This is a genomic window from Streptomyces sp. NPDC054834 (genome assembly GCF_053611185.1).
This window is the reverse complement of record NZ_JBSGZV010000060.1, coordinates 1-47,341: the sequence shown is the minus strand read 5'-3', so window position 1 is coordinate 47,341 and position 47,341 is coordinate 1. Positions and strand designations below refer to the sequence as shown.

Below are 47,341 nucleotides of genomic sequence, written 5' to 3'. Positions count from 1 at the left end.
TCAGGAATGCCGAACAACCGACCACCTCCCCGACCTGGAACCCACCCACCCTGACCAGCAACGACCACGCAGGGCCGAACCTGGCCTTTTAGGTACCGGGAGGGTGAACGTGCGAAACACAGCCCGGTGGGCTCGCAGGCTCCGCAGCGACGAGGGCAGCGCGGCGATCGAGGCTGCCATTGTCCTCCCTGCGCTGATCATGTTCATCTGTATGGCCATCGCCGGCGGACGCATCGTCACTTCCGGCGCGAAGATCGACGCGGCAGCCGAGGACGCGGCACGGGAGGCCTCCATTCACCGCACCGCGGCATCCGCGCAGAGCGCCGCGCAGGCGGCGGCCGCGCAGTCCCTGAACGACCAGGGCATCAAGTGCTCGTCCACCAGGGTCGACATCAACACGGGCGGCCTCAGCGTGCCGGTGGGACAGGTAGGAACGGTCACCGCAACCTTGACCTGCACGGTCAACCTCTCCGACCTGCTGCTCCCAGGCGTGCCAGGAGCCAAGACGCTCACGTCGACCGCCACCTCGGTAGTGGATCAGTACCGGCAGCGGGGGAACTGATGATCTTCCGCCAGAGGGGCCTGCGCCGAACGCTACGGGACGACCGGGGAGGCGTCACCGTGTTCGTCGCCGTGTGCGTCATCGCGCTGATCGGAATCATCGGCCTCGCCGTCGACGGCGGCAGCAAAATGCGGGCCACGGAACGCGCCGACTACATCGCCGGCGAAGCCGCCCGGGCCGGCGGACAGGCCATCGACCCCGCCAACGCCATCAACGGGACCGCGATCACCGTGAATCCGCAAGACGCACAGGCCGCAGCCCAGGCATACCTGCGCTCCGCCGGCGCCACCGGCATGGTCAGCGTGTCCGGCGACGGCAAGACCCTCACCGTCGTCGTCACCAGCACATACGACACGAAGTTCTTGTCGGTGGTTGGAATCGGCTCTCTGTCGGTCACCGGCCATGGCAAGGCCACCCTCCTGCATGGTGTCACCGCTCCCGAAGGAAACTGATGAGCACCACCCCCTCCCCCGCCGCAGCGGCCTGGCGCACCCTGGGCCAGCTCCTCAAAGCAGTCCTGAGTCTGGTGGTCCTGGCCGCCGCTGTCGCCGGGCTGCCGCTGCTGCTGGCCTGGGCCACCCCGGTCATCTGGGCTTCCGCCCACGACGACCTCACGCACCTGCTGGACCGCCAGGACACGGGCGCAGCGTTCCTGCTGCTGCTCATCGCGGTGGGGTGGATCGGGTGGGCCCAGTTCTCTTTCTGCGCCGTGCGCGAGCTGATCGCGCAGGTGCGGGGACGGACCTGGCACGCCCCGCGAGGGATGGGTGCCTCCCAGCGCGCCGCGGCTCTCCTGATCGGCAGCATCCTGGTGCTGATGCCGACGAGTTCGGCTCTGGCATCCGACGCCCAGGCCGCCCCAGCCACCACGGCGGCCTCCGTCCCGGGCCAGCCCCAGGCCCGGCAGGCCGCCGAGACCGAGCAGGCCTCCACATCCTCGGCGAGCACCGCGGCGTCCAGCACGTCGTACACGGTGCGCGAGACACGGCCGGCGGAGAGCCTGTGGGGCATCGCCGAACGGGAATTGGGCGATGGTGAGAGGTGGCGGGAGATCGCTGCTCTCAACGAGGGCCACACCATGGTCGACGGCACGACCTTCCGTGCGAACAGCTTTCTGCAGCCCGGCTGGCAGTTGAAGATGCCCGACACGTCAACGGGAGTGGGAGGCCTCCGCACACAGTTGGGTGAGGCTGCGCCCGCTGCCGGCGAGAAGGGTGAGCACGTCGTCACGGTCCACTCGGGCGACTACCTGTCGAAGATCGCAGAGAGAGAACTCGGCGACGGCGGCGAATGGCCCGAGCTGTTCAAGGCCAGCCGGGGCCAGGAGCAGCCGCACGGTCTGCCCGCGATCACCGACCCGAACGTCATCTATGCAGGGCAGCAGGTCACCGTACCCGGCGCCCAGTCCGGCCAGCCGTCCCAGGACCATGACCAGGGTGATGAGGCGGGCAGCCAGGAGACCACTCCCCCGACCAGCCAGAAGCCGCGCGCAGGCACCGAGAAGCCGCCCGCGCCGAGCCAGACCACCACGCCCGCACCCCAGTCGTCGGCCCCCAGCGCACCGGCCAGCCGCCCTGCCGAGCAGCCCGGACAGGATCAGGCATCGCCGTCGGCAACGGCCTCTGCGACCCCGCGGCCCAGCGTCAGCGAGTCTCCCTCTGCCGCCTCCCCGCCGGCGTCGGCTGAAGCGTCCGGCTCCGCTGCTGTCTCCTCCCCCGCCGCCACGGCGTCCGAGACCCCGACGACGGCTCCGGCCAGCAGCCCGTTGAACCTTCGTACCGTTCTCGGTGCTGGCGCGCTGCTGGCGGCCGCCATCACCGGTGCTCTCGCCCTGCGCCGGACGCTGCAGCGCCGCCGCCGCAAGCCCGGCGAGAAGATCGCCATCGCGTCGGAGACATCCACGGCCGAGGCCCAGTTGGCGGCGGCCGCCGAGCCGGGCGGCGCTGCCCGCCTGGACGTGGCGCTGCGGACGCTGGCCCACCAGGCGGCCCAGGAGGAGGACGCGATCCTGCCGCCGCTGCGGGCGGCCCGGATCGGCACCCGCACGGTAGAGGTGTTGCCCGAGGATCTCACCGCGGCCCCTGCGGCGCCCTTCGTGGCCGGGCAGGGCGGATGGTGGGCCCTGCCCTCCGATGCCGTCGTCCTGGACGAGGACGCAGCCCGCGAGGTGCCTGCACCGTATCCGGGGCTGGTCACGATCGGCAGCACGGAGACGGGCGATCTCCTGCTGCTCAACCTCGCCGGACTGCCCGCGCTGCTGCTGGACGGCAACCCCGTCCACATCACCGAGGTGTGCACCTCGCTCGCGCTGGAACTCGGCATGAGCCCGTGGGCCAGCGAAGTCGAGGTCGTCACCGTGGGGTTCGGCGAGGACCTGCCGCAGCTGCTGCCCACCGCGCGGATCGCCCACATGCGCCAAGCCGCGCACGCCCTGCGTGATCTGAGCGAACGGCTGCTGGAGGCGCACCAGATGCCCGAAACCGAGCATCAGCCGTATCTGCTGCTGTGCGCGTCGTCTTTGGACGCGGACACGGCCTGGCAGTTCGCCGATGTCATCGACAAGGCGGGCACTGTCCCCGTCACTCTGATCGCCCCCGCGAGTACGGCGGCCGCGCACTTCCCCGAGGCAGAAATCCTCAACGCCTCCCTCCATGAACCGCAGAACCTCGACTACGCCGGCGTCGACATCACGGTGCAGCGCCTGGAACACGCCGCTTACCTGCAGATCACCACGGCACTGAAGGTGTCCGGGCAGGCGTCCCATCCGGCCGAGGGGCCCTGGCAAGACGTCCCGGACGAGCCCGACCACATGCAGCAGCCCGAGCGGACCGCGCCGGAGGAGACGGCGGCAGCCGCGGCTTCCGCCGTCCCGAGCGTGTCGCTGGCGGCGGCGTCCGACGCTGGCAGCGGCGTGTTCCCGGCGCTGCTGGCCGCTAGCGCCGATCCGTCCGGACTGCGGCTCCTGCCCACAGGCACGCCCGCAACTGCGGCAGGCGACGATCCCGGCCCGGGCACCGAGGCAGTGCCTTCGCCCCCGGCTCCCGTACCCCCGGCAGCTGCGCAGACCGCCGCCGGCGCCGAGGCCCCGGAAGCCGACGCCGCTGAGGCCACGCTCGAGGAACGCGAAGTACCGGAGGCGGAGGAGTGCGAGGCGCATGACCTGCACGCGCCGGAGATCAGGGTGTTGGGCCCGGTTGAGGTGACCGGCGTGGACAGCACCGGCCACGGTCCGCGGATGGCGCAGCTCGCCGCATTGCTCTTCTTCCGGCCCGGCCGGAGCGCGGACGTGCTGTGCGCCGACATGGATCCCGTCAGCCCCTGGTCCTCGAGCACCCTCAACGCCCGCTTGCAGGGCCTGCGCCGCTCCCTGGGCAGCGACCCAGTCGGCAACCCCTACGTGCCGCGCCGCAGTTCCGGTGACGACCCGTACCAGCTCGCGCCCGGGGTGCGCTGTGACTGGACCCGCTTCCTGCAACTCGTCGAACGCGCGCTGCCGCTCGGCGCCTCCGGCCTGACCGATCTGGAAAAGGCGCTCACCCTGGTGCGCGGCCGGCCGTTCGGGGGCAAGGCCCTGCCCTGGGCCGAGCCCTACCAGCAGGAAATGGTCACGCGCATCATCGACGTGGCGCACACAGTGGCCACCTACCGCACGCCTGCGGGACCGCACCACGACCTCAGCGCCGCCCGCCAGGCCGTCGCGACCGGTCTCGACGTCGACGACACGGCGGAGCTGCTGTATCGGGACTGGCTCCGGATCGAGTATGCCGCCGGGAACCGACAGGGGCTGCACACCGCCATCTCCCGCGTCCAGCAGGTCAACCAGGCACTCGACTGCTCCCTGGAGATCGAGACCACGCAGCTCATCAACGAACTCCTCAACGGCTCGGGCACGGCGGCGCGCACAGCGTTGTAAAGGTTGGTGCGCAGGAGTGCACGCTGCGCGCTACGGGCTGGGGGCGATGTCCCTGGCTGCGTAGGCGAGCAGCTCGTTCAGGACCGCCGCGTTGGACGCCGGCGGCCGTGTGCACCACTCGCCCAGTGTTTCCCGTACGGTCCACGCAACCGCGTGCGCGTGTTGGACCAGGTCATCATCCGGGCGGCCACCCCCAGCTTTCCCGTACTGCGGTCAGGACGACGGGAACGTGGAGGGGATAGAGAGGCATGCCGCGCCAGGTGCTCGCCAGGACCCAGGCGGCGAGGTTCTTGCGGAGATGATCACGTAGTCCTCGCAGTGGCGGTGCAGGACTGCGCAGGGTGATACATGACCCGGTCGACGGCACCGCCCGTTCCGACGTGCTCACGGATTGCGGATTGCGCATCGAGTTCGGTTAAGGCGAGTTCGGTGAAAGTGGTGTCAGGGGGATGCGCAGTGCTCGCATGCGTCCTCCTGGTCGTCTTGCGGGGGATAGGCCAGGCGCGGACGGGCGGGGCGCAGGCGGGCTGCCCGCTTGGTGCGCAGATGCTGCGCAGTGATCACTATGGCTGCGCATTGGGTGTCTGATCAGGGGTTTTGCCGATTGCGCATACTGCCGGGAGCACAATGCGCAATCGGCCGGGACGAGGCCTACTGTTGAATCTCTGCGTGATACCGGGTGAGCGCGTACCAGCGCCGCTCGAAGTCTTCGGTCTGCTCGGCGATCTGTGCCGGGCTGATCGGCTTGTTGTACTGGCCGGTGATCCCGCGGGCTGCGCAGTCCTGCGCAACGGCATCGGTTGAGGGCGCTTTCGTGCGCACGCGGTGCTCTACCCAGGCGTTGTAGATGCGGAACTGGAGCGGATAGCGGCGCAGCGTAGAGGGGCTGACCGGCTTCCGTCCCCGGCCGAACATGCCCTTCTCTGCCAAGAAGGCGGACAGTTCGTCGGCACTAGGTTCGGCGCTGTGCTGAGTCTGATACTCCATCCACGCAAGGTAGTAGCGGTCGACGACGGTGAGGCCATCTACCTCAGCGGGATCCTGGGACGGGGGCTGTTCACCGACCTTTGCGTCGATCCTCGGACCGCGTTGTTCCGTGGCCGCTTGAACGCCAGCGGCCGCGGTCCCCTGCTCAGCCTCCCTGTCCGCCCGGGCCTCGCCTTCCGCCTGCTCGCGGGGATAAGCGTCCGTCTCGTCGTCGGCAGGCGAGGCAGTGTCCGGGTCGATGCCGTACTCGCGCTCTTGGAATTCGGTGACGTAGTTGTGCAATTCGGCTGCGGTGACCGGCTGGGCATTGGAGCCCGTAATGCCGTCACGCTGGTAGACGTACTGAGCGAGAGCGGCTGCATCGGGGTAGGAGCCGTTCTCCTGTGCGTATGTGAGCCAGGCGTTGTAGAAGTAGTCGCCCCACGTCAGTTCGTCGTCCGCCCCTTGGGCCTCCTCGGATTCGCGCTCACCTTCGGATTCAGCTGACGGCGCGCTGCGCTGCTTGAGCGTCTGCAGCAGGGGTTCCAGTTGCTCATGAGACAGTGGTTCGCCAGCTGCGGTAGCAATGCCGTACTTCTCCTGAAGCCACAGAGCGAACTGCGTGCTGGTGGGCTCGAATCTGAAGGTAACAAGCCAAGCCTGGTAGGCGTCAGCGAGGTGTCTGGCTTCCCCTTCGTGTTCCGCGTCTGGTTCGCGCGACGGGTCGAGGTCCGCAAGCGGCACATGGTTCGTCGGCTGCAGCGCGGCACCACTCAGCTGCGCAGGCTGCTTGTCCTGCTCAATCGCGGTCTTGAGTGCGGCATTTTGCCGCTGCGCCAGTACGGGGGTCCGTCCGACTTTTGAGTGGATGGGCGGCTCGTCGATGCCGGCGGCGGCCAGGCCAGCTGGGGCCGTCTCGGCCAGGGCTACGCCGTAGCGGGCTAGGCGCAGCGGCATCAGTGACTCCACCGGAGCCTTGCGGCGCCAGGCGCGGCCGAATCGGGAGCGGAGTCGTGCCTGGTAGACGAGGCGTTCCTGTTCGAGCTTGATCACCTGGTCGTAGGACCGCAGTTCCCACAGCTTCATCCGACGCCAGAGGAGAAAGGTTGGGATCGGCGAGAGAAGCCAGCGGGTAAGGCGGACTCCTTCCATGTGCTTGTCGGCCGTGATGTCGGCGATGCGCCCGATCGCGTGGCGGGCGGCCTCGACGGCGACCACGAACAGGATGGGGATGACGGCGTGCATGCCGACGCCCAGCGGGTCTGGCCATGCGGTCGCGCCGTTGAAGGCGATCGTGGCCGCGGTGAGGAGCCACGCGGTCTGGCGGAGCAGGGGGAAGGGGATGCGGATCCAGGTGAGGAGCAGGTCCAGGGCGAGGAGGACGCAGATACCGGCGTCGATACCGATCGGGAAGACGTAGGAGAAGCTCCCGAAGCCCTTTCTGATCGCGAGCTCGCGGACCGCTGCGTACGAGCCGGTGAAGCCGATCCCGGCGATAATCACGGCGCCCGTCACGACGGCACTGATCAGGACCCGATGCGCTCGAGTCAGCTGGGGTGTCCCACCGTTCCCCGCAGCCACGTCCCACTCCCCTGTTTGAGCCTCACAACTGAGCAGCTCTCACACTCGCATGGCTGAGCGCCGGTTGCGGCGGCTTGGAGGGCTCTGGCGGTAAATCGTCGACGAAAAGTGATCAGGGTGGCAGCGGCGCGCGTGCTCCCGACACGATCAACATGAGGAAGATCGACTAGGCGGTATGGTCATCTGCACACGGAACACACTTTTCGTGATCATCCACGCGGACTGCCTCTTCTCGGGCTGGTTATGGGGAGTGATTGCGGCGCAATCACTCCCTGCGGCATCAACTCGCGTTGTCAGGCCTATAGGCTCACGTCCGCGTCAGTCACTGCACCCTACGGAGATGCCATGCCTAACAAACCCGGCCTCAAGCGAGACCTTGCCTCCGAGAGGGCAGCGCGTAAGGCCGCGACCCAGCAGGCTCGTCTTGTGCCGCAGGGACTGCCGACGGTGCGCCCCGACCAGCTGATGCCCAGCCCCGAGAACGGGCGTAAGAAGCTCCACAAGATCGACGAGCTGGCCAGCACCCTCCGGACCGACGGCATGAACACCGCTATGACCGTCATCCCGCCAGATGTCTACGTTGAGATCTACCCCCAGCACAAAGAGGCGGTTGAAGCACGAGTCGCGCAGGGGATCCTCTTCGTCGTCCATCACGGCCATCGACGACTGGCCGCAGCCTTGAAGGCCGGGCTGTCGGAGGTCCCGATCCTGGTCCGCCGCGACGTACCGAGCCTGCGCATCGCTGGCATCCAGGAAAACCTCCAACGCATGGGCCTCAACCCCATCGAGGAGGCTGTCGAGTTCCAAGAGGCCCTCGACGAAGGCGACGAAGCAGGAAAGCCGCTCTCCCAGCGCGAACTCGCAAAGCGCGCTGGCTGCTCGCAGACCTACGTCTCGCACAGGATCGCCCTCCTTCGCCTCATCCCTGACTTGCAGCAAGCGGTCGTTGACCACTGGCTCAAGGAGCAGGGACTCCTGGACTCCGCCGACGATCAGGGCAGCACGGACGCACACCTAATGCTGCCTGTGCGTGAGGCAGCAACCGTCTACGCCCGTCTACGGTCCGACATGCAGGAAGCGTTCCTCCGCGGGGAGCTGACCACAGCGCAGGCAGGTGCAGTCAGCAAGCTTCCGGCCGCTCAACAGTCCATCCCCGTGGACGAGCCCGCTGATGATTGCGCCGCAATCACAGCAACAGAAGCGGTTCCCCCGTCCCTTCCAGAGCCGCGCGCGAGTGAACCTCCGCAGGACACGGCAGCACAAGTGCAACCCGCCGCCCGACCGAGCGCACCCGTGCAAGCAGCACCTCCGCTCACTGCGGAAACACCGGCCGGCCCTGAGCCTGATCCGCAGACGGAGGTCCCGAGTGCCACCGTAGCGACGGTTGAGGAACCGCGTGGAGTGATCGTCGTGCGGGGCATTGAGGAGCTGGCTCTCAGCATCATGGACATCTTGGAGGAGCCAGAGATCGAGGAGTTGAAGGCCCTCCTGTCGTCCTGATTCCTCTGTCGCTGGTCGCCCCACCGTCTCCAAGCGGTGGGGCGACTAGTTTTTGCAGTGCCTCGCCCTGTAGCCTGCGCCCCGGTATCGCATCGTCTTCGGGGTCTACCGCCGAAGCCTGGCGTCGACCTTGTAAGGTCCCTGATTGCGGCGCAATCAACTCACGCCATCGACACCACTACCTCGGGCAGCGACGTCAGAGGGTGGACCGCCGCCACGGCGTCGGCCTGCCGCATCTGTGTTCGCGGCCCCTGTGACATATCGCGCGCGAACGCTCACTGGCCAAGTGATTGCGCCGCAATCATTCGTGGAGGCTCACTCATGACTTCGTCCCGCAACCGCACCGCCACTGAGACGGCGGGTCGCATCGCCCGCGTCCTTGCTCTCACAAACCAGAGCGGCGGCGCCGGAAAGACAACATCCGCAGTCAACATCGGAGCCTGCGCAGCCGACCTCGGCTTCACTACGCTCGTGATCGACGCCGACGCACAGTGCGACGCGTCCGCTGCCCTCGGCTACGACACCCCCGATGACATCCCCAACCAGGCCAACCTCTACGACGTCCTCACCGGAGCCGCCAAACTCGAGGACGCCGTCGTGCAGGCAATGGCTGGCCCCTACGGTGAGGCCGACACGAAGCCCATCCCTAATCTCTTCGTCGTGCTCGGCTCCAGCTCGCTGGAAGAGGCCGAGCAACTGCTTGCGCCGAAGACCGGCCGGGAGTTCTGGCTCAAGTCGCAGCTCGACCGCATCCGTGACACCTACGACCTGATCTTGATCGACTGCCCGGGCAACCTCGGGCTGATTGTCGTCAATGCGATCGTCGCAGCAGATGACGTCGTGGCGTGCGTCAAACCGGGCTGGAAGGAACTGCGCGCCCTGACCCGCATGGAAGCGAAGATCGAAGAGATCAGCGAGACGTTCTCCGCTATGGGGGCGCGCGCAGAACTGGCGAACATCCTCATCGTCGACTGCCCGACCACCCGCAACCAAGGTGCTGTCTACGACGACAGCCAGCAGCAGGCCAAGGAAGCATATGAGGAGCTCGTCCTCCCCACGGTCCGCAGGAGCCCGCGAATCCCTGAGGCCTACGCAGCCCAGAAGGTGCTGCGCTTCTACGACCCGGTGACCGAGAACCCGTCGAAGCTCAAGCCCGATACTGCTCTGTCCGCCACCGACGACTACTACCTTGTGACACAGGCTCTGGGGTTCAGTCGTAGGTCAGCCTGATTGCGCCGCAATCACCTGCGGTCGGTAGGCACTGATGGCCTTGTCGCTCTCTGGAAAGCGACAAGGCCATCAGTGCGTCAGAAGCCTTTACTGCTCCTGACCGTTCCAATAAACCACCACGCCTCGCGCGGGAGGTGGCCCGCCCCAAGGCAGGCTGCGCATCGGCGGAGACTTCGGCCGAGTAGGGGAGTGACCGCTCCACAGATCCGTCCCTGCTTGGAATCAGCAGGATCTTGTCCGGTAGAAGCGCCTTAGACGCGAGCACGATGGGTCGGCCGCCGGGAGGAAGGCCGCCGGCACTCAGCTCTTGTTGTCCGCGGCAACAGGGAGCCGGGGGGAAGGGTCGGCTTCAGTCGCAGGCTGCGAGATGCTCAATGAGTACTTGCCGCCCCCGCGTGTAGACGCTTCATTTCTCCCCTAGTTCGGCCGCGGCCGCGTAGGCGAGCTGAGCGTCGGCCGTTGTCGTCGCCGGGCGTGCCATCGTGCGTTCGATCTTCCTCAGTTCGCGGACCACGGCGATTACGTAGGTTTCCAAGCTGACCATTTGCGTGGGGGTCTCGCAGTGCGGCAGTACCGCGGCAATCTGATCCAGCCAGAAGGCGACGTCCTCGTCACCGTCCAGGCCGTCCTGATGCTCGAGAAGTCGCTGGGCGACGCGTGCGAACGAGGCATGGCGGCGTGCGGCTTCAGCCTGTGCACGGCGCTCAGCGGCGGCTCGGGCGGCGGCCTGACGCTCGGCTTGGAGGACGGCTTCGGGTGTGCGGCGTACGGGCCGGTCTCCCAGGGAGGGGTCGAGGAGGATGGCGGCACGCAAGCGTTTCGCCTTGTTGTACGCCGCGCTGGGTGTGTTGACGGCTAGTACCGACGCCAGGTCGGCCCATTCTGCTCTCGCGGCTCGGGCGTCCTCGATTGCCTTCGCCTGGTGGATGTCAGCCTGCTCGCGGAGGTACTCCCACAACTCCACTCGAGCGAGTGCGGCCTTACGGCGCGCTTCCTCGCCTTTCAACGCGGCTGCGTTGGCCTCGAGATGCAGTAGAGCTTGGAACAACTCATCGTCGGCTGGCATGCGGTCGACGTTCTGGTCCTCGGCTTCCTCGTGCAACTCCCGCAGCTCACCGATGACAGCTGCGGTATCGAGGTTGCCGATCCTGACAGGTGGCTTGAGCAGCGATTTTGTGGGTGCAGCCGACTTGCGGGCAGAACGTGCCATGACTGTGAGTCTGCCATTAGGAGTGATTCACATTCTGTGAATCAGGTGACCGGGGCATCGTAGGTACGGCTCGCTGACCAGAGGCGCGGCCCCCAGTACGTTCTTCCGGCCAGGCAATGAGGCTGATGACCTCGGTCGTTGGCATGGCTGGAACCTCCTGTTGACCGCATGGCCGGGCTGGTGTCACCAGCCTTGGAGGCGTCGACAGCCCCTTCCCCCCTGATGAGGGCACGGCCACCGGATCCTTCGGAGGCTGAGAGGCTCTTCGTAATGTGCATGTGGCGATCGGTGTCGCTGGGCGGTCAGCGAGTACGACCCACGTGCTCGGCATCAGCGGCATCGGCGCCTTCTTCAGCCTGCACGTCGCCAAGGGCGGAACCACGCAACCGCCGTCACCACGACTAGGAAGAACGTCTTTGCCCAGTGACAGGTCCTGTCTGAAGTGTTCTGAGCGCGTAGCCCGGGGCGGAGGGCTTGCAGCGAGAGACCCTGGCAGCGACGAATTCGCCAGTGCTCGTGAGCCGGCCTGAATGTAAGGCGCCGACACGACTGCCCGCTGGAGAGCCAGGATTGGGTGGACTGGCGCCTGCTACTTGGACTCTCAGGCGCTGGGGCACACTCGCAGGTGGTAAGTGATTGCGCCGCAATCACCGCAGCCGTCAGCGTCCACGGCTGGAGGCCCTGCATGCGTGGTGCCACCGCATGTAGGGCCAGTTGAAGCGCAGGCCCTCGACCGATCACACCTCGGTCGCCGGACTGAGGTCCGCAGACCAGGCTCGAAGACGGTCGAGCAGCTGCACAGCGCGCCGGTGTCCCGAAGGCCACATCGGAAGCAGGGCCAGGGCGGGCGCCCAGCAGACCGTCACGATGAGCAAAGGCAGCATCCGTACCACCAGGCCCAGGACCCGCTGTCGTCCCCGCATCAGCGCGCCCATTGCGGCCACGAGATTGGACATGTTGTTTCTCCCGTCGAAGGCCTGGTCTGCTTATGCGCCAGGCGAGGAGCTCAGGAACTGGCTTCCGAGGGGTTTCCGACGAGGTCGTCCCATTACCGAGATTGTCCGCACCCGCTCCCGTTGGCTGGTCAGGGTGCTGGAGTGGATTTTCCGATGTCCCCTCGGGTGTGGAAGGCCCGGTCCCGCGCTGCTGCGACAACTGGCAGATCAGGTCCTCGTGATTGCACGCCAAACGCCTCACCTCGATGCGATGTAGTCAGTACCGTGACGTACCAGCCATGATTGGAATACGTCGTGTCACCAACGCGGGGGCAAAGTGGGCGAGCATGCAGAACAACTCGGCACGGCACTAAGGCAGCTGCGTGCGGCAGCACCGGGCCTGTCTCTGGCCGCGCTGGTGAGGCGTGGCGAGCAGCTTCGGCCGCCTGTCGCGATCTCCGACTCGACGATCAGTTCCTGGCTCACGGGGCGTACGGTGCCTGGCGCGGACCCCCGCGCAGGGGCTGACCACACGCGGTTCTTTCTCCATATGGTGCAGGTTCTGCAGCAGCACGCGGTCAGCACCGGGTACGTGCCCCGGTCGGAGGGCTGGTGGAGTCAACGCCTGCGTCTGGCTAGGGCCGAGAAGGACAGCGCTCGAGGAGGGCGCCGGCGTAAGACCGCGCCCGGCGACGCCGTGGAGGGGCCCGTTCTCCTGCCTCCTGCGCCCACCAACTTCACCGGAAGGGACAGGGAGCTGACACAGCTCCTCACGTGGCTGGACCCCGTTAGGGAGCAAGAAAGCGCCACGGTCGTCGTCTCCGCACTTGCGGGAATGGGAGGCATCGGAAAGACGGCGCTTGCCCTTCACGCAGCACACCGAGCCTGGGGCCTGGAACGGTTTCCCGGAGGCATCCTGTTCGCCAACTTCCACGGCTACAGTCCGCACCCCGAAGACGAGCAGGAGGCCCATGCAATCCTGGGGCAGTTCCTTCGCGCTCTGGGGATTGAGGCGCGTGATCTTCCTGAAAACCAGGAAGAGCGGCTGCAGCGGTGGAGAGGTCTCTGTAACGCCCTCGGTCGACAGGGCCGCCCCATACTCATCGTGCTCGACAATGTCCGCAGTTCCGGTGCCGTCGCCGCCCTGCTTCCTGGACACCCTCATCGGGCTCTCATTACGTCTCGCGCCAGACTCAGGGAATTGCCGGCGGCGCACCACCTCGACCTGGCTCCTCTGTCACCAGCAGAAGCAGTGGACCTACTCGACCGCGCCCTGCGGGCCGGAGGTACCGATGATGACCGTGTCTCTCTGCAAAGAGCGGACGCGAGGCGCCTGGCCGAGTTGTGCGGCTACCTCCCTCTGGCGTTGAGGATCGTCGCTGCGTTGCTGCGGGAACGGCCCAGCCAGCCTTTGGCTGCAAAGGTGGCAGCGCTCTCCGACACACGAACGCGACTGAAGGCACTCCGGCATCCCGGTCATGACGAGGAGCAACGCCCACTGGCCGTCGAGGCATCCATCGACCTGTCCTATCGGACCTTGACGCGTGAAGAGCAGCTGACGTTCCGGCTCTTCGCACAGGCTCCTGGTCTCGACATGTCAACCGAGGCGACAGCCGCGCTGCTCGGCTCGCCTGACGCTGAGCAGTTGCTCGCCAGCCTTCACCGACACCACTTCTTGCAGGAAGTGCCCGGCGGGGGAGAGCGGTGGACGATGCACGATCTGATCCGTCTCTTCGCAGAGGAGGAGGGGCGGCAGAACGCTGTAAGCGATCAGTTCAGCCAGGCGCTGACCCGCCTCCTGGACCACTACCTCCAGTCCGCCGAGGCAGCACACGCTTATGCGTTCACCGCGGAACCGCCTGACGGCAACCGCTTCAGCGGCCGCGGTGAAGCGCTGGCCTGGCTGGACGCTGAGCTCGACGCCCTTACCGCCGCTGCCCTCGTTGCCTGGACAGTCGAGCATCCGGCCAGCATCTACCTCGCGCGAGCCCTGGCGCAGTACTGCAAATTCACCAGGCGTCTCAGCACGGCAGACACCCTGCACTCGGCAGCTCTTGCAGTCTCACGTGAAATTGGGCATGCACCATGGATCGCCGGCAGCCTGATGAACCTGGGAATTGTGTTGCAGGAACGACGGCCGGAAGAGGCCATCGAGCTCCTGGTCGAGGCATCTGAGATCTTCGCCGAACTGGGTGATATCCGTCATGCCGGACAATCTCTGGTTAACCTCAGTGCGGCTCTCTTGGAGGCGCGTAAACCACAGGAAGCTCTGGAATACATCGACCTTGCCGATCAGATGTTCGAAGCAATCGAGGATCCACACGGTAAAGCCATCAATCTACTCAACAAGGGAAATGCGCTTCGGGACCAAGGCCATTACCCCGAGGCCATCGTCGCCCTTGCCGAAGCGACAAAGGCCTTCCGCCAGTTTGATGACCTCAGCAACGCGGGACTAGCACTGAACAACCTGGCAGCAGCGCTGCGCGCGGTAGGCGAGTCAGGTAAGAGCTTCGAAACCCTGGAGCTGGCGAAGGGCATCTTCCAGCAGCTCGGCGACCGCCACGGGGAAGCACAAGTACTCTCCCAGCTGGGCAGCCTGTTCGTACGAGGAGAAATGCTCGACGAAGCGATCGACTTCCACCAGCAGGCGGTCTCGCTCTTCAAGCAGCTCAACGATCAGGTCTCCGAAGGCGGTGCGCTGCTCAACTTCGGCGTCGCGCTCATCGCGGCCCGCCGCTACAACGAGGCCCTCACCGCAAACACTGAAGCCGTCAACATGCTGACGAAGTTGGGAGACCGCCGAGGCTCTGCGCTTGCCTGGGACAACCTTGGTATGACACTGCGGTTCCTCAACCAGTCAGACAAGGCCATAGAGGCGTTCGAGACGGCTGTCTCCTTGTACGGAGAAGACGACGACTTCCACGCAGATCTTGCCCGAAAGCATTTGCATGAGGTGCGACCCCCTGCCCTGTAGCGGAGCGTCTGCGCTTTCGCGGCATCAGTGCGGGTGCCTCCGCTGCCGTCCCATCGCAGGACTGTCCACTGCACAGCTTGCGAACACCGCCACGCCCACTCGTGCGCTGACCGCATTGGTTCACCGGGTTGGCGGTTGGAGCAGTTGGGGGGGCGGCAGACATCGCTGCCGACCGCCGGAGGTCTTGGTGGCCGAGCCCTGTGGCAGTACGCAGACTGACCGATGCGGCTACGATCCACGGCGGCAGGCATAACGGGTGGAGAGCACTGATTGGTGCCGCGGGGACACCTGATGCGCCACAGCGCACCAGGCGGGCGGCCCCGGAACGCAGAAAGGCCCCCGGCCGCGCCCTCCGTGGAGGGGCGGCCGGGGGCAATGTTCTCTGGGGTCAGTCGACCAGCTCGATACCGATGGCCAGGCACCCCAGCCGTTCTTTTTCTGGCGGGAAGATGCGCCGGATGTTGGCCAGTTGCTCCTCACGGGTCGCGTCGGGGTTCACCTGGGAGGGCCCTTCGGCATCCAGGAGTTCCTCGAACGAGACGTATTCGGCGACCCGTGTCACCCGCGTCAGGCATGACCGGGCGGTGTCCTTCACAGCGAAGCGGATTAGGTCACCGGCCGCCAGGCCGTCGAACTTCGGGTACTTCACCCGGACTTCCCGGGTCTTGCGGCCGGCGGCCACGAGGTCGAAGTACTGGGGGTACAGGTTCAGCTCGATGACGCGGGCTGAGGTGGTGCTCATGTAGTCGGGCTCCCTGTGGGTACAGACGTCAGCCGCGACAGTTCCGCAGCCGAGTACGACCGGAAGAAGTGCCGGGGGTGGGACAGCAGCAGTCCCGCCAGGTTCAGCAGGCGGTCCGAGAACTCCCCCACGGCGCCGGGCCACTTCCGGGTATCGAGCATCCAGGGTTCGGCGCCCGCGGGCAACGCCGCCTCTCCGCAGCGGGTGAGGCTCTTGGACAGCTTGGCGCCCGTCTCGGCGACGATCATCGGGCAGAACAGCCGCGTGGGCAGCTGGCCCCGGGTCAGGCCCACGGCCTGAAGCGCGCCGTCGACCAAGAGGCTCCCGGGCATCCAGTCGGTTCCCTTGACCATCACCTGGAGGACAGTGGTTTCCGCAAGCGCGGCGAGTTCCTTGACCATGTCCCGGTACAGGGTGGCGAGGTCGAGGTAGCCGCCGCCGGTGGGTATGGCGGTGGCCGTGTAGGGGCCGTGGTGCAGGCAGACCGCGGACACGCGGGCGAGGCTGCGGCCGGCCATCTCCACGCGGGTGCGCTGCGCGTACTTCTCGGCCCATACGCAAGAGTGCGGGCAGGGCACCCGCAGGTGCGGTACTCCCGTGGAGGGCGCTAGCCATAAGCGGGCGGCTTCCAGGCGCGGCAGGACCCGCAGCCACGTCTCCCGGAACAGAACGGTCGCCTGCTGCTGCGAGTAGGTCTCCACGCTGTACGGCACGCCCAGCCGCTCTGACAGGGCGTCGAACAAGGGCCGGTAGAGATTGCCGACCAGGCCGGTGATGCCGTCCGTGCCGAGGGCCTGGGCGTAGGCCCGCTGAAGGTCCGGGGCGCCCTGGGGGCGTGCCTGTCTGAGCAGGGCGGCAGGGCGGGGCCTTTCGTCGTGACTTTGGGGAACGTGAATGGGCCCGGACGGGCCGCCTCGAGGTGGAGGCGGCCCGCCCGGGCCGGTCGATGCTGATGTGGGGCCGCGCGGCGGCGGTCTACTGATCGTTGTCGTCGATGCCGGTGACGGGGATGTCGCCGAACAGGTCGTCCAGGGCGCGGGTGACCGCGACCCGGTCCTCGGGCCGGGTTGCGTCGAGGACGTCCCGGGTGAGTTCGGTGAGGTCCAGTTCGTCGAAGTAGTCGGTGAGTTCGGCGATGGTCAGCGGGTCCAGGCTGGTGCCGGATTGCGGGGGCAGGCTGTTCAGCGTGGCGAGCATGGCGTCGACCGCGTCGGCGAGTTTGTGCGTGTTGGCCGTGGTGACATCGATGTTGTGGCAGTGGGCGACGTCCAGGCCGTGCACGCCGACGGGACCGATGTTGATGCAGATGTCCGGCTGCTCGCCCGCAGCGGGTTCGTAGGCAAGGCCGGTGAGGGCTTCGGCCAGGTCGTGGATCGCCCGGTCTCGGTCGTTGTGGTCGCCGGCCGGATCCTCTGGCGGCTGCTCCTGCAGCGGTGCCTTCCACATGACTTCGACGGTGTCGACGTCCAGCCGAATACGGCCGTCGGCGGTGTCCGGGAGAGCGAGGTGGCCGGTGACGCGCAGCAGGTCGCCGGGCTGGCACTCGGTGAGCAGCGTGTGCGCGAGGTCCGGTCGGCTGGTGGTGCAGGGGATGACGGCTTCTTCCTCCGCGATGCAGTCGGCGGGGGAGGAGATCAGCCGCCAGGCGGCGGTGCCGACGGCGTCGCCGGGGACGGCGGCGGTGTCGAGGTAGCCGGTGAGGGCGAACGGTATGCGCTCCAACGCGGTGCGGGCCGCCGTTCACCAGCCAGCGCTCGGCGTAGTCCTCGGGGGCAGTCCGAAGAGGGTGCGGAGGAAGGCGAGGATGGTCGCCTGCCGTGACCATGCCGTCGCGCTTCCAACCGTGCTGGGCGTCCAGGGGTATCTGCTCGACGAAGCGCAGCTCGTAGTCGAGCTCGACGGCCCAGGCAAGGAGGTCCGGGGCCTCGTCCTCGTTGATCCCCGGCGTCAGCGCATCCGTCATCGGAGCGTCAAACACTGCAGGTGAGAGGGCTTCGCGTCAAAAGTGCAACAAGGATTCGACGGCACCTTCACACGGGGTTATGTTTCGGAGACTCTCTGTGGACCGAACGCGGAGCCGGTGCGCCGACTGGGGGGTGAGACGCGGCTGCCGACGGCAAAGGGCCGCCCGCAGGCCTAGGAAACGTGCGGGCGACCCAACTCACCGATCTTGACACCCTCGGGAGTGGGACCAGTATGCCCAGCAACAGCAAAATTGACGCCGCGATGTACCTCGCCGCCCTCGCTGCCGGCCTCGTCCTCATGCTCAGCGGCAAGGCGACGGCAGTCGAGACCTCCGGATACATCGCCCCCTTCCTCGTCATCTTCGAACGAGGCAAGAAGGACACGCTGGAGAAGTAGGCCCAGGCTCCTGCTGGCCACTGCCGCGGGTGCTTGCAAACGGGGCGCCGCGACAGCCGAAGAGATGTTGGGGTCCCCGCTGTCTAAGTGTCCTGCCGGGACCGTAGGGGGCGAAGCTACTCACCCGTAGGAGGAAACCCGTGACCGACTCCGCCAACACTGTCGAGGCCTGCGCCTGCGGCGGCTACCTCGTCATCACCCCGGCTCGCCCCGGCGCCGAACCCAACCGCGAGCATCGCAACGCCGACAACCAGCCGGCGCCCTGCCCGCTCAACCGCTGACCCGTCAACGCTGCGAGCTCACCGGCCCCCGCCTCGGTTCTTGAGGACGGGGGCCGTTCGCATGTCCGGCTACTTCTTCTCGGGACACTCCGTCGGCTGGTCCGGCACGGTGATGTGGCGAGCAGCGGCGCTCTCGCCGCGCGCGTTCGTGCCGCCGAGGCTGACGGGGAGGTCGCACCGCTTGCAGTAGGTGGCGCCCGGGGTTTCCTTAATCATGGTTTGCTCTTCCGTTGCAGTGTGTTGTCGTCCCATAGGTGAGCACAGGCCGCCCGGACAGGAGAGCGCTCCAACTTTCCTCGGGGTGTCGCAGGCCCGGAGATGGGCGTGTGGGCGCTCCGTGCACACGCGCTGATCCCTTTTCGATGAAATGCCAACAAGCGGCTACTCTCCAGCGCCTCAGCGGGTCATCCTGTTCGGCATGTCCGTATACGGGGAACCAGCGCCGAACTCGCATCTGACCTACACGTCACGCCCGCGGATGTTCCGCGCGCCGTGGCAGCGATGGGCCTGGGCGGCGCTACCGCTCGCCAGTCTGTCCGTCCTCGCGTTTGTGCCGTTCCTGGTTGCATGGCGACGCAACATCGTTCCTGTGTGGATCGCTGCCGTCTACTTCCTGGGCAGCGCGATCGTGGCGGGTTTTGCCGCAGTCAAGCCCGACGTGAACGCCCTGTTTCCCATCGCCGTTTGGGCCTTCATGATCACGGCAGTCGTGCACGTACTACTGCTCGACCCGATCAAGCGGCAAGAGAAGTAGCGCCCACCGCATCCCCCAGACGTCAGGGGCCGGGCGGCATCTCTTCCAACTTGCCGTGCTCGTCGAGCCTCTAGCGCACCCCGGCATCGTCCGTAAAAGTGACGGTGACGGGATCAGTGCTGGCACCCTCGGGCTTCTGGCAACCGATCTTGCGACCGCTGCCGAGAACTGGGTACGGCTGCTCCGCTGCCTCAAAGCCAAGCACGCGGTGCGAATCGTGTAGCAGGGCTGCCGTGACAGGGCCAGAAGGATGTCCGAACCGCAGGTCGGTAATCGGTGCGCCGCTGTGGTTGGTGAGGACCGAGAGCCATCCCTCGGTGCTCCACACGATGGCTTCGGCCTGAGCTCGTCGGCGCTCGTGCGCAGCGTGGACGAGTTCGGCACGCTCCAGCGCGAGGGTCGAAGTCTGCTCTGCTATGAGTGCTCGCTGCTCCGCAATGAAGTCTCGTTGTTCGCCGATCTGGTCCCGCTGGCTCTTCAGCGTCCAGACGGCAGCGCCGGCCGCAGCCGCTGCAAAGACTGCCCCAACCCAGGTGGGGACGTCACCCCAGTTGATCCCGCTCATGCCGGGCAGCCTAGACAGGTATCGCGGTGATGCTGGGGTGCCGGGAGAGTAGGGGCGGGTTTGATCGGACGCACTCGTCCGGGTCACATCCCGGCCACATCGCCCGCCCGCTGCCCTCAGAGCACGCATGATGCCCCCAGCATTACTCAGCCATGGGGGGACCATGAACACCCGCACAATCAGCACGACCGCCGCCCTGCTCCTAGCCCTCACCGCTTGCAGCAGCGGCAGCGAAGAAGCCGCCAAGCCTTCCAACTCTCCCAAGGTCAGCAGCACGCCGCGTGCCGAAGAATCGGCCAGCACCGACAAGGACCAGGCGCAGAAAGACTACGAGGAAGCCCAGAAGAACTTGCAGAACGCGCTGGACGACGCCGACAAGGCCCTCGGTGAAACTCTCGGCGTCCAAGAAGGCACTTACGAAGTCACCAACTCCCAGCCCGAGTACGACGATCCCATGCAGGCGCTCGACGACGAGTACATCGCACCAGGGACCTACACGACCAAGGGGCCGGCTGACCAGTCGTCCGGCTGCTATTGGGCACGCATGCAAGATGCCTCCGGCCAGGCCGGTCGCATCCTCGCCAACGACCTGACCACGGGACGAGCGATCGTTTCACTGAAGGACGGAGAGTTCTTCAAGACGTCCGGCTGCAAGCCGTGGACTCACTCGGGAGGCTGATCTACCCGGCTTCGAGCGGGCCCGCCTGGTCGACGCCCCGCCCACCGACAGGCAACGCTTCCTGCTCGCCAGCGCGCCCGGCAACGTCGCCGCCGGCGAGGACATCCGCAACCTCACCCGCCCAGGCGCAGCAGCTGCGGTTGCCCGACTCGACCTCTGGCTGTTCGACTCCAAGGTCGTGGCCCGGTTCGCCTTCGACGAGGACGACACCACCCTCGGCGTGTACGTCACCGAGGACCCCGCCGAAGTCCTCGCCGGCTGCCCAAGCCCGAGATGCCCCCTGTCATCACTCAGATCCGCCGGGCTACCGTGCCCGGCAGCCAACCCGCCGAAGGAGACCACGCCATGACCAGGCGCCTGTGGAAAGTCGGCACCAACAGCGGCAACAACGGTTGCCCCACCCTCTACACCACCCCGTCCGGCGACTACGTCGTCCAGGGCGACCGCGTCACCGACCCCGGCGAGCTAGGCCAGCTCGACAACCAGACCGAGGACGAGGGCGCGGTCGTCGTTCCACGCGAGTTGCTCGCGAACTTCGGTCCCCGCGAGGCTGTTCACGTGCCTCAGATGATCAGGTTCGAAGAGTTCGACGGCATGTTCACCACGTTCCGCCACTCCGCGTGGCGGCTGGAGACACGCCGCCGCTACGCCTGGGACGAGCAGCAGGACACCTACCGCCAGTTCCTCGCCGCCGGCCGCGTCGACTGGGACCTCGACGACCCGTGGTGCCGCGAGCGCCGTGAGCAGGCTGCCCTGGGTAAACGGTTCGAGCGGGTGCGGATCCTCGACGAGCCGCCCACCGAGGGTCAGCGCTACCTCCTCGACAACGCCCGCCGTAACACCGCCGTCGGCGAGACCATCCGCGTCCTGCCCCGCAGCAAGGCCGACGAGCTGCGCCTGGCGCTCAAGGACTTCTGGCTGTTCGACGCGCGCGTGGTCGCCCTGCTCCGCTTCGATGACGCCGACGAGATGACCGGCGTGGAGCTCATCACCGACCCGGTGGAGGTGCTCCGCTACGCCCAGGTCCGCGAGGCCGCTTGGCACCACTCGGTGCCGTACGACCAGTTCAGCGGATAGCTTCCCTGCTGTGGCAACAGACTTCCAACAGGCCCGCGAGGCGCTCGGCCGCCGGCTCCGTGAGCTGCGCGGCCAGCGCACGCAACGCGACCTGGCCGGCCGACTGGGATGGCCACAGGCCAAGGTGTCCAAGCTGGAGACCGGACGGCAGACCGCCACCCCGGAAGACCTCACCGCCTGGGCCACGGCCACCGGCCACCCGTCAACGGCTGAGGAACTCACCGCCCGCTTGCAAGGCTTGGAGACGCACACCCGGTCATGGCGCCGCCAGCTGCGCGCCGGGCACCGCCCCGTGCAGGACGTCCTCACCGTCGAATACGAACGGTCCACCGAACTGCGGGCGTGGGAGGGGGCAATGGTCGTCGGCATGTTGCAGACCGCGGACTACGCCCGTCACGTCTTCACCCGCTACGCCGAGCTCCACCAGGCGCCGCGCGATATCGAGGACGCTGTGAGGGCCCGCATCGCCCGGCAGGCGCTGCTGTACGAGCCCGGCCGGATCTTCCACGTCCTGCTGTGGGAGGCGGCCCTGTATGCCTGCGTAGCGCCCCGCGACGTCCTCGCCGCGCAGATGGACCGGCTGGCGTCCGTCATCGGCTTGGACACCGTGCGGCTGGGCATCGTGCCCTTCGGCGCGCAGCTCGCCGTCCCGCCGGCCAACGCGTTCTGGCTGTACGACGACCGCCTTGCCATCGTCGAGGACTGGCACGCCGAGCTGTGGCTGGACGACGCCGACACCGTCGCCCTGTACCGCCGCGTGTGGGACACGCTCACCGCGGCGGCGGTGTACGGCACCCAGGCGCGGCGCCTGCTCGCCCGGGCCCGAGCGCAGGCCGCAGACCTCGCCTGAGTATCACGGCGAATCACCCAGCAGCTCGGCGAATATTCGCGAATCAAGGGCGCCACTGATTCGCGCGCCCTCCTACGGTGCTGGTCATGGCCACACAGCCCCGCCTCGTCACGGCGCATGCGGGCCAGGACTGGCTTCTGTCCTGCGCCCCGGACCCCGGCGCGATACAGCGCGCATGGGACGCCGAGGAGTTCGCCGAATTCCCCACCGGCGACCGCTGGCGCGTCGCCGAGGCGCCGCTGACGCAGTCCCTCACCGCGATGCACCGCATCGGCGGCGACCGCCTCGGACCGGTCCTCGCGGACGTCCACCGAGACATCGCCTGGTGGCTCCTCCCCGCCAGCGTCGGCGACGAACTGGACGACATCCGCCGCATCCACGTGCACCCGGCCGGCTGGGTGCTGCGCTGCCCGCCCGTCCTGTACTCCCTCGAGGGCCGGTGGTGGGTGGAACGCCCGGACGGGTCGGGCCGGCTGACAGACCCCGTGCTGCTCGGTGCCGCGTTCGGCCCGGGCGGCTACCGCACCGACGCGAAGGCCTCCGCATGACGACCACCGAGACCAGAGCCCTGGTCGACATCCCGGCCGCTCTCCTGCCGCTCATCCCCATGCCGCCTCTGGAAGTCCTGCCCGATGCCAGAGCGCGCGGTGTCGCGTGCGTGTGGGGCGGCGAGCCGCTGTCCACCGCAACGGCTGTCGACCTCGGCGAACGCGAAGGCGACGGGGTGCACTGGTTCCCTCGCGCCTGCCGGCGCTGCACCTTGCGCGCCGTGCGGGCCGCACAGAACTCCCACCCTGGCGGATGTGAGCAGTGCGTGGATGACCCCGCGCTCTGTGAGACACCCCGCGCCTTGCGGGCCCTGGTTCTGGAGCTACGCCGATGACCAAGCGGACGGATCTCGCGACGCGGGCGATGGACGCGGCGCAGTCCGGCGGCCGCGCCGCCGGGTACTGCTGGCTCGAGCACCCCAGCGGAGGCGCGCGCTGCACCCGGCCGCCGCACAGCGACCAGCGTCACGTGGACTACTACAACGGGCGCAAGTCGCCCACGGACGCCACTGGTACCGAGTGGTTCGAGTAGACGCCGCGGCCGGCGCACGCCGATAGCGCCGGGCGCGGGCAGGTCTCCAGCGTCCTCACAGACGGCGAAGGGCGTGGGTCAGCGCTGGAGAACGGGCCGCCCTTGTCCCCCGACAGGGGCGGCCCTGCTCTGAGACGCCCGCCCGTCCTCAGCACCCCCGTCCTGCGGACGAGACGGCGGGCGGGTCCAGCAAGCGGCCCCCGCAGCGATCGCCGATCCGCTACGGGGGCCGCTCTTCTGAGGACTACCGGCCGCGCGGCGGCAGGAACGTAGCCTCAACCGATCCGCGAGCCCGGACAACCTTGCGTAGCTCGCTCACAAGGAACTCGGTGTACCGGCCGCTGTCACCCGCGCGGATCTCCAGCAGAGCTGTGGCAGGCGGCCGGGTCGCCAGACCTGGACGCGTGGCTGGCCACGACGCGCTACGAGCCGCCGCCGCACGGCGAGCGGGACTGCGTGCTGCCCGACTGCCCGTGGTGGACGACCGGACCCGGTTCGGAGTTGTGCCGGCGGCACTACATCCGCTGGCGCAACAACGGCCATCCCGAGCTACCGGACGACCAGTTGATCGTTCGCGCGCCTCGAGCTGCGGCGCGACCCCTACATCCGGTTTCACGACCTGGGGCGCCAAGTCCGCCTGGAGGTGCAATTCGGGCTGCAGCGCCGCGCAGACATCGGGGACCGTCACACGGCCCCGCGCACGGTGACCCGCGCGCTGAGCTGGATACGCGAATCGGGCGTACACAGCCTGATGGACTGGGACGAGACGCAGTGGCTAGAGGTCTGCCACGTAGCGCGCAAGGGCTACCAGTCGCTGTCCTACGCGTTCATCCGCGACACCCGCTTCGAGCTGCAGCGGCTGCTGATCGCCGACGATCCGTAGGCCGACCAGTTCCCTCGTGACAGCTGGGATCTGCGGCTGCTCGACCTGGCCAACGAGGACTGCTGCCGCCTGCACTTCGGCGGCATTCCCCAGCCCTGGCTGCGGGATCTGACCAAGCGCTGGGCCCGCTGGCGGCTGACCCGCGGCAGCACCCCGGCCGGCCTGACCACCAGCGTCCAGGCCATCACCCGCCTGGCCTGCCACTTCGCCGACGTCGACGGCGTCAATGCCGGACCGGCGGCGCTCAATCGGGCCCGCATCGAGACATGGTTCGCTGCCCTGCAGGCCGAAGGGCACAGCGAGCACTTCCGCTCGCGCGCCATCAGCTGCGTCGGTGTCCTCCTGCGCGACGTCCACCGATACGAGTGGCAACCGGACCTGGCCCGAAACGCGCTGATCTACGATGATGCGCCGAAGCCGCGCGGGCTGAAGCCGCGCTTCATCCCCGAGCACCTCATGCGGCAGCTGGAGGCTCCCGAGGCAGTCGCGCAGTTCCCGTCCGACGACGGACGGGTGCTGCTGAAGATCCTCCTGGCCTGCGGTCTGCGCACGAAGGACGCCCGCTGGCTGCCCTTCGACTGCATCGTCCGGGACGCCGAGAACAACCCCTACTTGGCCTGGCTCAACCGCAAGATCCACGATCGCCCGGCGTTCTTCCCACTGAGCGAGGAACTCGCCGCCGAGATCGGCCGCCAGCAACAGGCCGTCCTTGAGCGCTTCCCGCAGGGCTGCAAGTGGCTCTTCCCCGCCTCGCTGAAGAACGTCGACGGCAGCAAGCCGGTCAGCGACCGCCGCATGCGCGATCACCTGGCAATCTGGCTGGGGCGGCTCAGTCTCACCGACGAACACGGCCGCCCAGTAAAGGTGACCTTCCACCAGTTCCGGCACACCCTGGCCACCCGGATGATCAACGCCGACGTTCCGCAGCCCGTGATCCAGACCTTGCTCGATCACATGTCGCCAGCCATGACCGCCGTCTACGCCAAGCTCCACGACAAGACACTGCGGCGGCACTGGGAGAACGCCCTAAAGATCAACCACGAGGGACAGAAGGCCGAGATCGCCGCCGACCACCCGCTCGCCGGGGCAGCCTGGGCGAAGATGAGCCTGGTCCGCGCGAAGGTCACGCTGCCCAACGGCTACTGCGGAGCCCCGGTGCAGACCGACTGCGAGTACGCCAACCCCTGTCTGGACTGCCGGTTCTTCATCACCACCGGCGACTTCCTCCAGCAGCACCGCCAGCAGCGGCAGGAAACCAGCGAACTCATCGCCCAGGCCGAGCAGGCCGGACTCGCCCGGGTCGCGGAGAAGAACCGCCGCACCCTTGGCAAGCTCGACACGATCATCAGCGCCCTCGAAGGGACTACCGAGAACCAGATCGTCATCGGCGGCCAGGTGGAGGACGTCGATGCCGCCAGCTGACAACACCGCCGCCCTGGCCGAGGCCACCCGGCGCCGCAGCGAACGCGCCCGCCACGACGCCGAGAAGGCCATCTCGGCAGCACAACGCACCGGCGGCCGGACCAGCTTCGCGGCGATCGCGAAGGCGGCCGGGGTGTCGAGGTCGTGGCTATATACCCAGCCCGACCTCGTTGCCGCCATCCGGCAGTTGCAGGACCGGCAGCCCGCCACCGAGCGGACCGGTTCCCAGCCCGCATCAGTCGCGTCCGTCCAGCGACGGTTGGAGACCGCGCTCGCGCGCATCAAGCAACTGCGCGCGGAGAATAGCGAACTCGCCGGACGCCTGGAAACCGCCTACGGCGAGATCCGCCGACTCCGCAGCGAACGGTCCCCTGAACTGCACCGTTGAAGCGAGCCTGGCAGCCCGCTCACGACACCGCAGATCCTCGTCAGTGCTACTCGATGCGCAGAAGAACCGCTCATCCTCGCGGAAAGAAGTAGTCGAGAAGTGCGACGAGGGTGGAGATGATCCCAGCGAGGCTAGCCAGAACGCCGATCACGACAAGTGACTGAGTCGGTCCGCTCGCGTTCGGGTGGTTCCGGCTGCGTCGCACTAGGAACTTCCGGATGCCTTTGGGCTCGTTGACGAGCATGGACCGGGTCAGCTGGTAGTGCGTGCGGAACAACACGAGAGCCATCACGGCAGCACTGGCCCCAACCGTTCCCGGCGTCCCCGACGGCTCGTAAATCAGGCTCCACAAACCGATCAGTAGGCATAGCTCAGTCAGACGGCTGATCCATTTGGTCAGGCGTCGCCCTAGGAAGCGGGCCTCGTTGAACACTGCCCCCACTCTGAGGGCCACGCCTTCCTCCCATGCCTTGGATCCACCTTCGATCCGCGCCACGGCCATGTGCGGCCAGTCGAAGATCTTGTCCAAGCGGTCGCCGCCGATCTTGAAACTGATCTTGTGCGGATCGGAAGGCGCAGTGACCTCGATCTGCAGTTCAGTAATCACGGGTTCGCTGCCCAGGTGCACTCGCAACGAGGCGAGGTCGGCCCACTCATGTGTCTCAGCGGTACTGAGGATCAGATCCTCTCTGGTCTTCTTGCGGGTGTTCTTCGTGTATCGGACGGTCAGCTGACCGGTCGGAAGAGCATCCTCAAAGATCGTCAGTAGGTCTTCCAAGTTCTTCCACGAGAACCAGCAGCCACCACGAGCAACGCGCATCCCCCACTCCGTCATGGCAGGGAACCTAGCGGCTCAGTGATCGCTCTGTCAGCAGGGCCAACAGCTATGCGGGACCGCCCAGTTACGGGACTCCGAGGTCATCGTGGGAACAACCGTCACAGACATGTCTCTCACGCAAAGCACCAGATCAGAGCCTTGAAGAGCAACTGAGCTATCCATAACCTGGTTCCACACCCGGTTCTCGATGCGCTTGGCGACCTGGTCGTCCTCAAGGGCGATGAGATCCGACCAGGGTGGCCGGATGGTCAGGCACCGGATCGGGGTGAGGTCGTGGTCCGGGGGACTGTCAAACGAGCGGCCCTTTCTCACATTCGGTGGTGACGGAGAGTCCTGATGCATCGTTGGTATCCGCGTGAAGGACGTCAACGAGCTTGTGCAGACGGTGTTTTCAGGGCTATCCCCGCTGGTCATCGGTGATGTGGTCGACGAGGGCGAGCGGGTCGTGGTGCGGGCACGTACTCCGCAGAACACTGCGGTCTGTCCGGTGTGCGGGGCGTTATCAGGGCGGGTGCACGGCTATCACTGGCGCACGGTGGCCGACGTGCCGATCGATGACCGGCGGGTGGTGGTCCTTGTGCGGGTGCGGCGTCTGGTGTGTCCCACGCGCGGTTGCTGCTATACCTTCCGCGAACAGGTGCCCGGTGTCCTGGAGCGATACCAGCGACGCACGGCCCGCCTGACCATGCAGGTCAAGGCCGTGGTCAAGGAGTTAGCGGGCCGAGCGGGATCACGTCTGCTGGCGATACTCACGGTGGGTCTGTCTCGCCACACAGCCCTGCGCACTCTGCTGCGCATCCCGTTGCCCACCGGGCGGGTGCCCCGTGTGATCGGCGTCGACGACTTCGCTCTGCGCCGGCGCCACCGCTACGCCACCGTGATCATCGACGCCGAGACCCATGAACGGATCGACGTCCTGCCCGACCGCACCGCCGACACGCTGGAAGGCTGGCTGCGCGAGCATCCGGGCGTCGAGGTCGTGTGCCGTGACGGCTCGGCGACCTATGCCGAGGCCATCCGCCGTGCCCTGCCTGACGCGGTGCAAGTCGGTGATCGCTGGCATTTATGGAAGAACCTGTGCGAAGCCGCCCTAAGCACACAGCGCTTGCTGGGCCACCGTACTGGACGCGCCGATCTACGACGGACCACGCGCACAGACCACCCTCGAACGCTGGCACCAGGTCCACGGCCTGCTCGACCAGGGCGTGGGCCTGCTCGAATGCGCCCGCCGCCTACAGCTGGCCCTGAACACCGTCAAACGCTACGCTCGCGCAGACCGCCCCGAGCGCATGCTCCGCGTCCCCAAGTACCGTGCAAGCCTGGTCGATCCCTACCGCGAGCACCTGCGTAAACGTCGAGCTGAAGACCCCGGCGTCCCGGTCCAGCACCTCTTCGAAGAGATCAAGGCCCTCGGCTTCACGGGCTGCCTGAACCTCCTGCACAAGTACATCAACCAAGGCCGCGCGGACGCCGACCCCAGCCACATCTCCCCACGCCGACTCGCCCGGATGCTGCTGACCAGGCCCGACAACCTCACAGCCGAGCAGCACGAGCTCCTGGCCAAACTCACCGCCGCCTGCCCAGAGATGACCCAACTGGCCGCGGGCATCAGGGACTTCGCCCCGCTCCTTACGCCACACACCGGCAACCCCGATGCGCTCACGCGATGGATCGCTCAGGTCCGAACAGCTGATCTGCCCCACCTCCACGCCTTCACCCGGGGCCTGGACCGGGACATCGACGCCGTGATCGCCGCCCTCACGCTTCCCTACAGCAACGGCCCAACCGAGGGCGTCAACACCAAGACCAAACGGATCGCCCGCCAGATGCACGGACGAGCAGGCTTCACCCTGCTCCGGCACCGTATCCTCCTCGGATAACAGCACGCTCCGCCACCACCGAATGTGAGACAGGGCCGAACGATTTACAGTCCCTGGTCCGGCGCGGTCTGGGGACGTTGGGAGGCCGTGGCGAGCGTCTCGTAGTTGGTGCGCTGCTGCCGGGGGGGCAGCGGCGCCGACCCGGCCGGGGTGCGGGTGCGGGTGCGGAAGTATTCGTCGGTGGGGGCGGCTTCGCGGGTCAGCCGGGCTAGCAGGGTGGCGTCCGCGATGGGGGAGAGGGTCATCGCAGGTCCTCCGGGGCGAGGGGGTGGTCGGTGGTGCCCGCGCGTCCGAGGCGCCGGCCGTTGACGGTCGGCTCGTTGGCGTGGTCTGGGGTGGCGATGCGGTACAGGCCGGTGCCCTCTCGCTTGTGCTCGTACATCGCGCCTTCGGCGCCGCGCAGCACGTAGCTGAAGTCGCGGGAGTGCAGGTCGCTGGGGCTGGACGCGCCGATGGACACCGCGACGTCGACCGCCTCGCCGTCGATGTCGACGCTCTGGTGGAGCAGGTGGTGCAGTTGCTGCAGACGCTGGGGGCGGTCGGGGGTGGGACAGGTGAGGGCGGCGGCGAACTCGTCACCGTGGAGGCGTGCGGCGATTCCGTCGTCGCCGACCCACTGCTCCAGGCGCCCGGCGACGGCGATGATGAGGGCGTTGCCGGTGTCGTGTCCGAGGTGGTCGTTGACGGCCTTGAAGCCGACCATGTCCAGGAACACGAGCATCGTTTGGTCCCGGTGACGGTTCAGGCAGCGGGTCGCGTGCTGGACATAGCCGGGGCGGGCGTGCAGGCCGGTGAGCGGGTCGCGGCGAGCCACCGCCAAGCGGCGGTGCAGCGCCGTGGCGTGAACGGCCCATCCGGTCAGCGGGATCGCGGCCGTCGTCAGGTAGAGGGCGCGCTGCCCAATCAGGGCGTGTGCGCGCAGGTGGGACGCCATACTGGTGTCCTCCGTCTCGTCTCGTACGGGATGGATGGGCCCGGGACAGGCGGCTTGGTTGGACGCCGTTGGCGCCTGTCCCGGGGCGGAGTTACTGCGCGAAGTCGCTGCGGCTGGTCCAGTTGGCGGGGTTGTGCCAGAGGCTGGCCTTCGCGGGAGGCCACGTGATCTCCAAGCCGGGTGGAAGCCCGCGCGCTGTTCGGCTGTCCGGCTGCGTGCCGGGGATCACGTCGTGTGGCCTTTCTTGGGGTTTTGCTGCGGGGATGCGGGGCGGCCGCGGTCGCGGCGTAAGAGGCGAGTGGTCAGGTGGTCGAAGCCGATCCCGAGAAGGGCGGCCACGAGGCAGCCGCCCAGTGCCCAGGCGATCCAGGCCACTGTTGCGGAAAAGGGCAGGGCGGCCAGGACGCCGGTGAACGTCGCCACGGTGCCGATGACGGTGAACTCGCCCACGCATGTGGCTACGCGGACACCAACGATGTCCCTGCGTGCGGTGCGGGGGGTGAACCAGCGGTCTGCGGCTGGCCGGCCGCGCTTTGCTGTTCCGGTCTGCGGGTGCGGCGCGCTCATTCGTTCTCCCGGGACCATCGGACGTATCCGATGGCGCTGGCGGCGTAGTCGGGGTCCATGAGGCTTCCGGCGTCGTCAAGCCGGTCGCGCAGCTTGCCCATCTGCGCCCAGGCCTGCTTGAGCTGCTTGGCCAGCCACTTCGTGTCATCGGTGGCGTCGTCGAGGCGGGCTTCGATCGCAGTCAGGCGGCCGGTGTCGGGCACTCCTGCGGCCAGGTAGGCATCGATCCGGCGGGCTTCGTCGGCCGTGAACGCCTTGCTGATCCGCTGGTCCTTTTCCGCCTGTGGGTCGTTGTCACAGGTCTTGCTGCGCAGCCAGACCGCTTCGCGGGCCAGACGCCAGTCGTTCCAGCCGGGGAAGGAACTGCGTTCACGGAAGGTCACCGCAGGGCCCCGCTGGTTTCGTGCAGCGCCTGAAGGGCGTGGTCGTCGGCCTCCTGGTCGACGTCGTCGAAGCCGCCGTGGACGGTGCAGACGATGTCCTCGCTGCCGTCCATCGCGCCGGTGAGTGCACGGTGCAGGCAGGTGATGCTGTAGGCCGGTGCCCACGCGTAGCCGCTGCATTCGTCGTCGAAGGGGCAGGGCAGCAGGACGTCGAAGCCGACGTCGCCCTCGCCGTCGACGTTCGTGCGCAGGGCGAGGGTGAGGTACTGCTGACCGAGGCGGATCTCGGCAACACGGTCGCCGCCGGCGATGTCGGAGCCGTCCTTCCACCGCCACAGCGGCAGGATCTCTGGGCCGAAGGTACGGCGTACGAGCAGCAGGTCGCCCAGCCCGTCGCCGTCGTCCAGCCCGAGGTCGGCGGTCCGCTTCTCGCTCAGCCGCTGAAGGTGCGGCAGCAGCCGGTAGAGGCTGTCAGCGAAGACGACCTCATGGAAGCCTTCCGCCAGGAGCGTGGGGCGGGAGTGGACCATGGCCTTGTGCTGCGCGAGGACCGTGTCGTGTGGCACGGTCCGGTTCGCCGGGCGTGGGCCCTGCCGTTCCACACACACGGATGCCGGGGTGGGCACCATGACCGCGATGACAGGCATGTTGTGCCGTTTGGCGGCGGCGACCAGTGGCTCCCTGGCCTCACGGGTGACGTTCGTGGCGTCGATGACAGTGAACAGGTGCCGGGCCATCCTGCGCTCGAGGAGCAGGTGCAGGACGTCGACCGCGTCACCTGTTGCTGCTTGGCAGCCGCAGTCGTCACTGACCGCGCCGCGCAGGGCGTCCAGGGAGAGGACTTGGGAGGCGGGCCAGGTGTCGGCGAGCGTGCTCTTCCCGGCGCCGGACGCGCCGATGAGGACAATCAGGCAGCTTTCCGGCAGGTCCGGGTACAGCGGCATCGGCGAGGTCATATGCGGTCTCCTTGCGGGGCGAGGGCGCGGGCGGCCCAGATCAGGCGCATCCCGGCGTGGTCAGTGATGAGGGCGGCGGCCTCGTGCAGCGGGCAGGAGGCGTCGCCGTCACGGTCGGGTTCGATCTGCTCGGCTCGCTGCGCGGCGACGGAGAGCAGCTGCGCGAGCAACGCCATGAACCCACCCGGCGGGTCGGTGTCCTCGGACAGTTCGCGCAGGATCGCGGCGAACTCCGCCTGGTCGATGTCGTTGGCGGTGAGGTCGTCCTGGATCTGCTGGAGGGCCAGGGCGGCGATGCCCACCGAGGCACGTACGCGGTCCAGGCGAGTGCGGGGGGTGCCAGTCATCGGTGGCCGCGGGGGCGGGTGGTGAGCCAGGTGGTGACGGCGGCCGCGCCGACGCCGATCGCGCGGTGCAGGGCCGCGTCCAGCTCCATCCACGCGCTGCCGGGTCCGGTCAGCTCGGAGGTGACCTGGTCCTTGTCGTCGACGCGGACGGCCTTGCAGTGCTCGATGTAGCCGGTCTTGCCGGTCTTGCCGGCGAGCCACATCAGTAAGGCACCGCGGTCGATCGCCGCGTGCGTCCCGGCATTGATGATCGTCCCAGCGAGCAGCGCCGCGGGCTTCACGCGGTAGCCGAACGCGCGTGTGATGCCGATGGTCGCGGCGACTTGTACGGCGGTGTAGGACGCGACGTGGGCACAGACCGCGCGCCTGCCGAGGGCACTGGCACTCAGGGTTGGCTCGTTGCCGCGCTCTTCGGCGAAGTCGGCGGGGCGCCCGTCACGGTAGACGAGGTGGTCGCCGTACAGCCGCTTACGCGAAGCCGTTTTCGAGCCCTGGACCCAGTGGTCGCAGGCGGGGTGAAGCTCGCCGAAGACGCTCAGTAGCGTGCCGAACAGGGCGAGGCGTTCCACGTTCAGGGGCAGACGGGGCATGTTGGGATCTCTCCTGATCTCGAAGGGTGAAAGGGGAGCGGGCGGCCGGTCTCTTCGCCGGGCGGCGAGCGTGCCGATCGCTCGGAGGCGGGCGTGATAGCGGAGCCGGTCTCCGCAGGCCCCGTGTCCTTGGCTGCGCCGCGAGAACTCGGCGGGCCGTAGAGCGTCAGGCCGTCTCGGGGTTGATCGAGGTGGGCGATGTCGGCGAGGCGGGCGAGCCGCTCGTTGCCCCGGCCGGCCGGGGGGAGGTGGTGCTGCGGTTGCTCCGGAGTTCGGCCGTGCACGCGGCGCACAGGAAGCGGCACACCGCGGCGAAGGGGTCGGTCGTGCCGGTCCCGAGCTCGGCCAGGCAACCGCAGTTGTCGCAGACCAGGCCGATGAGCTTGCGGAGTTCGTCGAGCTGGCTCGCGAACGCGGCGCGCTCGTCGGGGAGCATGGCTGCGACGATCCGCTGAGCATCGTTCCGGTCGCCGGCGAGTACGGCACACACAGCTGCCGTCTCCGGAAACGCGGCGGCGACGGTCGCCGTGACGTCGGTCGGGTGGCAGCAGGTCGGCGACTGGAGGTCGCGGCCGTCGTCTTCGGCCAGGCCGGAGTCGGGGGGGACCAGCGGTGCGGGCGTCTCGTACGGGGCGGTGATCTTGTCGAGGGCCCCGCGGATGCGGTCTGCGTTGCCCAGGACGAAGAAGCGCTGCTGCTCGGGCGTGATGCCGTTCAGGTGAGCGGCCCTCTCGTCCTCGGGCGGGCCGGCCGTCTCGGCCAAGTGCTCCAGGTAGAGCGTCGCCACGACCAGCTCGCTGATCATCGGCGTTTCCGTGGCTCGGGTGCTGGGGCCCACTGCTTCGGCGGACTCGAGTGCCTCCGCGCGGCTGTGGGTGATGTCCATGGTCGTCATGGGGCGCTGGCCTTCCGTGTCGGTCGGAGCCCGTCTGTCGGGCCTCTGCGCTGCCCCGGCCCGCGAGGGGTCGGTGCGGCACAGGGGTCCGGCAGGTCAGGCGCTGACCGGCTCGTCCTCCGCCTCGTGGTTGAGGTGCTGCTCCAGGAGGTCACGCACCTGGTCCATGGACGTGACGGGGACCGGCTCGTCCTCGGTCTCCGGGACGATGAAGGCGTATTCGTGGGTCGCGAACTTGCCGTCCTCGTTCTTGCGGTAGTGCACGTAGGCGCCGTCGGTGAGGGGGAAAAGGGCGCTAGTGCCGTCGATGCCCACCCACAGCTTGGCGCTGTGCAGGAGGTTCCCGGCGGGGTCGATCTTCCCGGAGTACATCGCGGCGTCGTGGGCGCCGCCGGCCCGGGCGGCCTCGGTCAGGCGGTCGATGAGTTCCTCGGCGTCGGTGGGCAGGTCCTCGTCCGTCTCCTGTGTGTCCAGCCCGTAGGCCGGGGAGGTCGAGGTGCGGGTGAGGGTGCGCAGCGGCGACATGAACGAGTCGACGAGCTCGCTGACGCCGAAGGCGAAGGTGATTGCGGTGAGGCCGGCGCAGAAGGCTGCCCAGGTCGGCGTGGTGCGGCCGGGCCAGCCGTCGACTCCGGCGGTGGTCAGCAGGGCGGGCGCGTTGTAGCCCAGTACGCCGCCGGTTCCGGCGGCGGCGAGCATGACGAGGTTTTCGAAGCCGGCCATGGCGATGGCGGCGGTGGTGCGCATGGTCTTGCCCATGAGGTTCTCCTCCTTGGGGAGTTCGGGAGCGGTGTGGGAAAGGCGCAGGCCGCCCGATCCGGGATCAGGCGGCCTGCGGAAGGGGGCCGAGCAGTCGGTGGTGCGCGTCGCGTTGGGCGGCGACGGTCATGTGCTCGTCCTGAGATCCGATGGGGTTGTCTGCTGTGTTGCCGTCCGAGGGGAGCGCGGGCGTGAAGTCCATGGGGGCACCTCACCCGTCGGCCCCGACCAGGACGGCGACCATCAGCCCCGACCACCGGTCACGATCAGGCAACGTGTTGCCTGATCTGCCGTGGTCGGGGTGTTGGTGGGGCCGACCATGACGGGCCTGGGCGTTGGAGTGCCCGGTCCCGCGTTGTGGTCGGCCCTGTACCGCCGCGGAGAAGGCGTGGTGATCGCTGTGGTCAGCTTGCTGCCCGCCGACTCCATGGCGGCGGGAGCGGCTCATTGCAGCCGCTCTCCGCCAGTCGCGGTCCGAACCCGCTCCTGGAGGCTGTCGGGGTCCGCGTCTTCTCCTTGCGCGCTGCCGGGTATGGGACGCAGCAGTTCCAACACCCCGTCCAGTTCATCCGGCTTCACCAGGACGGCGCGCGCCTTGGAGCCCTCGCTGGGACCGACGATGTCGCGGAACTCTAGGAGGTCCATCAGCCGCCCGGCCTTCGCGAAGCCGACCCGGAGCTTGCGCTGGAGCATGGACGTCGAACCGAACTGGGTGGAGACGACCAGTTCGGCCGCCTCGCACAGCAGGTCGAGGTCGTCGCCGATCTCTTCGTCGATCTCCTTCTTCTGCTGGGTGCCCACGACGTCGTCCCGGAAGACGGGCGTCATCTTCTCCTTGCAGTGCTGGACGACGGCCGCGATCTCGTTCTCGGTCACGAAGGCGCCCTGCATACGGGCCGGTGTGCTCGCCCCCATCGGCAGGAACAGTCCGTCGCCCTTGCCGATCAGCTTCTCGGCGCCGGGCTGGTCGAGGATGACGCGCGAGTCGGTGAGCGAGGCGGTGGCGAAGGCGAGCCGTGAGGGCACGTTCGCCTTGATCAGACCGGTGACGACGTCCACCGAGGGCCGCTGGGTGGCAAGCACCAGGTGGATGCCGGCCGCGCGCGCGAGCTGCGTAATGCGCACGATCGCGTCCTCGACGTCGCGCGGGGCGACCATCATCAGGTCGGCGAGCTCGTCGACGATCACCAGCAGGTACGGGTACGGCTGGAGCTCCCGCTCGCTGCCCGCCGCCGCCTTCACTGTGCCGTTTCGTACGGCGGCGTTGAAGTCGTCGATGTGCCGAAACCCGTACGCCGCGAGGTCGTCGTAGCGCAGATCCATCTCGCGTACGACCCATTGGAGGGCCTCGGCGGCCCGCTTCGGGTTGGTGATGATCGGCGTGATCAGGTGCGGGATGCCCTCGTAGGCGGTCAGCTCGACGCGCTTGGGATCGATGAGGACCATGCGGACGTCCTCGGGGGTCGCGCGCACCATGATGCAAGTGATCAGGCAGTTAATGCACGAGGACTTGCCGGAGCCGGTGGCTCCGGCGACCAGGATGTGCGCCATCTTCGCGAGGTTGGCCATCACGTAGCCGCCCTCGACGTCCTTGCCGAGCGCCACCAGCAGGGGATGGTCGTCCTCGGCGGCCGCGGCCAGCCGCAGCACGTCACCGAGGTTGACCATCTCGCGGTCGGTGTTGGGGATCTCGATGCCGACCGCGGACTTGCCGGGGATCGGGGAGATGATCCGCACCTCCGGGCTGGCGACGGCGTACGCGATGTTCTTCGTCAGCGCGGTGATCCGCTCGACCTTCACGGCCGGACCGAGCTCGACCTCGTAGCGCGTGACCGTCGGCCCGCGCGTGAAGCCGGTGACGGCAACGTCGACCTTGAACTCGGAGAAGAGGTTCGTCAGCGACCCGACGACCGCGTCGTTGGCGGCACTACGCGCCTTGCCGGGCCCGCCGCGCGCGAGGAGTTCGAGCGAGGGCAGCGCGTACGTGATGTCACCGGACAGACGGAGCTGTTCCGGTCGCGCGGGAACATCGCGCTCCTCGCCAGCGGACGGCGCCTTGGTGAGGTCGGGGACCACCAGGGGAGTCGACGTCATCGCGGGCGGCTGCGCGGCGAGGGCCGGCGTTGCTGCGGCCTTGAGATTCCCGCGCGGCGCGAGGGCCGCCTGGTCGATGCCGTCGGGGTCGTACGCCTCTTCGACGGGCCCGCGACGGCGGGCGCGCGCGGCTGGCGGCGGCTCGTGCAGCTGCTCCGGGAATCGCTCGTCGTCCTCACTGGGCATGTCGGCTGTCCGCTCCTGGACGACGCCGAGGTGCACGACGAGCGCCCGCAGCCGCTGCGGGATGGCGTTGACCGTGGTGGCCGTGACGACCAGTAGCCCGAAGACAGTGAGCAGCACCAGCAGTGGTGCGGCCAGCACGTCGCTCACGGTGTAGGTCAGCGGGGTCGCGACGCCCCAGCCGATCAGTCCGCCGGCGTCCCGAATGGCCTGCATGCCGTCGTTCCGCGCGGGCGAGTGGGACGCGATGTGGATCAGTCCGAGGACGCCGATCAGCAGCGTGGACAGGCCGATCACGATGCGGCCGTTTGCCGTGGGTTTCTCGGGGTGCTGGACGAGCCGGACGGCGATCACCACGAGGAGGATCGGCACGAGCAGGTCGAGCCTCCCGAAGGCGCCGGTCACCAGGATTTCGACCAGGTCGCCGACCGGGCCCTTGAGGTCGGCCCAGGTGCCCGCGGCGATGATCAGCGCGAGGGCGAACAACAGCAGTGCGGCGCCGTCTTTGCGGTGTGCCGGGTCGAGGTTCCTGGCGCCCCGCCCCATCGTGCGGAACAGCCGGGACATCATCCTGGTAAAGCTGGGCGCCGATTTCGCGGCGGTCCTCTTGGCGGGGGACCTCTTCGCCGCGGCCCTTTTTGCGGGCGTCCTCTTCGCCGCGGCCCTCTTGGCCGGTGTGGTCTTGGCCGGTGCCCTCTTGGCGGGGGTCCTCTTGGCTGCGGCCCTTTTTGCGGCGGGTTTCTTGGTGGGCGTCTTCTTCACGGTGGCCTCCAGGGAGGTTGGGTAGGCAGGCGGTGCTTGGGTGACGGGGACCTGGCGGATCGGTCATCTGCCGGCGCCGTGACGTGGCCCGGGTCTTCTGCCGTTACGCAAGCGAGGTCACGACGAGCGCGAGGCCGACGTAGGCGATGAGGACGACGACTGCCGGCCAGAGACGGGGGCGCGCCGCCCCGGCAAGGGAAGTTGGTGACGAGGACCGCCAGGACGCGGTCTGGGTGGCCGGGCGGACACCGCACGGCCCCGCGGTTCCGCCTGTTGGGGCGGCGAGCGGGGGCGTACGGAGAACGGCCGATCACTGGTGGAGCGGGATAATGCGGAATCGGGCGATATCGTGCGAGGCCAACGTCACTCCCTGTTGCTGGGGAGTTCGTTGTTGGTGGTGCCGAACCACTTGGTTTCGGTGTGCAGTTCGTTGTGCTGCACGTAGTTCGGGCCCGTGTAGTGGTTGACCGTGGGGGTCGGGAGGGCGGAGGCGCCGTCGCGTACGGCGCGCCCGATCATTCGGGCTGCGACACCGATCGACGTGATCACTCCGACGGTGCCCACGCCGACGATGGTCAGCGTCGTCGGGCTGACGTGGGACAGCCGCCACAACACCAGCGAGATGGCGGCGCTGACCGGCAGCGAGCCGAACGAGTACACGAGAACGAGCGCCGCGTGGTCCGTGGCCCGCTTGGACATGGGCGGTCGTCCGTGCCGATCGAACGGCACGTCGTCTCCCGTGGCGGGCTTGGGCGGGGGAAGGTCGGGGGCAACGAGTCTGGTGGTCGTGGGGGCGTTACTGCTGTACCAGTTGGCCAGCATGCGTGCCTCGTCGACCGCTTCCTGAGCCGTCTGTCCCCGCTTGAGGCCTGCGAGGTCGTCGGCCATGTCGTGTGTCTCCTTGCTGGCGAGTGTCGAGGGGTGGACGCGAGAGGCGGCCCGCGCCGAGCGGGCCGCCTCTCGGCTGGGGGTGGTTCTACTTGGACGAGACGGAGTTGACGGTCTGGGTGGCCGACTGGACTCCGTTGCCGAGCATGTCCTGGACCTTCTGGACGCCACCTGCTCCCCAGGGGGTGGCGACCAGGAGGATCCAGAACAGGGAGACGGCGAGGAATTCCCGGCGGCGGAAGGAGCTGTCCTTCTTGAACCAGATGCCGAGGCCGATGCAGACGATCAGGAAGAGGCCGGTGGTGGTGAGGGTCATGGGGATGTCTCCGATTCGGTGAGGGCTGGGCGGGTCAGGCGTCGACGCGTTCGCCGTCGAGGGGTGCGGCCGTGTACCAGTCGCGGTCGATCTGGGTGAGCTTGCCGAGCCGTTCCAGGCGGGTCGTGGCGTTCGCGACGTTGGACGGCTTGAGCTCGGTGACCTCGGCGATCTGCTTGTTGCGGCGGGCACCGCCGTCGACCGCGGACCAGACCTTCTGGGTGCGGGTGAGGGGCACGAGTTCGTCCAGGTCCTCGTCCTCGGCGCTGTCGTCTTCCGTGTCGACGGCCGGGGCGGGCTTGAGGTCGATGACGGTGGTGTTCGGGTTGTTCTTGGACTGCTCCTGCTTGATCAGGTCGAGGAGGAAGGCTTCCTCCTCAGCGGCGTCCATGTAGCGGTACTCCTCGCGCCGCAGGTACGCGGTGCCGGCCGCCTCGGCCTCCTGGTCGGTGAGGGTCGGCATGGGGAACTGCCGGGCGACGCGGGCGGGGTTGGTGTGGAACATCGCCCGGGACTGGGTGTACTGGGCTTTGCCGTCCGCGAGGTAGAACAGGCCGCCGGTCTCGGACCCGTCCGGGAACCGGTCGGGGAGGGGTTCTAGGCGGAATTCCGGGGTGCGGGAGCCGAGCGACATCACGTCGACGTCGGCGCGGGCTGTGCGGAACAGGCCGATGTTCCCGGACTGGAGCATGTCGCGAATGGCGTTCGCGCTGCTGTCGGATCCGATGGAGTCCAGGTTCGGGATCTGCACCCAGGCACGTGCGGCGACCCCGGCCGCCCTGGAGAGGCGGCCCACGCTGGACATGGCGCGCGTCAGCGGCTTGACGTGGAAGGCTTGAGGGTCCTTGAGGACCATCTCGTTGAACTCGTCCCACGTGACGGCCATCGGGGCGAAGGGCTCGCCGGGCACGAAGAAGGACCGGCCCTGCTCGATGAACCCCTCCGCGTCCAGCCACTGCATCTTCATCTGCTCGCTGTAGCGGTACTCGCTGACCCGGTTGGCGCCCTGGCCCATGAGCATGGCCCCGACCGGGGACTTGACCAGCCAGTCGAGGTCCCCGAACCAGGATGCGTACCCGGCGCCGCCCTTGCCGTCGGCCAGCCAGGAGATGAAGCCGTTGATGCGCTGGGCGACCTGGAGGTCTTCCTCGAGGGAGGTCTTGCCGGCGCCGGTGGTTCCGGAGCCGAAGGAGTGCACCGCGGATGCGGACGGGCGCCCGGACATGCCGCGGCGCATGGGGTCGAACTTCAGCAGCCGCCACTTCGCCGGGCGGCCGTAGATGTCCTTGCCGACCGTGACATAGCCCTGGTCGTCCATGGTCAGGGCCCGCAGGTCGAGCGCCACCCCGTCCTGGAGCGGGTTGGTGCTCATCTCGTTGACTTCGATCCTGCGGGCGTCGATCACGCGCAGGTGAAGCCGTGCGACGGCGTCCTCGCCGGGCAGGTCGAGAGCCTGGGCGATGCTGCGCGGCTGCACCTCGGCGACCGAGGCACCGCGGCGCGGCATCAGGATCTTGAACTGGCGGCCGAACTCCGTCTCCTGCACGTCGTACAACTCGCTGCCGCCGTACGGGCCGAACTCCTCCCACACGGCCGGAAGGTCGTCCATGTCCAGATCGGCGGCCGCGGCGGTGCGCAGCCGGACGGTGAGCTTGGCTCGGCTGGCGGACATGTCGTCGGGCCGGTACACGTTGACCGCCCGGGGCGGCACGTCGAACGCGATCGAGATCTCGTCCTGGCCGACGGACAGGGCGGGTCTGGCGGTGGTGGAGACGATGATCGCGGTCAGCTTGTCGTCGTCCAGGTCGACGTTGACGAGCTTGGAGTCTGGCAGCGGGCCGCGCTCGCAGGCGATCCACTCATCCCACCGGGCCAGGTACCAGTTCGCCCCTTCCGGGTGTCCGGCCGGTTCGACGGCCAGATCGGGACGGTCCCAGACCCACGAGCCCCATGCCGACCCGAGCGAGGCGCCGACGATGCGAGCCCACCAGGGCAGGTCCATGAAGCCGCTGGCGGGGATCGCCACCAGAGGTCCGGCTCGCAGCGCCATCTCGGCGGGCGTGTACCGGCGCCACCAGCCGCTCTCCCAGTCGGGCAGGCCGTTGGCCCATATCCGGCGCAGTGTCGCGCAGCGGACGCGGTAGGCCTCGGCCTTCGCCGCGCGGACGAGTTCGGCGCGGTCGTCGCGGTGGCGCCAGCCGTCGGCGATGCCGATGGTCGGCACGAGCAGGCCGTCGCTGCCCACGGACGGCGTGTAGCCGTCGTCGAGGGCGAGGCGGCGGCGCATCCGGCGGACCTTGCGCCGGTAGCCGCGCCGGCTGCTGCGGGACAGCCACTCCCACGGCTCTCCGTGCCCAGGCAGCCAGCGCCACGGGCCGGGGTTCACGGCGAGAGCGGTCCAGCCGGCCGCGAGGCCGGTGGCGCCGATCGTGGTGAACAGGAGCGGGTCGCCGGACAGCAGGCCGGAGGCGATGCCGAGGCCGGATCCCACGTACAGGCCGGGGTTTTGCATCCGGGCCGCACGGGCGCGCAGCCCAGTCAGCTCCTGCGGAGTGTCTTCTTCTTCCGTCGTCGTTTCGGTCGTTGCTGCCATCCGGCTTTCTCCGATTCCGGGATGCCACAAGGGCGGGGGCCGCGACTGCGGCCCCCGCCCTTGGTGGTGTCGTGTCTGGCGCCTACTGGGGCTTGATGAACTGGCGGCTGGCCATCGGCACGTGGTGGGTCTTGTTGGCGTCCGCCATCCGGCCGTGCTGGCCCGCGGTCTCCTCGGCCAGGCCCTGCGCCACGGTCGACAGGCTGTCGGAGGCCGAGACGATCGAGCCGACGTTGGCCGACATGGCCTCCGACAGCGTCGAGACCTCCATGTAGGCGGTGGTGGTCGGCTCGTCGACCTCGAGGACCGTCATCGCCTCGGACAGGTACTTCGCCGAGGCGCCGCGGTCGTCGAAGCGCGACTTGAGCCGTTCCACGGCCCGCTTGGTGTTGGCGGCGCGGATGCCGTACGCCGCAGCCCTCGCGAGGACGGCGGCGTAGGTGACGACCGCGCCGACGGTCTTGGTTGCGCTCATGGTCAGGCTCCCCTCGTCTCGTAGATCTCGGTGTGCGCGGCAGTGTCCTCGGCGTCGACCGCGTCGGAGATGTAGACGTCGCGGTCGGCCACGGACTCCATGTCCTTGGCGATGTCCGCGTAGAGACCCTGGCCGGCCACCAGCAGGGCCTTGGCCTTCACGACGGCCTCGCCCTGGGCTTTCGTGTTCGACTTCAGCTGGTCGAGCTCCGAGTCGATCACCCCGTACTGCTCCTTGCCTCGGGTGACCCAGGCCATGACCCTCGGTCCGAAGCCCTTGGCCTCCATGGCCGCGAGCAGGGAGTCGGCGCGGCTGATCTCGCGCTGGCACCGTTTGCCGATGCGGTCGTAGACGACCAGGTCGTCTTCGCACATCAGGGAGAGCTCGTCGCTCTCGTCCACGACGGACTCGTACGAGACCTCTGCTGCCATTCGCCCAACTCCTCCTCCGGCGGCGGCCGGTTCCTTCGTGTTCGTCGATTCGGTCGGGGCCGCTCCGGGATCCGTCACGGCAGGTGCGACGGCCGGGTCGGGTTCCGTCACGGCAGGTGCGGGCGGTCTGACGGTGTCCGTCACGGCCGTGCCGCCTTCCGTGACGCGCTTCTTCTTCTCGAGGTCCGCCAGACGGGCTGCCCGTTCCTCGCCCTCAAGCGGGATGTAGATGGGCTGCCGGCCCGGAAGCGTCCGTGGCGGTGCCTGGCCGGGCACCGGGTCCGTCTCCTCCGAGCTGCGGGGTTCCGGTACCGGCGCGGGCCCATCTGCGGCTCCCTCAGGTGCCTCCGCCCCGTCAGGGACGCTGGGAGCCGTGAAATCGTCCAACGACGGGTCCCAGGCGTACACGCTCGCCCAGTCCACCTCCCCGTCGTCGGGGCCATGTGCGGCTTCCTCAGGGGCCGTTGGGGTGGTTGCGGCACCTGGAGCCCCGTCGTCGGCCGTTGGCGGCTCAGAGGTCCCCTCAGGGGGCTTCTCGCCTGCTTCAGGCTCCGACGGCGGGTCCGGCCTGGCCAGGGATACGCCCTCGCCCTTGCCGCTGTCGGTTCCGGCGGTCGGCGGCTCCGCCGGGACCGGCGGCACCGTCGGCGGGTGGGCCGGCGGCAGCGGGACGAGCACCGGAGCCGGGTCCGGGTGGCCTTCCGCACGACGTCGCCGGCGGTACTCGCGTACCGCGCCCTTGCCCGTGTCCTTGGCCCAGGCAACGCCCTGCGCGGCCCACAGGCCGGCGCGGCGCCCCACCGGGGTGGCCACCCGCTCGATCCGGGTGTGGCCGCGCCAGCCGGACCGGAACGCCTCCGGGAGCGTGAGCGCCGGGTCGCGTTCCGAGGCCGGCGCCTCCTTCCACGGCGAGACTCCAGGCTTGCGTTCGGCGGGCGCAGCGATGCCGTGCTTGTCGGCGATCTTCTGCACGGTCTTCTCGTGCCGGGTCTTCTCCCGAAGGATGTCTCGCTGCGCCGGGGACAGCCCCAGTTTCGCCTGCTCGCTCTGCGCGCCATGCGTGTGGACGAGCCACGCGCACACCGCGAGAAGCAGAACTTCCATCGCATTCCCCTCACGGACTGCAACCGGGGGGAGTGAACGCGGCCCTCGTGCGCGTACGTACGCGTGTAGGGCCGGGTCGCGTTCATCTCCCCCCGGGGTGAATGAATGAGTGAACGATCACCGTGTGTAGCGGTCGGTGATCCGCTGGAGGGCGTCGCGGACGTCGCGCCAGGCGCGGTTGGCGACCACCGGATCGGGGTCGCGCAGCACGCCGCGCAGCCGGTCGAGTCGCTTGATCGCACCCTCCTTGGCGGACCTCCCGTCCGCCTCTCTGATCTCCTTCGTCCAGTACGCAGAACCGCGTACGGAGTGGCGGTCGGTGGTCTGCTGGAGGAGGTTGCCGACGTCGCGCCAGGCGCGGTCGGCGACCACCGGATCGAGTCGGCGCAGTACGCCGTGCAGCCGGTCCAGTCGCTTGATCGCACCCTCCTTGGGGGATCGCGCGTCAGCCTTTTTGACCTCTTTTATCCAGTACGCGGATCCACCCATCGGACCTGGTTTTCCTCCGTTCGTTCGGGGGGCCGGGTGGGGGGTGCAGAGCGCGCCGGGTCTGCTCGCCGGGTCTGCTGCCGGGTCTGCGAACGTTCCGCTCACCGGGTCACTCACCAGCTCACTCACCGGACTGCTATGCACCTTTTCGACTGCTTCCGGCAGTCGCAGCAAAGGCCAACCCTCCGGGGCGAGTTGGCCTTCACTGGTGGTGCCGGACACCGCTCAGGCGTCGGTCTTCTCGGGCGTCTCGGACTCCTCGTGCGACATCAGGTGACCCCAGACGCGGCGCACCCGCTCCTCGCCACCGACGAAACCGGCGTCGCGGAAGGCAGCGACGGCCTGGCGGTACGACAGCGGCGGATCGTCGGAGTAGCGCAGGTGCCGCAGGACGACCTCCAGCTGCGCCTCGGTCAACCGCTCGCCCGTCACCGGGGTGGGCACGCCCGCGACGGCCGCGACCTCTTCGAGGGTGACGGGGTGCGACGACTCCTGTGACGGCGTCTCGTCCGTGACCGACCCGGGCGTGACAGAGCCGTCGACCGTGACGGTTTCCGTCACACCGTGCGCGACGGCGCCCATGACGGTGTGCGTCACGGTGTCCGTGACGGATTCCGTGGACTGTGACGGCCGCGCAGTCGTGTCGCCGCTGACCTGCGTGCCTGCCTGCGTCGCACCCTCCGGGCCGCTCGTGACGGCGGCGTCACGGGGCGGCGGGTTCGTCACGGAGTGCGTGCCGTCGGTGTGACGGACCGCCTGGTCCGTGACGGACCCCGTGCCAGAACCGTCGCGCCCGGTCGTGCCGGGAAGCGCGGGCGTGACGGATGTCAGGTCGAACATGCCGGCCAGCGCGTCGTTCGCGCCTGCCGTCATCCGGTCCCGCTGAACCGTCACGAGGCCCGCGCCGAGCGTCGCGTCGCCCGTGCCGACCTTCTTTGCCAGGTCCCACGACTTCAGCTCCGACTCCTTGCGCGTCTTCTCGTCGGGGTGGTTCGCGGCACGGGCCCGGTGGTACGCGAGCTGCTGCATCGTCTTCGCGGTCCGGCGCTGGGCCTCCATGTCGACGCCGGTGACCCGGATGACGATGCGGCGGGCCAGCAGGCCCATGCCCTCCGCAGAGGAGCACATGGCCAGCGGCGTGACGGCGAAGACGATCGCCTCGGTAGCGGTCTGCGCGACGGCGGCGCCGGTGCCGGAGGCCGCTGCGGGCAGCAGCCACAGCCCGACCCGGACGGCGGCCGGCGAAGACTGGCCCAGCAGGGTCAGCCCGACGTAGACGAGCGCCAGGGACAGCGTGGCGCCCTCACCGGCGGCGACCACACCCCAGGCGGTGGCCGAGCGGTGGAAGACGCCGGTGATGTTGCTGTAGGTGCCCCACGCTCCGAGGCCGGCGAAGACGACCATCGGCACGGCGGCGGCGATGAGGATGATGCGCTGGCCCCGGGTCAGCTTCGCTGCCAGGGGAGGGGAAGTGGATGTGGGTGTGGGTGTCATGGTTCATCACTCCTGAAGGCAGTTGAGGGACAAAGGGGCCGGGCCCGGCACGGGGGGAAGGTCGTACCGGGCCCGGCAGCATCAAGGCCGGCCTCCCGTCGCGGAGGCCAGCCGTGGAGCACGGGATCGGGGGAAGTCCCTGCTGCTCCCTGCCGGTCCCGCCGAGGTAGATCGGCAGGACCGACAGGGAGCCCCGGGCGAGATGGCCCCGGGGTGGGTGTCAGACGAGTTCGCTGTCGCTCAGGTCCTTGTCGCCGGCCATGACCTGAACCTCACGCAGCCGCTCGCGCTGCGCGTCGACCTCCTTGTGGAGCCGGTCGACGAGACGGTCGCCGAAGCCGCGCCAGCTCGACGTGGATGCCTTGTAGGCGTCGGGCCAGACGATGTGCCAGTCGGAGGCGTCCAGACCGATCTCCTGCGCGACGGTGCGCAGCGGAAGGTCTTCGTCCTCGCCCGCGACCCGGATCTGCTCCTCGGCGAGCTGTGAGAGCTTCTCCGCGATCTCGTCGAACGCCTCGGCCGCGGACTCGGCGGCGCGTTCGGCGTCGGTCAGCCGCAGCAGCTGGGCGCGCCAGCGGCCGTCCTCGGTGGTCCAGAACTCGCGGAAGGTGGCACCCAGCTGGTCGTGGGCGGCCGTCCAGGCCCCCCACAGCGGCGCGGCCTTCTTCAGGAGCGGTGCAGCCTGCCGCCGTAACCGTGCCTTCGACCACAGGATCCGCGCGGCGTCGTATTCGTCCGACAGCGCGGTGGACTGCTCTCGGGTCATCGTCCTGTCACGGATGGCCTCGAGTGGCATCTGCGGCTGCTCTTCGAGGCCGGTGAACGCCTGGAACGAGTAGGTCGTGCACCCCGGGAAACGTCCGGGCTCGGAGCGGACAAAGAGTGGATGGTGGTAGCGGGAGATGTCCGTGGCCATGGCGGCCCGCGTCGTGGTGCCGGGCTGGTAGCGGGACATCAGACCGGTGTCGTCCAGCGGCGTCTTGAGGGGAATGAGCTCAGCCATCGATCCTCCAATGATCGAAAACCCGGGGCCCTCCCGGGCTCACAGGCAAAGCAGGCGGGATGCCCGGGTGGGATCAGGCAGTCGCGGAGGCCGGCACGGGACGGCATGGGGCGACGATCTCTCCGCCGGGCAGCAGCTCACCGGTGTCGTCGACTATGCCGATCAGTCTTCTGGGTGTCTTTGATGTCCAACTCGCTGTCACAGTCGGGCCTTTCGGTGCTACATGGACGGGTTCTGTTCGCCTGTCCATGTCGTCCTGGGGTGTGGTGTGTCGTTCGCTGTGCAGAGGCTGCGGCTGTCCGAGGAGGGTCCGGTCTCGTACACGGTGGTGGGGGACGACGGCTTGCCCGTCGATGCCGTGGAGGAGTTCCTCGCGTACCTGGCGGCGAGGGGCGCGTCGCCGAATACCGTGCAGGGCTACGCGTACGACCTGCGGGATTTCTTCGTCTGGCTGGAGCAGACGGGTCTCGACTTCCGGCGCGTGCGCTTGGAGGTCCTGGCCCAGTTCTTCGACTGGCTGCGTCGTCCTAAGCTCGCTCGTGCGCCGGGGGTGTTCGTGCTGCCCGGTGTTGGCCAGGCGTTGGAGAACACCACGTTGCAGCGGAAGCGGGCCGCGCTGGCGTCGTTCTACCGGTTCCACGCCCGGCGGGACGAGGACGTGCCGGCGCTGCTGGGGAACTTGCTGGGCAGGCAGCCGACCGGCTCCTACACACCGATGCTGGCGCACACCCAGCGGGGCGGCGAAGTCGAGTACAGCCCGATCCGCATCCCCGCCCATCGCAAGCCGCCCCGGACGCTGACTGAGAACGAGGTCCAGCGGCTGATGAGCGCCTGCAACCGGCGCCGGGACCGGTTCCTGATCGCGCTCCTCGACGACTCGGGGCTGCGGATCAGCGAGGCCCTGGGCCTGCGGCATGCTGACCTGAACCTCCGCAAGGGCGAGGTGCACGTCGTTCCGCGCGAGAACAATGCCAACCGGGCCCGCGTCAAGGGCATGAAGGGCCGGATCGTCCCCGTGAGGCCGGAGCTGTTCGACCGCTACGCCGCCTACATGGAGAGCGAGTACGGCACGCTGGACTGCGACTTTGTGTTCGTCAATCTCTTCCGCGAGCCGATCGGCTCCCCGATGAGCCGGGCGAACGTCAACGAGCTGGTGGAACGCCTGCAGAAGCGGACAGGCATCACGCACTTCTCGCCGCACGCCTGCCGGCACACCTACGCCACACGGCTGTTGCGGGCCGAGGTGCCGATCGAGGTCGTGGCCGAACTCCTTGGTCATGCCAGCCCGCAGACCACGGCCGAGATCTACAGTAACCCTCAGGAATTGCATCAGACGGGCGAGAAACCGCAGGTCGCGAGGTCAGGGAAGGGCCTGACGAGGACTTCATCCTCCTGCAACCTGGCGGC

At 68.3% G+C, this 47,341-nt stretch carries 49 protein-coding genes and 2 pseudogenes; 22 read left to right on the top strand and 29 right to left on the bottom strand.

The genetic code is table 11. From position 1 onward, the window contains the following. Nucleotides 1-109: 109 nt before the first annotated feature. From ACWGJM_RS43685 to ACWGJM_RS43675, 3 genes are read left to right on the top strand one after another with little or no spacing between them, the layout of a single operon-like run. Nucleotides 110-562 carry a TadE/TadG family type IV pilus assembly protein gene (locus ACWGJM_RS43685; protein WP_453417335.1) on the top strand — a complete coding sequence of 151 codons (453 nt, stop codon included), beginning with the start codon at nucleotides 110-112 and terminating at the stop codon, nucleotides 560-562. After that, entirely contained in the window at nucleotides 562-1,014 is a 453-nt protein-coding gene (locus ACWGJM_RS43680) for a TadE/TadG family type IV pilus assembly protein (RefSeq protein ID WP_453417333.1), read from the top strand. The genes ACWGJM_RS43685 and ACWGJM_RS43680 overlap by 1 nt, the downstream gene beginning before the upstream one ends. Further along, a complete protein-coding gene (locus ACWGJM_RS43675; RefSeq protein WP_453417332.1) occupies nucleotides 1,014-4,475 on the top strand; it encodes a LysM peptidoglycan-binding domain-containing protein in 3,462 nt (1,153 codons plus the stop codon). Before ACWGJM_RS43680 ends, ACWGJM_RS43675 begins: the two co-directional genes overlap by 1 nt. Before the next feature lie 651 nt (nucleotides 4,476-5,126). On the opposite strand, the gene ACWGJM_RS43670 is transcribed toward ACWGJM_RS43675, so the two are convergent. Beyond that, complete coding sequence (locus ACWGJM_RS43670) at nucleotides 5,127-6,956, bottom strand: DUF2637 domain-containing protein (protein ID WP_453417331.1); 1,830 nt, start codon at nucleotides 6,954-6,956, stop codon at nucleotides 5,127-5,129. 411 nt (nucleotides 6,957-7,367) lie between these two features. Between ACWGJM_RS43670 and ACWGJM_RS43665 the strand changes: the two genes are divergently transcribed. Then, nucleotides 7,368-8,522, top strand: coding sequence for a hypothetical protein (locus tag ACWGJM_RS43665; RefSeq protein ID WP_453417330.1), 1,155 nt, complete (start codon nucleotides 7,368-7,370; stop codon nucleotides 8,520-8,522). A gap of 321 nt (nucleotides 8,523-8,843) precedes the next feature. After that, nucleotides 8,844-9,752: a ParA family protein gene (locus tag ACWGJM_RS43660; RefSeq protein ID WP_453417329.1), complete on the top strand. Its 909-nt coding sequence runs from the start codon at nucleotides 8,844-8,846 to the stop codon at nucleotides 9,750-9,752. Between the two features lie 406 nt (nucleotides 9,753-10,158). Here the strand turns inward: ACWGJM_RS43660 and ACWGJM_RS43655 are convergent, their stop codons facing one another. Continuing rightward, nucleotides 10,159-10,962: a hypothetical protein gene (locus ACWGJM_RS43655; protein ID WP_453417328.1), complete on the bottom strand. Its 804-nt coding sequence runs from the start codon at nucleotides 10,960-10,962 to the stop codon at nucleotides 10,159-10,161. A 737-nt stretch (nucleotides 10,963-11,699) separates the two neighbouring features. Then, complete coding sequence (locus tag ACWGJM_RS43650; RefSeq protein WP_453417327.1) at nucleotides 11,700-11,918, bottom strand: hypothetical protein; 219 nt, start codon at nucleotides 11,916-11,918, stop codon at nucleotides 11,700-11,702. A gap of 529 nt (nucleotides 11,919-12,447) precedes the next feature. On the opposite strand from ACWGJM_RS43650, the gene ACWGJM_RS43645 reads away from it, so the two are divergent. Further along, on the top strand, nucleotides 12,448-14,871 hold the full coding sequence (locus ACWGJM_RS43645; protein WP_453417326.1) for a tetratricopeptide repeat protein: 2,424 nt from the start codon (nucleotides 12,448-12,450) through the stop codon (nucleotides 14,869-14,871). 388 nt (nucleotides 14,872-15,259) lie between these two features. Here the strand turns inward: ACWGJM_RS43645 and ACWGJM_RS43640 are convergent, their stop codons facing one another. The 4 genes and pseudogenes from ACWGJM_RS43640 to ACWGJM_RS43625 all read right to left on the bottom strand — a co-directional run. Next, the gene (locus tag ACWGJM_RS43640) at nucleotides 15,260-15,613 is read right to left on the bottom strand and encodes an ASCH domain-containing protein (protein ID WP_453417325.1); all 354 of its coding nucleotides are present in this window, start codon (nucleotides 15,611-15,613) and stop codon (nucleotides 15,260-15,262) included. Next, the gene (locus tag ACWGJM_RS43635; RefSeq protein WP_453417324.1) at nucleotides 15,610-16,356 is read right to left on the bottom strand and encodes a hypothetical protein; all 747 of its coding nucleotides are present in this window, start codon (nucleotides 16,354-16,356) and stop codon (nucleotides 15,610-15,612) included. Before ACWGJM_RS43635 ends, ACWGJM_RS43640 begins: the two co-directional genes overlap by 4 nt. A gap of 232 nt (nucleotides 16,357-16,588) precedes the next feature. Further along, complete coding sequence (locus ACWGJM_RS43630) at nucleotides 16,589-17,335, bottom strand: hypothetical protein (protein WP_453417323.1); 747 nt, start codon at nucleotides 17,333-17,335, stop codon at nucleotides 16,589-16,591. Continuing rightward, nucleotides 17,313-17,576: pseudogene (locus ACWGJM_RS43625) on the bottom strand (GTP 3',8-cyclase MoaA); the annotation flags it as partial. The pseudogene ACWGJM_RS43625 and the gene ACWGJM_RS43630, both read right to left, overlap by 23 nt. Nucleotides 17,577-17,809: 233 nt before the next feature. On the opposite strand from ACWGJM_RS43625, the gene ACWGJM_RS43620 reads away from it, so the two are divergent. Further along, entirely contained in the window at nucleotides 17,810-17,974 is a 165-nt protein-coding gene (locus ACWGJM_RS43620; protein ID WP_453417322.1) for a hypothetical protein, read from the top strand. 140 nt (nucleotides 17,975-18,114) lie between these two features. Then, a complete protein-coding gene (locus tag ACWGJM_RS43615) occupies nucleotides 18,115-18,255 on the top strand; it encodes a hypothetical protein (RefSeq protein WP_453417321.1) in 141 nt (46 codons plus the stop codon). 69 nt (nucleotides 18,256-18,324) lie between these two features. Here the strand turns inward: ACWGJM_RS43615 and ACWGJM_RS43610 are convergent, their stop codons facing one another. Continuing rightward, complete coding sequence (locus ACWGJM_RS43610) at nucleotides 18,325-18,471, bottom strand: hypothetical protein (RefSeq protein WP_453417320.1); 147 nt, start codon at nucleotides 18,469-18,471, stop codon at nucleotides 18,325-18,327. A 202-nt stretch (nucleotides 18,472-18,673) separates the two neighbouring features. On the opposite strand from ACWGJM_RS43610, the gene ACWGJM_RS43605 reads away from it, so the two are divergent. Beyond that, nucleotides 18,674-19,009, top strand: coding sequence for a hypothetical protein (locus tag ACWGJM_RS43605; protein ID WP_453417319.1), 336 nt, complete (start codon nucleotides 18,674-18,676; stop codon nucleotides 19,007-19,009). 70 nt (nucleotides 19,010-19,079) lie between these two features. On the opposite strand, the gene ACWGJM_RS43600 is transcribed toward ACWGJM_RS43605, so the two are convergent. Further along, on the bottom strand, nucleotides 19,080-19,574 hold the full coding sequence (locus ACWGJM_RS43600) for a hypothetical protein (protein ID WP_453417318.1): 495 nt from the start codon (nucleotides 19,572-19,574) through the stop codon (nucleotides 19,080-19,082). Nucleotides 19,575-19,737: 163 nt separating this feature from the next. Between ACWGJM_RS43600 and ACWGJM_RS43595 the strand changes: the two genes are divergently transcribed. The 10 genes from ACWGJM_RS43595 to ACWGJM_RS43550 all read left to right on the top strand — a co-directional run bounded on the left by ACWGJM_RS43595 (nucleotide 19,738) and on the right by ACWGJM_RS43550 (nucleotide 25,953). Further along, nucleotides 19,738-20,253 carry a hypothetical protein gene (locus tag ACWGJM_RS43595; protein ID WP_453417317.1) on the top strand — a complete coding sequence of 172 codons (516 nt, stop codon included), beginning with the start codon at nucleotides 19,738-19,740 and terminating at the stop codon, nucleotides 20,251-20,253. A gap of 25 nt (nucleotides 20,254-20,278) precedes the next feature. After that, nucleotides 20,279-20,602, top strand: a complete 324-nt coding sequence (locus tag ACWGJM_RS43590; RefSeq protein ID WP_453417334.1) for a DUF6879 family protein — start codon at nucleotides 20,279-20,281, stop codon at nucleotides 20,600-20,602. After that, nucleotides 20,599-21,330 carry a DUF6879 family protein gene (locus ACWGJM_RS43585; protein ID WP_453417316.1) on the top strand — a complete coding sequence of 244 codons (732 nt, stop codon included), beginning with the start codon at nucleotides 20,599-20,601 and terminating at the stop codon, nucleotides 21,328-21,330. The genes ACWGJM_RS43590 and ACWGJM_RS43585 overlap by 4 nt, the downstream gene beginning before the upstream one ends. A 10-nt stretch (nucleotides 21,331-21,340) precedes the next feature. Then, nucleotides 21,341-22,180, top strand: a complete 840-nt coding sequence (locus ACWGJM_RS43580; protein ID WP_453417315.1) for a helix-turn-helix domain-containing protein — start codon at nucleotides 21,341-21,343, stop codon at nucleotides 22,178-22,180. 86 nt (nucleotides 22,181-22,266) lie between these two features. Beyond that, entirely contained in the window at nucleotides 22,267-22,728 is a 462-nt protein-coding gene (locus ACWGJM_RS43575) for a hypothetical protein (RefSeq protein ID WP_453417314.1), read from the top strand. Next, nucleotides 22,725-23,063, top strand: a complete 339-nt coding sequence (locus ACWGJM_RS43570; RefSeq protein ID WP_453417313.1) for a hypothetical protein — start codon at nucleotides 22,725-22,727, stop codon at nucleotides 23,061-23,063. The genes ACWGJM_RS43575 and ACWGJM_RS43570 overlap by 4 nt, the downstream gene beginning before the upstream one ends. Further along, on the top strand, nucleotides 23,060-23,260 hold the full coding sequence (locus ACWGJM_RS43565) for a hypothetical protein (RefSeq protein WP_453417312.1): 201 nt from the start codon (nucleotides 23,060-23,062) through the stop codon (nucleotides 23,258-23,260). Before ACWGJM_RS43570 ends, ACWGJM_RS43565 begins: the two co-directional genes overlap by 4 nt. A gap of 643 nt (nucleotides 23,261-23,903) precedes the next feature. Then, complete coding sequence (locus ACWGJM_RS43560) at nucleotides 23,904-24,143, top strand: hypothetical protein (RefSeq protein ID WP_453417311.1); 240 nt, start codon at nucleotides 23,904-23,906, stop codon at nucleotides 24,141-24,143. A gap of 456 nt (nucleotides 24,144-24,599) precedes the next feature. Then, the gene (locus tag ACWGJM_RS43555; RefSeq protein ID WP_453417310.1) at nucleotides 24,600-25,565 is read left to right on the top strand and encodes a tyrosine-type recombinase/integrase; all 966 of its coding nucleotides are present in this window, start codon (nucleotides 24,600-24,602) and stop codon (nucleotides 25,563-25,565) included. Then, nucleotides 25,552-25,953, top strand: coding sequence for a DUF6262 family protein (locus ACWGJM_RS43550; RefSeq protein WP_453417309.1), 402 nt, complete (start codon nucleotides 25,552-25,554; stop codon nucleotides 25,951-25,953). The genes ACWGJM_RS43555 and ACWGJM_RS43550 overlap by 14 nt, the downstream gene beginning before the upstream one ends. Nucleotides 25,954-26,023: 70 nt before the next feature. Here the strand turns inward: ACWGJM_RS43550 and ACWGJM_RS43545 are convergent, their stop codons facing one another. Then, a complete protein-coding gene (locus ACWGJM_RS43545) occupies nucleotides 26,024-26,788 on the bottom strand; it encodes a hypothetical protein (protein ID WP_453417308.1) in 765 nt (254 codons plus the stop codon). 358 nt (nucleotides 26,789-27,146) lie between these two features. Between ACWGJM_RS43545 and ACWGJM_RS43540 the strand changes: the two are divergent. Further along, a pseudogene (locus ACWGJM_RS43540) lies at nucleotides 27,147-28,671 on the top strand (ISL3 family transposase). Nucleotides 28,672-28,715: 44 nt separating this feature from the next. On the opposite strand, the gene ACWGJM_RS43535 reads toward ACWGJM_RS43540, so the two are convergent. The 11 genes from ACWGJM_RS43535 to ACWGJM_RS43485 all read right to left on the bottom strand — a co-directional run bounded on the left by ACWGJM_RS43535 (nucleotide 28,716) and on the right by ACWGJM_RS43485 (nucleotide 36,949). Then, a complete protein-coding gene (locus ACWGJM_RS43535; RefSeq protein WP_453417307.1) occupies nucleotides 28,716-28,916 on the bottom strand; it encodes a hypothetical protein in 201 nt (66 codons plus the stop codon). After that, nucleotides 28,913-29,605: a GGDEF domain-containing protein gene (locus tag ACWGJM_RS43530; protein WP_453417306.1), complete on the bottom strand. Its 693-nt coding sequence runs from the start codon at nucleotides 29,603-29,605 to the stop codon at nucleotides 28,913-28,915. The genes ACWGJM_RS43535 and ACWGJM_RS43530 overlap by 4 nt, the downstream gene beginning before the upstream one ends. Before the next feature lie 225 nt (nucleotides 29,606-29,830). Then, complete coding sequence (locus tag ACWGJM_RS43525; RefSeq protein WP_453417305.1) at nucleotides 29,831-30,172, bottom strand: hypothetical protein; 342 nt, start codon at nucleotides 30,170-30,172, stop codon at nucleotides 29,831-29,833. Next, nucleotides 30,169-30,555, bottom strand: coding sequence for a hypothetical protein (locus ACWGJM_RS43520; RefSeq protein ID WP_453417304.1), 387 nt, complete (start codon nucleotides 30,553-30,555; stop codon nucleotides 30,169-30,171). Before ACWGJM_RS43520 ends, ACWGJM_RS43525 begins: the two co-directional genes overlap by 4 nt. Then, nucleotides 30,552-31,511 (bottom strand): AAA family ATPase, encoded by a 960-nt coding sequence (locus tag ACWGJM_RS43515; protein ID WP_453417303.1) that lies wholly within the window; start codon nucleotides 31,509-31,511, stop codon nucleotides 30,552-30,554. Before ACWGJM_RS43515 ends, ACWGJM_RS43520 begins: the two co-directional genes overlap by 4 nt. After that, nucleotides 31,508-31,858: a hypothetical protein gene (locus ACWGJM_RS43510; RefSeq protein WP_453417302.1), complete on the bottom strand. Its 351-nt coding sequence runs from the start codon at nucleotides 31,856-31,858 to the stop codon at nucleotides 31,508-31,510. Before ACWGJM_RS43510 ends, ACWGJM_RS43515 begins: the two co-directional genes overlap by 4 nt. Beyond that, nucleotides 31,855-32,448: a hypothetical protein gene (locus tag ACWGJM_RS43505; RefSeq protein WP_453417301.1), complete on the bottom strand. Its 594-nt coding sequence runs from the start codon at nucleotides 32,446-32,448 to the stop codon at nucleotides 31,855-31,857. Before ACWGJM_RS43505 ends, ACWGJM_RS43510 begins: the two co-directional genes overlap by 4 nt. A 166-nt stretch (nucleotides 32,449-32,614) precedes the next feature. Further along, a complete protein-coding gene (locus ACWGJM_RS43500; RefSeq protein ID WP_453417300.1) occupies nucleotides 32,615-33,343 on the bottom strand; it encodes a hypothetical protein in 729 nt (242 codons plus the stop codon). A 96-nt stretch (nucleotides 33,344-33,439) separates the two neighbouring features. Then, nucleotides 33,440-34,102 (bottom strand): hypothetical protein, encoded by a 663-nt coding sequence (locus tag ACWGJM_RS43495; RefSeq protein WP_453417299.1) that lies wholly within the window; start codon nucleotides 34,100-34,102, stop codon nucleotides 33,440-33,442. Nucleotides 34,103-34,166: 64 nt separating this feature from the next. Then, entirely contained in the window at nucleotides 34,167-34,304 is a 138-nt protein-coding gene (locus ACWGJM_RS43490; protein ID WP_453417298.1) for a hypothetical protein, read from the bottom strand. Between the two features lie 242 nt (nucleotides 34,305-34,546). Beyond that, the gene (locus ACWGJM_RS43485) at nucleotides 34,547-36,949 is read right to left on the bottom strand and encodes a DNA translocase FtsK (protein ID WP_453417297.1); all 2,403 of its coding nucleotides are present in this window, start codon (nucleotides 36,947-36,949) and stop codon (nucleotides 34,547-34,549) included. On the opposite strand from ACWGJM_RS43485, the gene ACWGJM_RS43480 reads away from it, so the two are divergent. Beyond that, nucleotides 36,927-37,166: a hypothetical protein gene (locus ACWGJM_RS43480; protein WP_453417296.1), complete on the top strand. Its 240-nt coding sequence runs from the start codon at nucleotides 36,927-36,929 to the stop codon at nucleotides 37,164-37,166. The two genes, ACWGJM_RS43485 and ACWGJM_RS43480, sit on opposite strands and share 23 nt — an antisense overlap. A gap of 338 nt (nucleotides 37,167-37,504) precedes the next feature. On the opposite strand, the gene ACWGJM_RS43475 is transcribed toward ACWGJM_RS43480, so the two are convergent. The 8 genes from ACWGJM_RS43475 to ACWGJM_RS43440 all read right to left on the bottom strand — a co-directional run bounded on the left by ACWGJM_RS43475 (nucleotide 37,505) and on the right by ACWGJM_RS43440 (nucleotide 45,934). After that, nucleotides 37,505-38,029, bottom strand: a complete 525-nt coding sequence (locus tag ACWGJM_RS43475; RefSeq protein ID WP_453417295.1) for a hypothetical protein — start codon at nucleotides 38,027-38,029, stop codon at nucleotides 37,505-37,507. Between the two features lie 88 nt (nucleotides 38,030-38,117). Beyond that, nucleotides 38,118-38,345 (bottom strand): hypothetical protein, encoded by a 228-nt coding sequence (locus ACWGJM_RS43470; RefSeq protein ID WP_453417294.1) that lies wholly within the window; start codon nucleotides 38,343-38,345, stop codon nucleotides 38,118-38,120. A 34-nt stretch (nucleotides 38,346-38,379) separates the two neighbouring features. Further along, nucleotides 38,380-40,938, bottom strand: coding sequence for a hypothetical protein (locus ACWGJM_RS43465; protein WP_453417293.1), 2,559 nt, complete (start codon nucleotides 40,936-40,938; stop codon nucleotides 38,380-38,382). Nucleotides 40,939-41,020: 82 nt separating this feature from the next. After that, complete coding sequence (locus ACWGJM_RS43460; protein WP_453417292.1) at nucleotides 41,021-41,413, bottom strand: hypothetical protein; 393 nt, start codon at nucleotides 41,411-41,413, stop codon at nucleotides 41,021-41,023. Nucleotides 41,414-41,415: 2 nt separating this feature from the next. After that, on the bottom strand, nucleotides 41,416-42,948 hold the full coding sequence (locus ACWGJM_RS43455; RefSeq protein ID WP_453417291.1) for a hypothetical protein: 1,533 nt from the start codon (nucleotides 42,946-42,948) through the stop codon (nucleotides 41,416-41,418). Nucleotides 42,949-43,065: 117 nt separating this feature from the next. After that, the gene (locus ACWGJM_RS43450; RefSeq protein WP_453417290.1) at nucleotides 43,066-43,437 is read right to left on the bottom strand and encodes a hypothetical protein; all 372 of its coding nucleotides are present in this window, start codon (nucleotides 43,435-43,437) and stop codon (nucleotides 43,066-43,068) included. Nucleotides 43,438-43,662: 225 nt separating this feature from the next. Next, entirely contained in the window at nucleotides 43,663-44,931 is a 1,269-nt protein-coding gene (locus ACWGJM_RS43445; protein WP_453417289.1) for a hypothetical protein, read from the bottom strand. Nucleotides 44,932-45,151: 220 nt separating this feature from the next. After that, entirely contained in the window at nucleotides 45,152-45,934 is a 783-nt protein-coding gene (locus tag ACWGJM_RS43440) for a hypothetical protein (protein WP_453417288.1), read from the bottom strand. A gap of 343 nt (nucleotides 45,935-46,277) precedes the next feature. Between ACWGJM_RS43440 and ACWGJM_RS43435 the strand changes: the two genes are divergently transcribed. Next, the coding region (locus tag ACWGJM_RS43435; RefSeq protein WP_453417287.1) for a tyrosine-type recombinase/integrase at nucleotides 46,278-47,341 on the top strand (1,064 nt) is incomplete at its 3' end.

Excerpts from the sequence above, each read along its gene's own strand:
- ACWGJM_RS43680 (WP_453417333.1), top strand. The coding sequence starts at position 562 with ATGATCTTCCGCCAGAGGGGCCTGCGCCGAACGCTACGGGACGACCGG.
- ACWGJM_RS43675 (WP_453417332.1), top strand. The coding sequence starts at position 1,014 with ATGAGCACCACCCCCTCCCCCGCCGCAGCGGCCTGGCGCACCCTGGGC.
- ACWGJM_RS43665 (WP_453417330.1), top strand. The coding sequence starts at position 7,368 with ATGCCTAACAAACCCGGCCTCAAGCGAGACCTTGCCTCCGAGAGGGCA.
- ACWGJM_RS43660 (WP_453417329.1), top strand. The coding sequence starts at position 8,844 with ATGACTTCGTCCCGCAACCGCACCGCCACTGAGACGGCGGGTCGCATC.
- ACWGJM_RS43655 (WP_453417328.1), bottom strand. The coding sequence starts at position 10,962 with ATGGCACGTTCTGCCCGCAAGTCGGCTGCACCCACAAAATCGCTGCTC.
- ACWGJM_RS43650 (WP_453417327.1), bottom strand. The coding sequence starts at position 11,918 with ATGTCCAATCTCGTGGCCGCAATGGGCGCGCTGATGCGGGGACGACAG.
- ACWGJM_RS43645 (WP_453417326.1), top strand. The coding sequence starts at position 12,448 with ATGGTGCAGGTTCTGCAGCAGCACGCGGTCAGCACCGGGTACGTGCCC.
- ACWGJM_RS43640 (WP_453417325.1), bottom strand. The coding sequence starts at position 15,613 with ATGAGCACCACCTCAGCCCGCGTCATCGAGCTGAACCTGTACCCCCAG.
- ACWGJM_RS43620 (WP_453417322.1), top strand. The coding sequence starts at position 17,810 with ATGCCCAGCAACAGCAAAATTGACGCCGCGATGTACCTCGCCGCCCTC.
- ACWGJM_RS43610 (WP_453417320.1), bottom strand. The coding sequence starts at position 18,471 with ATGATTAAGGAAACCCCGGGCGCCACCTACTGCAAGCGGTGCGACCTC.
- ACWGJM_RS43605 (WP_453417319.1), top strand. The coding sequence starts at position 18,674 with ATGTCCGTATACGGGGAACCAGCGCCGAACTCGCATCTGACCTACACG.
- ACWGJM_RS43600 (WP_453417318.1), bottom strand. The coding sequence starts at position 19,574 with ATGAGCGGGATCAACTGGGGTGACGTCCCCACCTGGGTTGGGGCAGTC.
- ACWGJM_RS43595 (WP_453417317.1), top strand. The coding sequence starts at position 19,738 with ATGAACACCCGCACAATCAGCACGACCGCCGCCCTGCTCCTAGCCCTC.
- ACWGJM_RS43585 (WP_453417316.1), top strand. The coding sequence starts at position 20,599 with ATGACCAGGCGCCTGTGGAAAGTCGGCACCAACAGCGGCAACAACGGT.
- ACWGJM_RS43575 (WP_453417314.1), top strand. The coding sequence starts at position 22,267 with ATGGCCACACAGCCCCGCCTCGTCACGGCGCATGCGGGCCAGGACTGG.
- ACWGJM_RS43570 (WP_453417313.1), top strand. The coding sequence starts at position 22,725 with ATGACGACCACCGAGACCAGAGCCCTGGTCGACATCCCGGCCGCTCTC.
- ACWGJM_RS43565 (WP_453417312.1), top strand. The coding sequence starts at position 23,060 with ATGACCAAGCGGACGGATCTCGCGACGCGGGCGATGGACGCGGCGCAG.
- ACWGJM_RS43555 (WP_453417310.1), top strand. The coding sequence starts at position 24,600 with ATGCGGCAGCTGGAGGCTCCCGAGGCAGTCGCGCAGTTCCCGTCCGAC.
- ACWGJM_RS43550 (WP_453417309.1), top strand. The coding sequence starts at position 25,552 with ATGCCGCCAGCTGACAACACCGCCGCCCTGGCCGAGGCCACCCGGCGC.
- ACWGJM_RS43545 (WP_453417308.1), bottom strand. The coding sequence starts at position 26,788 with ATGACGGAGTGGGGGATGCGCGTTGCTCGTGGTGGCTGCTGGTTCTCG.
- ACWGJM_RS43535 (WP_453417307.1), bottom strand. The coding sequence starts at position 28,916 with ATGACCCTCTCCCCCATCGCGGACGCCACCCTGCTAGCCCGGCTGACC.
- ACWGJM_RS43530 (WP_453417306.1), bottom strand. The coding sequence starts at position 29,605 with ATGGCGTCCCACCTGCGCGCACACGCCCTGATTGGGCAGCGCGCCCTC.
- ACWGJM_RS43525 (WP_453417305.1), bottom strand. The coding sequence starts at position 30,172 with ATGAGCGCGCCGCACCCGCAGACCGGAACAGCAAAGCGCGGCCGGCCA.
- ACWGJM_RS43515 (WP_453417303.1), bottom strand. The coding sequence starts at position 31,511 with ATGACCTCGCCGATGCCGCTGTACCCGGACCTGCCGGAAAGCTGCCTG.
- ACWGJM_RS43510 (WP_453417302.1), bottom strand. The coding sequence starts at position 31,858 with ATGACTGGCACCCCCCGCACTCGCCTGGACCGCGTACGTGCCTCGGTG.
- ACWGJM_RS43505 (WP_453417301.1), bottom strand. The coding sequence starts at position 32,448 with ATGCCCCGTCTGCCCCTGAACGTGGAACGCCTCGCCCTGTTCGGCACG.
- ACWGJM_RS43500 (WP_453417300.1), bottom strand. The coding sequence starts at position 33,343 with ATGACGACCATGGACATCACCCACAGCCGCGCGGAGGCACTCGAGTCC.
- ACWGJM_RS43495 (WP_453417299.1), bottom strand. The coding sequence starts at position 34,102 with ATGGGCAAGACCATGCGCACCACCGCCGCCATCGCCATGGCCGGCTTC.
- ACWGJM_RS43490 (WP_453417298.1), bottom strand. The coding sequence starts at position 34,304 with ATGGACTTCACGCCCGCGCTCCCCTCGGACGGCAACACAGCAGACAAC.
- ACWGJM_RS43485 (WP_453417297.1), bottom strand. The coding sequence starts at position 36,949 with ATGATGTCCCGGCTGTTCCGCACGATGGGGCGGGGCGCCAGGAACCTC.
- ACWGJM_RS43475 (WP_453417295.1), bottom strand. The coding sequence starts at position 38,029 with ATGGCCGACGACCTCGCAGGCCTCAAGCGGGGACAGACGGCTCAGGAA.
- ACWGJM_RS43470 (WP_453417294.1), bottom strand. The coding sequence starts at position 38,345 with ATGACCCTCACCACCACCGGCCTCTTCCTGATCGTCTGCATCGGCCTC.
- ACWGJM_RS43465 (WP_453417293.1), bottom strand. The coding sequence starts at position 40,938 with ATGGCAGCAACGACCGAAACGACGACGGAAGAAGAAGACACTCCGCAG.
- ACWGJM_RS43460 (WP_453417292.1), bottom strand. The coding sequence starts at position 41,413 with ATGAGCGCAACCAAGACCGTCGGCGCGGTCGTCACCTACGCCGCCGTC.
- ACWGJM_RS43455 (WP_453417291.1), bottom strand. The coding sequence starts at position 42,948 with ATGGAAGTTCTGCTTCTCGCGGTGTGCGCGTGGCTCGTCCACACGCAT.
- ACWGJM_RS43450 (WP_453417290.1), bottom strand. The coding sequence starts at position 43,437 with ATGGGTGGATCCGCGTACTGGATAAAAGAGGTCAAAAAGGCTGACGCG.
- ACWGJM_RS43445 (WP_453417289.1), bottom strand. The coding sequence starts at position 44,931 with ATGACACCCACACCCACATCCACTTCCCCTCCCCTGGCAGCGAAGCTG.
- ACWGJM_RS43440 (WP_453417288.1), bottom strand. The coding sequence starts at position 45,934 with ATGGCTGAGCTCATTCCCCTCAAGACGCCGCTGGACGACACCGGTCTG.